Annotated in this window: 52 protein-coding genes and 1 pseudogene (1 of these 53 cut by a window edge); 39 read left to right on the top strand and 14 right to left on the bottom strand. The window is 52.9% G+C overall.

The window, feature by feature from the left end; genetic code table 11:
• Nucleotides 1-22: 22 nt before the first annotated feature.
• On the bottom strand, nt 23-946 hold the full coding sequence (locus tag KNP60_RS14035) for a DUF7916 family protein (protein ID WP_034777393.1): 924 nt from the start codon (nt 944-946) through the stop codon (nt 23-25).
• 90 nt (nt 947-1,036) lie between these two features.
• On the opposite strand from KNP60_RS14035, the gene KNP60_RS14030 reads away from it, so the two are divergent.
• A complete protein-coding gene (locus tag KNP60_RS14030; protein ID WP_214752807.1) occupies nt 1,037-1,591 on the top strand; it encodes a maltose acetyltransferase domain-containing protein in 555 nt (184 codons plus the stop codon).
• A gap of 33 nt (nt 1,592-1,624) precedes the next feature.
• Here KNP60_RS14030 and KNP60_RS14025 read toward each other — a convergent pair whose 3' ends face one another.
• The 7 genes and pseudogenes from KNP60_RS14025 to KNP60_RS13995 form a co-directional block, all read right to left on the bottom strand.
• A complete protein-coding gene (locus tag KNP60_RS14025; protein ID WP_214752809.1) occupies nt 1,625-2,629 on the bottom strand; it encodes a pyridoxal phosphate-dependent aminotransferase in 1,005 nt (334 codons plus the stop codon).
• The gene (locus KNP60_RS14020) at nt 2,626-3,384 is read right to left on the bottom strand and encodes a transporter substrate-binding domain-containing protein (RefSeq protein WP_034777396.1); all 759 of its coding nucleotides are present in this window, start codon (nt 3,382-3,384) and stop codon (nt 2,626-2,628) included. Before KNP60_RS14020 ends, KNP60_RS14025 begins: the two co-directional genes overlap by 4 nt.
• 208 nt (nt 3,385-3,592) lie before the next feature.
• A pseudogene (locus KNP60_RS15520) lies at nt 3,593-3,736 on the bottom strand (P-loop nucleotide/nucleoside kinase family protein); the annotation flags it as partial.
• 9 nt (nt 3,737-3,745) lie between these two features.
• A complete protein-coding gene (locus tag KNP60_RS14010; protein ID WP_214797755.1) occupies nt 3,746-4,468 on the bottom strand; it encodes a nucleotidyltransferase domain-containing protein in 723 nt (240 codons plus the stop codon).
• Complete coding sequence (locus KNP60_RS14005) at nt 4,465-4,986, bottom strand: DNA topology modulation protein (RefSeq protein WP_214752815.1); 522 nt, start codon at nt 4,984-4,986, stop codon at nt 4,465-4,467. The genes KNP60_RS14010 and KNP60_RS14005 overlap by 4 nt, the downstream gene beginning before the upstream one ends.
• Nucleotides 4,987-4,999: 13 nt before the next feature.
• Nucleotides 5,000-5,446, bottom strand: coding sequence for a GNAT family N-acetyltransferase (locus tag KNP60_RS14000; RefSeq protein WP_214797754.1), 447 nt, complete (start codon nt 5,444-5,446; stop codon nt 5,000-5,002).
• A gap of 16 nt (nt 5,447-5,462) precedes the next feature.
• Nucleotides 5,463-5,963 carry a hypothetical protein gene (locus tag KNP60_RS13995; protein ID WP_214797753.1) on the bottom strand — a complete coding sequence of 167 codons (501 nt, stop codon included), beginning with the start codon at nt 5,961-5,963 and terminating at the stop codon, nt 5,463-5,465.
• 141 nt (nt 5,964-6,104) lie between these two features.
• Here KNP60_RS13995 and KNP60_RS13990 point away from each other — a divergent pair, with 141 nt between their 5' ends.
• From KNP60_RS13990 to nhaC, 14 genes are all read left to right on the top strand, one after another.
• The gene (locus tag KNP60_RS13990) at nt 6,105-7,568 is read left to right on the top strand and encodes a phytoene desaturase family protein (protein WP_214797752.1); all 1,464 of its coding nucleotides are present in this window, start codon (nt 6,105-6,107) and stop codon (nt 7,566-7,568) included.
• Nucleotides 7,569-7,584: 16 nt separating this feature from the next.
• Nucleotides 7,585-8,013 (top strand): GNAT family N-acetyltransferase, encoded by a 429-nt coding sequence (locus KNP60_RS13985; RefSeq protein WP_214797751.1) that lies wholly within the window; start codon nt 7,585-7,587, stop codon nt 8,011-8,013.
• Nucleotides 8,014-8,114: 101 nt separating this feature from the next.
• Nucleotides 8,115-8,546, top strand: a complete 432-nt coding sequence (locus KNP60_RS13980; protein ID WP_021067281.1) for a YlbF/YmcA family competence regulator — start codon at nt 8,115-8,117, stop codon at nt 8,544-8,546.
• A 54-nt stretch (nt 8,547-8,600) separates the two neighbouring features.
• Nucleotides 8,601-11,126, top strand: coding sequence for a DNA mismatch repair protein MutS (mutS, locus tag KNP60_RS13975; protein ID WP_214797750.1), 2,526 nt, complete (start codon nt 8,601-8,603; stop codon nt 11,124-11,126).
• 4 nt (nt 11,127-11,130) lie between these two features.
• On the top strand, nt 11,131-12,933 hold the full coding sequence (gene mutL / locus KNP60_RS13970) for a DNA mismatch repair endonuclease MutL (RefSeq protein ID WP_214752822.1): 1,803 nt from the start codon (nt 11,131-11,133) through the stop codon (nt 12,931-12,933).
• 163 nt (nt 12,934-13,096) lie between these two features.
• Entirely contained in the window at nt 13,097-13,756 is a 660-nt protein-coding gene (locus KNP60_RS13965; protein WP_034777406.1) for a 50S ribosomal protein L25/general stress protein Ctc, read from the top strand.
• A 201-nt stretch (nt 13,757-13,957) separates the two neighbouring features.
• A complete protein-coding gene (locus KNP60_RS13960; RefSeq protein WP_200881482.1) occupies nt 13,958-14,809 on the top strand; it encodes a formate/nitrite transporter family protein in 852 nt (283 codons plus the stop codon).
• A gap of 190 nt (nt 14,810-14,999) precedes the next feature.
• A complete protein-coding gene (locus tag KNP60_RS13955; RefSeq protein WP_214797759.1) occupies nt 15,000-16,844 on the top strand; it encodes an anaerobic ribonucleoside triphosphate reductase in 1,845 nt (614 codons plus the stop codon).
• Complete coding sequence (gene nrdG, locus KNP60_RS13950) at nt 16,822-17,277, top strand: anaerobic ribonucleoside-triphosphate reductase activating protein (protein ID WP_214797749.1); 456 nt, start codon at nt 16,822-16,824, stop codon at nt 17,275-17,277. Before KNP60_RS13955 ends, nrdG begins: the two co-directional genes overlap by 23 nt.
• Nucleotides 17,278-17,331: 54 nt before the next feature.
• Nucleotides 17,332-18,150, top strand: a complete 819-nt coding sequence (locus KNP60_RS13945; protein WP_214797748.1) for a fumarylacetoacetate hydrolase family protein — start codon at nt 17,332-17,334, stop codon at nt 18,148-18,150.
• Nucleotides 18,151-18,271: 121 nt separating this feature from the next.
• Complete coding sequence (locus KNP60_RS13940) at nt 18,272-19,534, top strand: S1C family serine protease (protein ID WP_034777411.1); 1,263 nt, start codon at nt 18,272-18,274, stop codon at nt 19,532-19,534.
• Nucleotides 19,535-19,589: 55 nt separating this feature from the next.
• A complete protein-coding gene (locus KNP60_RS13935; protein WP_034777412.1) occupies nt 19,590-19,934 on the top strand; it encodes a DoxX family protein in 345 nt (114 codons plus the stop codon).
• Between the two features lie 21 nt (nt 19,935-19,955).
• Nucleotides 19,956-21,053: an amidohydrolase gene (locus KNP60_RS13930; RefSeq protein ID WP_214708575.1), complete on the top strand. Its 1,098-nt coding sequence runs from the start codon at nt 19,956-19,958 to the stop codon at nt 21,051-21,053.
• Nucleotides 21,054-21,217: 164 nt separating this feature from the next.
• On the top strand, nt 21,218-22,618 hold the full coding sequence (nhaC, locus tag KNP60_RS13925) for a Na+/H+ antiporter NhaC (protein ID WP_034779844.1): 1,401 nt from the start codon (nt 21,218-21,220) through the stop codon (nt 22,616-22,618).
• A 17-nt stretch (nt 22,619-22,635) separates the two neighbouring features.
• Here nhaC and KNP60_RS13920 read toward each other — a convergent pair whose 3' ends face one another.
• The gene (locus tag KNP60_RS13920; RefSeq protein ID WP_214797747.1) at nt 22,636-23,826 is read right to left on the bottom strand and encodes an HTH domain-containing protein; all 1,191 of its coding nucleotides are present in this window, start codon (nt 23,824-23,826) and stop codon (nt 22,636-22,638) included.
• Between the two features lie 78 nt (nt 23,827-23,904).
• Here KNP60_RS13920 and KNP60_RS13915 point away from each other — a divergent pair, with 78 nt between their 5' ends.
• Together KNP60_RS13915 and KNP60_RS13910 are read left to right on the top strand one after the other, a co-directional pair.
• Nucleotides 23,905-25,035, top strand: coding sequence for a mandelate racemase/muconate lactonizing enzyme family protein (locus tag KNP60_RS13915; RefSeq protein WP_214797746.1), 1,131 nt, complete (start codon nt 23,905-23,907; stop codon nt 25,033-25,035).
• Nucleotides 25,022-25,693, top strand: coding sequence for a hypothetical protein (locus KNP60_RS13910; RefSeq protein WP_214797745.1), 672 nt, complete (start codon nt 25,022-25,024; stop codon nt 25,691-25,693). The genes KNP60_RS13915 and KNP60_RS13910 overlap by 14 nt, the downstream gene beginning before the upstream one ends.
• Nucleotides 25,694-25,729: 36 nt before the next feature.
• Here KNP60_RS13910 and KNP60_RS13905 read toward each other — a convergent pair whose 3' ends face one another.
• Entirely contained in the window at nt 25,730-26,479 is a 750-nt protein-coding gene (locus KNP60_RS13905) for a GDSL-type esterase/lipase family protein (protein WP_034777417.1), read from the bottom strand.
• Between the two features lie 117 nt (nt 26,480-26,596).
• Between KNP60_RS13905 and KNP60_RS13900 the strand changes: the two genes are divergently transcribed.
• The 7 genes from KNP60_RS13900 to hfq all read left to right on the top strand — a co-directional run bounded on the left by KNP60_RS13900 (nt 26,597) and on the right by hfq (nt 33,344).
• Entirely contained in the window at nt 26,597-27,517 is a 921-nt protein-coding gene (locus KNP60_RS13900) for an ABC transporter ATP-binding protein (RefSeq protein WP_034779847.1), read from the top strand.
• Complete coding sequence (locus KNP60_RS13895; RefSeq protein ID WP_214797744.1) at nt 27,510-28,508, top strand: ABC transporter permease; 999 nt, start codon at nt 27,510-27,512, stop codon at nt 28,506-28,508. The genes KNP60_RS13900 and KNP60_RS13895 overlap by 8 nt, the downstream gene beginning before the upstream one ends.
• A gap of 179 nt (nt 28,509-28,687) precedes the next feature.
• Nucleotides 28,688-30,217: a M4 family metallopeptidase gene (locus KNP60_RS13890; protein WP_214708587.1), complete on the top strand. Its 1,530-nt coding sequence runs from the start codon at nt 28,688-28,690 to the stop codon at nt 30,215-30,217.
• 113 nt (nt 30,218-30,330) lie between these two features.
• Entirely contained in the window at nt 30,331-31,191 is an 861-nt protein-coding gene (locus KNP60_RS13885; protein ID WP_034777421.1) for a PPK2 family polyphosphate kinase, read from the top strand.
• A 111-nt stretch (nt 31,192-31,302) separates the two neighbouring features.
• Nucleotides 31,303-31,896 (top strand): AmiS/UreI family transporter, encoded by a 594-nt coding sequence (locus KNP60_RS13880; protein WP_214797743.1) that lies wholly within the window; start codon nt 31,303-31,305, stop codon nt 31,894-31,896.
• A 236-nt stretch (nt 31,897-32,132) separates the two neighbouring features.
• A complete protein-coding gene (miaA, locus tag KNP60_RS13875; RefSeq protein WP_214797742.1) occupies nt 32,133-33,083 on the top strand; it encodes a tRNA (adenosine(37)-N6)-dimethylallyltransferase MiaA in 951 nt (316 codons plus the stop codon).
• A gap of 12 nt (nt 33,084-33,095) precedes the next feature.
• Nucleotides 33,096-33,344, top strand: coding sequence for an RNA chaperone Hfq (gene hfq, locus KNP60_RS13870; protein WP_021067304.1), 249 nt, complete (start codon nt 33,096-33,098; stop codon nt 33,342-33,344).
• Between the two features lie 40 nt (nt 33,345-33,384).
• On the opposite strand, the gene KNP60_RS13865 is transcribed toward hfq, so the two are convergent.
• Nucleotides 33,385-33,897 (bottom strand): hypothetical protein, encoded by a 513-nt coding sequence (locus KNP60_RS13865; protein ID WP_138859499.1) that lies wholly within the window; start codon nt 33,895-33,897, stop codon nt 33,385-33,387.
• Between the two features lie 156 nt (nt 33,898-34,053).
• On the opposite strand from KNP60_RS13865, the gene KNP60_RS13860 reads away from it, so the two are divergent.
• The 6 genes from KNP60_RS13860 (at nt 34,054) to KNP60_RS13835 (ending at nt 40,497) form a co-directional block, all read left to right on the top strand.
• Nucleotides 34,054-35,232: a DNA-binding protein gene (locus KNP60_RS13860; RefSeq protein WP_214752836.1), complete on the top strand. Its 1,179-nt coding sequence runs from the start codon at nt 34,054-34,056 to the stop codon at nt 35,230-35,232.
• Between the two features lie 15 nt (nt 35,233-35,247).
• Complete coding sequence (locus KNP60_RS13855; RefSeq protein ID WP_138859498.1) at nt 35,248-36,177, top strand: CobW family GTP-binding protein; 930 nt, start codon at nt 35,248-35,250, stop codon at nt 36,175-36,177.
• Nucleotides 36,177-36,959 carry a 5'-3' exonuclease gene (locus KNP60_RS13850; RefSeq protein ID WP_138859497.1) on the top strand — a complete coding sequence of 261 codons (783 nt, stop codon included), beginning with the start codon at nt 36,177-36,179 and terminating at the stop codon, nt 36,957-36,959. Before KNP60_RS13855 ends, KNP60_RS13850 begins: the two co-directional genes overlap by 1 nt.
• Nucleotides 36,940-37,329 carry a reverse transcriptase-like protein gene (locus KNP60_RS13845; protein WP_214797741.1) on the top strand — a complete coding sequence of 130 codons (390 nt, stop codon included), beginning with the start codon at nt 36,940-36,942 and terminating at the stop codon, nt 37,327-37,329. The genes KNP60_RS13850 and KNP60_RS13845 overlap by 20 nt, the downstream gene beginning before the upstream one ends.
• Before the next feature lie 106 nt (nt 37,330-37,435).
• Entirely contained in the window at nt 37,436-38,836 is a 1,401-nt protein-coding gene (gene fumC / locus KNP60_RS13840) for a class II fumarate hydratase (protein ID WP_034777433.1), read from the top strand.
• Nucleotides 38,837-39,006: 170 nt separating this feature from the next.
• Complete coding sequence (locus KNP60_RS13835; RefSeq protein ID WP_214797740.1) at nt 39,007-40,497, top strand: GGDEF domain-containing protein; 1,491 nt, start codon at nt 39,007-39,009, stop codon at nt 40,495-40,497.
• A gap of 15 nt (nt 40,498-40,512) precedes the next feature.
• Here the strand turns inward: KNP60_RS13835 and KNP60_RS13830 are convergent, their stop codons facing one another.
• Together KNP60_RS13830 and KNP60_RS13825 are read right to left on the bottom strand one after the other, a co-directional pair.
• The gene (locus tag KNP60_RS13830) at nt 40,513-40,992 is read right to left on the bottom strand and encodes a dihydrofolate reductase (RefSeq protein WP_214797739.1); all 480 of its coding nucleotides are present in this window, start codon (nt 40,990-40,992) and stop codon (nt 40,513-40,515) included.
• Nucleotides 40,989-41,783, bottom strand: coding sequence for a thymidylate synthase (locus KNP60_RS13825; RefSeq protein ID WP_214797738.1), 795 nt, complete (start codon nt 41,781-41,783; stop codon nt 40,989-40,991). The genes KNP60_RS13830 and KNP60_RS13825 overlap by 4 nt, the downstream gene beginning before the upstream one ends.
• A gap of 239 nt (nt 41,784-42,022) precedes the next feature.
• Between KNP60_RS13825 and KNP60_RS13820 the strand changes: the two genes are divergently transcribed.
• The 5 genes from KNP60_RS13820 to KNP60_RS13800 all read left to right on the top strand — a co-directional run bounded on the left by KNP60_RS13820 (nt 42,023) and on the right by KNP60_RS13800 (nt 45,894).
• Nucleotides 42,023-42,943, top strand: coding sequence for an NAD(P)-dependent alcohol dehydrogenase (locus KNP60_RS13820; RefSeq protein ID WP_214797737.1), 921 nt, complete (start codon nt 42,023-42,025; stop codon nt 42,941-42,943).
• Nucleotides 42,944-43,039: 96 nt separating this feature from the next.
• The gene (locus KNP60_RS13815; RefSeq protein WP_034777442.1) at nt 43,040-43,564 is read left to right on the top strand and encodes a type 1 glutamine amidotransferase domain-containing protein; all 525 of its coding nucleotides are present in this window, start codon (nt 43,040-43,042) and stop codon (nt 43,562-43,564) included.
• Nucleotides 43,565-43,591: 27 nt separating this feature from the next.
• Nucleotides 43,592-44,326, top strand: a complete 735-nt coding sequence (locus KNP60_RS13810) for a Bax inhibitor-1/YccA family protein (RefSeq protein WP_138859490.1) — start codon at nt 43,592-43,594, stop codon at nt 44,324-44,326.
• A gap of 80 nt (nt 44,327-44,406) precedes the next feature.
• Complete coding sequence (locus tag KNP60_RS13805; RefSeq protein ID WP_214797736.1) at nt 44,407-45,525, top strand: NAD(P)/FAD-dependent oxidoreductase; 1,119 nt, start codon at nt 44,407-44,409, stop codon at nt 45,523-45,525.
• A 21-nt stretch (nt 45,526-45,546) separates the two neighbouring features.
• On the top strand, nt 45,547-45,894 hold the full coding sequence (locus KNP60_RS13800; protein WP_214797735.1) for a hypothetical protein: 348 nt from the start codon (nt 45,547-45,549) through the stop codon (nt 45,892-45,894).
• Between the two features lie 82 nt (nt 45,895-45,976).
• On the opposite strand, the gene KNP60_RS13795 is transcribed toward KNP60_RS13800, so the two are convergent.
• The gene (locus tag KNP60_RS13795; protein WP_034777446.1) at nt 45,977-46,540 is read right to left on the bottom strand and encodes a TetR/AcrR family transcriptional regulator; all 564 of its coding nucleotides are present in this window, start codon (nt 46,538-46,540) and stop codon (nt 45,977-45,979) included.
• Nucleotides 46,541-46,661: 121 nt separating this feature from the next.
• On the opposite strand from KNP60_RS13795, the gene KNP60_RS13790 reads away from it, so the two are divergent.
• From KNP60_RS13790 to KNP60_RS13775, 4 genes are all read left to right on the top strand, one after another.
• A complete protein-coding gene (locus KNP60_RS13790; RefSeq protein WP_034777447.1) occupies nt 46,662-47,534 on the top strand; it encodes an ABC transporter ATP-binding protein in 873 nt (290 codons plus the stop codon).
• Nucleotides 47,535-48,332, top strand: coding sequence for an ABC transporter permease subunit (locus KNP60_RS13785; protein WP_034777448.1), 798 nt, complete (start codon nt 47,535-47,537; stop codon nt 48,330-48,332). It begins immediately after the preceding gene.
• Nucleotides 48,333-48,398: 66 nt separating this feature from the next.
• Complete coding sequence (locus KNP60_RS13780) at nt 48,399-49,211, top strand: aldo/keto reductase (RefSeq protein ID WP_034777450.1); 813 nt, start codon at nt 48,399-48,401, stop codon at nt 49,209-49,211.
• Nucleotides 49,212-49,428: 217 nt separating this feature from the next.
• Nucleotides 49,429-49,638 carry the 5' portion of a TspO/MBR family protein gene (locus tag KNP60_RS13775; RefSeq protein ID WP_034777451.1) on the top strand. The gene runs 540 nt beyond the window's last position, so only the first 210 of its 750 coding nucleotides appear in the window; its start codon is at nt 49,429-49,431; the stop codon falls past the right edge of the window.

Raw genomic sequence — 49,638 nt, 5'->3', positions numbered from 1 at the left:
CAATCGGCTTCGTTCCTTTTGATTAGCGGTTGACCGAGGCGGCCATACGGATGTACGTATGGCGCCGTCCCCGAATCGCAATCGATAACGCCTGGATATTCTCCGGTGTGGCGATTCCGGACAGCCCAGCATCGCCGATATGGAAGATGTCCGTCCCACCGCGCTTCGAGGACAAGGCGATGTCACGAATCGTCGCTTCATCGGACCCTTCCTGTGATGTGCCGATGGCGGCGACGACGAGTTTATCCAACGCTTGAATCTCGCGCGTGACTTCATAGAATTCATCTTCACGGACGCCAGGAACGGTGCCGGGCGCTGGAATCAAGATAATATCGGCCCCGGCTTCAGCAAAACGGACGTACGCCTCTTGATCAAGTACACGGCCGACGCCGGCTTGATGCATCTTCCCGGCGATGATGACGCCCGCGAACTCTTGGCGCGCGTTGATGATGGCTTGCTCGATCGCCTCGTTCGTCACCCCGGTGTTCGGGTTTCCGGTCAGGCAGATGAAGTCGATACCGAGCTCTGACGCTCTGGCGAACGCTTCCCGTGTCGCGAGCCGTCCTTGTTTCACATCATACATATCCTCCGATTTCTCAGAGAAATCGACCGGTTCGAGGTTGACCCCGAGCGGGAGACCGACGAGCCGCTTCAATTCCATGATGGGATTGTCAGACATCGTCTCGCCCGGCATGTTTCCGAACAAGGCGTGGCTTTCGAGACCTTTTATGTACGGGTGGAACACGTCGAGCATGTTCAAAAGAATCATGTCGGCACCGAACGCCCGCGCGAGTTCGGCGTTCGTCACTTCCGGATAGAGTGGTTGTACGGTCGGGATGACTTCGGCGAGTACCGTCCGACCTTCGGCTTTGCGAATCGATCCAATCAAATCCGAGCGGTTGAACGTCAAGAAATCACTGGCTCTACAGTCAAGAATTCGTTTCATCTGTCTATTCCTCCTCTAGTTCGTCATGTTCCTATTCCCCATTTCGCTAGAAATTCCTCTATAATGATGACAGAATAGGGGGAGATGCAGATGACTGAAAAAGAAAAGATGATTCGGGGCGAGCTTTACTTGGCCGGAGACGAGGAACTCGTCGCCGACCGGCGTCAGGCACGGCGTTTGACGGAACGATTTAATCGATCCGGAATTGATGAACTCGACGACCGAAAAGCAGTGTTAGCGGAGCTGTTCGGCTCGACCGGAAGTTCGTTTTATTTGGAGCCTACGTTCAAATGCGACTACGGTTATAACATTCATCTCGGAGAACGGTTCTTCGCTAACTTTGATTGCGTATTCCTCGACATCTGTCCGATCACATTCGGTGACGATTGCATGCTCGGTCCGGGTGTGCACGTGTATACAGCGACGCATCCGCTCGACCCGATCGAACGAATCTCGGGTCTTGAATACGGGAAACCGGTCACGGTCGGACATCGGGTATGGATCGGCGGCGGTGCCATTCTAAACCCAGGGGTGACAGTCGGGGACGATGCCGTCATCGCCTCTGGCGCCGTTGTGACGAAAGACGTGCCAGCCCGTGCCGTCGTCGGGGGGAATCCAGCAAAAGTGCTCAAGTTCATACCATGACGAAACGACCCGACGTGATGTCGGGTCGTTTGCTTATGCTGTCGGTTGTGACGCGAAGGTGACTAGTGCCTGACGTGTTGCTTCGAGAGCAGATTCATTGCCGAGCGTGATGCGAATCCCGTTCGGTTGTTTCGATGTGTGAACGCCATGCGCGACGAGGTGGGCCCAAACGGCCTCCGGCTCATCGAGCGTGACGTAAATGAAGTTCGCCTCGGCGGGATGGACGTGTCCGATGGTGGCGAACAAGTCGGTCCACTGTCCGCGCATGTCGGCGTGCCATGCGATGGCCTCATCGAGATACGTCGCATCTTGTAAAAAGATGTTGGCGATTTTCGCGCTGACACCGCTAATGTTGAACGGCGGGACGAACTGACGGAAATAAGCGGCGAGTTCGGTCGTCGTGACCATGAAACCGAGGCGGACGTTGGCCAGGCCAAACGCCTTCGATAACGTCCGCAGTACAATCACATTCGCAAATGAATCAAGATGGGCCACCATGCTCGACGTCGGTGTGAAGTCGATATAGGCTTCGTCGACGATCAAGTACGGCACGAGTCCCGCGAGTTCGGCCAATTCAGCGACGCTCCACAATTTACCGGTCGGATTGTTCGGGTTCGACAACAGCAACAGCTTCGGTGTGTGTTGCGTGATCGCCTGGACGAGTGCGTCATACGACAGGTCATCGGCTTGCACGTGCCGGCCGTGCGCGATTGTCGTGAAGATCGGATAGAGTGCGAAATCCGGGCTCGGTGACAAGACGACGTCTTCCGGTGCCAACAGCGCCTGGGTGACGACGTGAATCATCTCGTCACTGCCGCAACCGACGAGCAATTGATTCGGCTCGACACCGGCGTAGGCCGCATAACGGGTGAACAACTCGTCAATCGGTTGGACCGGATACTCATGCAAGTCTTGGAACGAAATCGTCGCGAGCTGGTCATAGAGGCGGGACGGCACCGGGAACTGACTCTCGTTTTGATTCAAACGGTACCCGTCTGGATAGGTGACTGGATAAATCGGCAGCGAGACTGGTCTCATTCCGTCGGCTCCATCGAGAACCATTTTTTGGCGAGTTTGTCGATTTCACCTGAGTCAATCATCTTGTTCAACTCCTCGTTGAACTGATCGCGAAGGTCGTCCTCCAATTTAAAGGCGGCTGCTGAACCTTTCTCGCCATCTTCTTTCAAGGCGAACGTGTACAGTCCGGCATCTTGGTCCAAGTATTTTTGGGCGACCGTGTCCTCGATGACCATCGCGTCGATCCGACCCGTATTCAACTCTTGGACGATCTCTGGAATCTTGTTCAATGAGACGAGCTCTGCCTCCGGAGCTTGGTCTTTGGCGATGTTCTCTTGAATCGAAGCGGTTTGGACGCCGATTTTCTTGCCGGCGAGCGCCTCAATCGACTCGAGTGACTCATCTTTCGTCATGACTAAGTTCGTCGCCGACAAGTAGATATCCGAGAAGGCGGCATTTTCTTTCCGCTCTTCGGTCGGCGTCATACCGGCCATAACGAAGTCGACACGTCCGGCGTTTAGTGCCCCGAGCAGGCTGCCGAAGTCCATGTCTTCAATTTTGAGTTCGTAGCCGAGGCGTTCCGTGACGGTTTCGGCGATCTCGATATCAAATCCGACAATCTCATCCCCGTTCGCCGTATCGACAAACTCATACGGGAAGTAATCGGCGCTCGTCCCCATGACGAGTGTTTTTTTCTCTTCGCCCGTCGTCTCTTGGCTACATCCTGCTAGTAATGCACTTGCCACTAATCCCCCTGTAATGACCCACTTTTTCATGTATGAATTCCTCCTTCAAGATATGAGACTAAGTGTATATGTATGATTATTAATTGTAAAGCATAAAAATACAAAAATGATTAAAAAAATACATCCAGGAAAAAGTCACAGGATGCATCAGGTGGTCAATCAATCGCTTGCAGATAGGCGATGGCTTCGGGTAAATACGTCTCGAGGGGGCGATTCGTATCGATTGTAAGCGTATGCATAAGCGGTGTTGTGAAGTCGATTCAAGCAGTGCCGTCTTCGTGACATCGTGATCGACGATGATCGCATCCAGTCGACGAGCGATTTCCCGAGACAGCGTCGATTTGCCGGACCCAGGGAAACCGGACATTTGTAGAAAGAACATAGAGACTCCTCACGTTTCGTTTGATTTCCCCCGGCTGTATCCGGCGAACACCCGGCCGCCGAACGGGGAGAGCGTCTCATCGACGTAACGGATGAGCGCGTCGGGTTCGTTCGTTTGATAATACGCCTCAAGGGCAGTGACGAGTTCTCGGGCTGCTTGCGCATCGTAGCGGTCGAGAGCGCGGTACGTCCATTTGGAAGATCCCGTCCATTGTCGATTCGTGCGCAGGATGAACTCGCAGACCAACGTGGCGAGAGTGCCCGCGATGAATAACCCTTCTGCCCGAGTGGTGCATCCAATCAAATCCTCGAGTGCATCGGTCAGGAAGTATCGCTTCATCTCGATCGTCTCGTCCGACCAAGCCTCGGGTCCGCTGTCGAGCAAGGCTCTCGCTTCACGCTTGATGTCTTCGACGATATTTGTGTCCTTCAAGATGATGCCTTCGGCGACCATTCTCGGCAACGACGGAATGGCACGTCGGCAATCCTGCTCGAAGAACGTCCGATACGACGTCAAGTTATGGGCGAACAGTTCGATGGGCCATCCGGACTCGATGAACGACTCTCGATAAGACGAGCCGAGGGTGTCGTCGAAGATGATGATATCTAAATCCGACGTTGCGGTCGCCTCACCACGGACGACGCTCCCGGCGAGCAGTGCGGCCCGACAGTGGGAGAAACGCGTTGTGACGAACGTCTTCGCTGCTACGATTGGTTCAAGTTTAGGAATCATAGGTGTTGCTCCGTACCGACGCGCGTTATAAAGTCACGAACCTCTGTCCGTGAATGCAATATGATCACTTGTTTGTTATCAGGAAGGGCTTGCAATCGGTTGATCACAATCGGGCGTTGCGATTTCGGATAATCCCACACCCATTTCAAGAACTTCGGGTCAAACCGTTCCTCACAACCTGGGCCCATGTCCGGACGTGTCTTGCCACGATAGGAAAGCATGCGCTTCAAGACGCGATACGTACAAATAATCCTCGGCAAGTCGAGAAAAACAATCGTGTCGGCAGCATGAAGGCGCAAGTCGAGCGTGCCCCCGTAATTGCCGTCGATAATCCATGAATCGCGTCCAATCAATGCGGACTGCGTTTTAATTTGTTCTTGCCGTGTGGCGGGTGACCAATTTGGTTTCCATAGTAAGGCGTCTAAGTGATGGACGTCGATGCCGAGTTGGGTTCCCAACACGCGGGCGAGCGTCGATTTGCCCGAACCGCCTGAGCCGATGAGAAGTATTTTTTGCATCGAATACCACCTTTCAAATGTCAATCTTCATAAATTTACTGACGTCGGTGAAACCGAGTTGTTCATATAGTTGCATCGCCGTTTGATTGTGAGCATACACGTTCAGGCGCACATCAGTATGGCCCATCTGTTTGAACGTATCGAGTGCTTCTCGCATCAATAGTTTGGCATAGCCGTGACCGCGAAACGCGGGCTTGATATACAGGTCGTTCACCCAACCGACCTCTGCACCCGTCAAATAGTCGAATGCTTTATCGATTTGCGTCCAGCCGACGAGCGTCCCACCATCGACGAGACAGAGGAAATAGGCACCAAATTTCGCAGAGTGTTCGTACGCTTCAATCATCTTTTCCCGGCTATCAGCCGAGACGTGATTGGTTGCTTCTTCGCGGTTGACGCCTGCAAGACTATAAATTTCGGTCAGTTGTGATTCGGTTGCTCGTTGAAACGTGAGATTCATATCGATTCCGCCTTTGTTAGGAGTCTGTGGATTCAAGGATACGCCATTTTTCAATGACACCGTCCTCTTCGTATAGGACGCGTACTTCCATCTGGTTCAGTACGAGCCGTTGCTCGGTGGCGAAGAGCACAATCGGATAACCGGTCGATAGCGGTTCGTCCGCTTCGAACACGGGACTGTGCGCCTGCATGGCATAATAGCCGTCCGAACGCGTATTGGCCGCGCCGGCATCGACTTGAATCACCGTCTCGAACCCTTGGAGCCGGAGGATGTAACTATATGTCGTCCGGGCGCCGCGTTCGAGCCGCCATTCCTCGATAATTGCCTCGCGGCCATCGTTCACTTCCTTGAGTAACACTTTTTGTGCCGTGTACTCGCGTTCATACGGAATCATCTCTTGAATATTCACAGCCGTCATCGTGGCGACTTTTTGTGATTCTTCCGATGGCGGGGTGATGAGAATGCCGATAAAAATTAAGATAGGGATGAGCAGATAAATGATGACCCGACTTCGCATATAGTTTCACCTGTCCTTTATCGATTTTTTCGCCATCTTCTGGCAGAACCCTGCCTAAAGCTTGAAATATGTTGCCGAAACACGTCGAAACATCTCGGATACAAGGAACCCATGTATGATGAAGTCAGGAGGGGATGAGGAATGAGAATCGGGATTATCGGCGGTGGGATTGCCGGGTTGACGACCGGGGCGTTGGCAAGTCGGATTGGTCATGACGTGACGGTGTTTGAATCATCGCGGGAGTGGGGTGGTTGCGCCGGTAAGTTCGAGCGCGGTGACTACCGGTTTCCGGCCGGGGCGACGCTCGGGATGGGATTTGAACCGGGCGGACTACATGAACGAGTGTTGACGTACTTGGGTGAGTCGATCGACGTTCGGGCGTTAAAGGAAGTGATGCAGATTCATGTGGACGGGAAAACGGTCCGCTATTATCAAGACCCGACTCGTTTTTTACTTGAACTTGAATCGACGTTTCCCGAACTCGCTCCGCGGATTCGTGCCTTCTTGAATGAAGTATGGACCGATTTTGAGACGATTCGTCCTTTGTTTGAGACGCTACCGGCGTTGCCGTTTCGAACGATTCATGACGCATCGGTTGCGATACGTGGTTTTCGACCGACGCAACTACGTGCGTTTCGGAAGTTATACCGGTCGCTCGGTACAACGTTAAAACGGCATCGATTGGACGGGACGGCGTTCGAACGGGTCATCGACGGGATTTTGCTCGATAGTCTTCAGACCGGAGCTCGCGAGGCGAGTCACTTGCTCGCGGCCGTCGCGTTATCGATTTACCACGAAGGGGCATTTTACGTCGATGGCGGCTTGTACACGCTCGCTCACGCCTTGGAGCGCTCGATTCAAAAAGACGGCGGACAAACCCTTCTCGGACGACAAATCGTCAAACTCGAGCGCGTGGCGGACGGTTGGCTCTTGACCGATCGGCGGGGCCGGCTCGACCTCGTCGATGTCGTCGTCTCCGCCATCCCACTCGAGGCGACCGCTCAACTGCTGAGCGGAGATACGTCACGTCAATTCAGCAAGCAGTACGGGCGTCACTTAAAGCGCTCGCAATGGGGAACGTTCAGTCTGTACGTCACGTTACCTGAAGCGATATGCATGAACCGTCCGCTGTTCCAACAAGTGTATAGCGATGACTTACCGTCAGGACACGCCTTCATCTCGATGTCAGCCGCAGATGATTCGCTCCGGACCGAGCGGCCGGAACGGACCGTCACCGTCTCGACCCATATCGATTTGACAGAGTGGCAGGCTTGGAAAGACAAGGTGACGTATGAGAAACTAGAGACAGATTGGACCGAGCGTCTCGTCTCGGTTGTGAGTCGAGCGTTCCCGGACTGGAACGGCGAATCGTCTGTCATGTTGCCCGGGGGACCAGGGGCGTGGGTGAAATATACGAAACGTCCGCACGGCGCGGTCGGTGGTTATGCCCAAACACCGCAACAAGCTTTGTTCCATGCAGCGAGCTACCGGACAACCTTGCCGAACCTGTATGTCTGCGGGGATACAGTATTTCCGGGGGCAGGCACAATCGGGGCGATGACGAGCGGGCTTCATGTCGCTCGAGCGCTCGGTTCGAAGTTATGAGGGGAGACAAGTGGAGATGCATAAAAAACGGTTTGACGAATTGACGACGAAAGAACTCTATGAGTTATTGGCGCTCCGGACCGAAATCTTTGTCGTGGAACAAGATTGCCCATATCAAGAAGTCGATGGGAAAGACGTGGCGGCGGTCCATTACTGGATTGAGGCTGATGGTCGTCCGATCGCGGCGCTACGTGTCCTCGAGGAGGAGTCGCCGGTTGCCATCGGCCGTGTCGTCACGAAATCGACGCATCGGGGACAAGGCCATTCGCGGCGTTTGATGCAAGAAGCCGTGGCTGACTTTGGGGATCGCGATTTGTACTTGCAAGCACAGACATACGTGGAGCCGTTCTATGCGAGCTTCGGGTTCACACGAACGAGCGAGGAGTACTTAGAGGACGGGATTCCTCACGTCGATATGGTTCGGACGGCGACCGTCTCGAAGTGAATCGATGCGGTACCGTTTGCCATAAGTTCGTGGTAGAATGATGAGGAATACTTGCGTGCGTCAAGACGTGCGTTCAATCATAGAGAGCAAAGGGGTTTACGATGGTGACTGATCAAACTGTGATTCAAAAAGCGAGAGAATTAGCCGACTTATTGGCGAGCACGCCGGAAGTGGCCCGCTTCAAAGAAGCGGAAACGAAAGTGAACGAAAGTGAACGCGTTCAAACGTTGATTAAACGTATCAAATACTTACAAAAAGAAGCCGTCAACTGCAAGCACTACGGGAAGACGGAAGCACTCGCCAAAGTCGAGCTGAAAATCGACAAGGCGATGGACGAACTCGATTCGATCCCGGTTGTCCAGGCGTTTCAGGAGACGCAAGTCGAAGTGAACGATTTGCTTCAATACGTGACGGTCACACTCGCCAACTCGGTGACAGATCGCATTATCGAGTCGACGGACGGTGACGTTCTCGCCGGTAAAACAGGAAGCGGTATGGCAGCGGAGAAATCACGCGGCGGCTGCGGATACTAACAAACAGACAGCTGGCCTTTGGTCAGCTGTTCTAATTTCTAGAGGTGAACACGAATGGAAACGATACATCAAACCCCGATGATGAAACAATACTTTTCAATCAAGGCCGATTATCCAGACGCCTTTCTCTTCTACCGGCTCGGTGACTTTTACGAGCTGTTCTTTGAAGATGCCCAAATCGTTGCCAAAGAACTTGAGTTGACATTGACCGCGAAAAACGGGAAGAACGCTGAGCACCCGATTCCAATGTGTGGCGTACCACATCACTCGGCCGCTATCTACATTGAACAACTGATCGAAAAAGGATTCAACGTGGCCATCTGTGAACAGATGGAAGATCCGAAAGCGACGAAAGGGCTCGTCAAACGTGAAGTCATCCAAGTCATCACGCCGGGTACATACATGGCTGCACTCGGTGAAAAAGAGAACCGGTATTTACTATCGGTCGTGAACGTAGCAGGCCGTTTCGGGATTGCCCGCGGCGATGTGACGACAGGTGAGTCATGGTTAACGACGTTGTCATCGCAAGAAGCTGTGGCCCGAGAAGTGGAAGGGCTAGCGCCGAGTGAGATTATTGTTGCCGACGACGAATTAAGAAAACAACTCGCTCCGCTAGGCATCCCGTTGTCGGTGCAGACAGAGCGGCTAGCGAGCCCGTTGTCGAGCGGAGCGAAAGACGAGGCGCAAGTGAGCGCGTTTGAATTGCTGTTCGCTTATTTGACGCGCACGCAAAAACGCGCCCTCGATCATCTCCAACCGGCCGTCGCCTATGAAGTCGAGGCCCATATGCAACTCGATGCCAACACGGCCCGGAACTTGGAATTGTTTCGGTCAGCCCGGTCCGGTGAACGGAAAGGGTCGCTTCTCGCCTTGCTTGATGAGACGACGACGGCGATGGGGGGACGGTTGCTGAAACGTTGGCTCGAACAGCCGCTCTATACCGAGCAGGCGATTCGGGACCGACAAGATGCGGTCGAGAACTTGGTCGATGACTTCATGCTTCGTGACCAGTTGCGTGAACAGTTACGTCACGTCTACGATATCGAACGGCTCGTCGCCAAAGTCGGTTACGGGACGGCCAACGCCCGTGACCTCGTCCAACTCCGGAACACACTCGAGCGCATCCCGGCGGTGCGGGCCTTGCTCGAAGGCGTCACGGCCTCACGGCTTCGTCAAATCGATGATACGCTCGACACATTCGACGACTTGGCCAACATGCTCCAGGCAGCGCTTGTCGAGGCGCCACCGATCTCGATTAAAGAAGGTGGGATGATTCGTGCCGGCTATTCGGCCGAACTCGACGAACTGCTCGAGGCGAAAGCGAACGGAAAGACATGGATTGCCAATCTCGAGCAACAAGAGCGGCTCGCGACCGGCATCAAGTCGCTGAAAATCGGCTATAATCGTGTCTTCGGCTATTACTTAGAAGTGACGAAAGCGAACGCCCGCCTGCTCGAAGAGGGACGTTACGAACGGAAACAGACGCTGACGAACGCCGAGCGTTACGTCACACCCGAGTTAAAAGAGAAAGAAGCGCTCATTCTCGGGGCTGAAGAGAAGAGTTGTACGCTCGAGTATGATTTATTCGTCGCCTTGCGTGACCAAGTCAAGCAAGAGACGAAACCGCTCCAACAACTGGCGCGCTCGCTCAGTGAGCTTGACGTCTTGCTCGCGCTCGCCATCGTCGCCGAAAAACGTGACTATGTCCGGCCGACGACGTCGACGAACGTCCAAATCGATCGTGGCCGCCATCCGGTCATCGAGACGGTGCTACCACGCGGTGAATACGTCGCCAACGATTTGACGCTCGACGACACGCGGCGCATGCTCTTAATCACCGGACCGAACATGTCCGGTAAATCGACGTATATGCGTCAATTCGCCTTGATCGCCATCTTGCATCAAATCGGGTCGTTCGTGCCGGCTGAAGCGGCTGAGATTCCATTGTTTGATCGAATCTTTACCCGCATCGGTGCGGCCGATGACTTGGTGAGCGGCCAGTCGACGTTCATGGTCGAGATGACGGAGACACGCCAAGCGGTGACAGAGGCGACCGAACACAGCCTCATCTTGCTCGATGAGATCGGTCGGGGGACGTCGACGTATGACGGCATGGCGCTCGCCCAGGCTATCGTCGAATACATCGCTTCGACAATTGGAGCGAAGACGTTGTTCTCGACCCACTATCACGAGCTGACCGTGCTCGAAGACACGATCCCTGCTCTTGAGAACGTGCACGTCCGCGCCATCGAGCGAGACGGGCGTGTCGTGTTTCTACATGAAGTACATCCGGGGCGGGCCGATAAGTCGTACGGGATTCATGTCGCCGAGCTCGCTGAATTGCCCCGTGATTTGATTGAACGGGCGCGGACCATCTTGTCTCAACTTGAGACGGACTCGAAACCGGAACGGGCAGCTGTTGAAAATCCGGGAACGGCAGAACCCGTGGCCCAACTATCGCTCTTTGAGGCGGAAGACGAGATTAAACGACAATTGCTCGAACTCGATTTGTTGGCGATGAACCCGATCGAGGCGATGCAAGCGCTCTATGCGCTCCAACAATCCGCGAAGAAGGGGTGAGTCGATGGGAATCATTCAAGAGTTACCGGAACAACTGGCCAACCGAATCGCGGCTGGCGAAGTCGTCGAGCGACCGGCCTCGGTCGTGAAAGAGCTCGTCGAGAACGCGATTGACGCCGGCGCCACCAAAATCGAAGTCGATTTGGAGGAAGCGGGCATCCGTCTCATTAAAGTCCGCGATAACGGGCACGGGTTTTATGAAGAGGACGCCCCGCGCGCCTTTTTACGTCATGCGACGAGTAAGATTCGGGACGAGCACGACTTGTTCCGGATTCGCACGCTCGGCTTTCGTGGGGAGGCGCTCGCCTCGATTGCTTCGGTTAGCCATGTGACGCTGAAGTCACGCCGGGCCGAGGAAGACGGGTTCGAGATGACGCTTCAAGGCGGCGTTGTCACGGCGCAAACACCGGCCGCGGCGAACGTCGGGACGGAGATAGCCGTCAGTCAATTGTTCTATAATACACCAGCCCGATTGAAGTATTTGAAAACGTCCGCGACGGAACTGGCGAGCATCACCGACACGTTGAACCGGATTGCCTTGTCCCACCCGGAAGTGCGCCTCACGGCGTTCCATGAAGACAAGGAACTACTTAGGACGAGCGGGAACGGAGACATCAAACAAGTCATGCTCGCCATCTATGGCCGACAAGTCGCGGCCCAAATTGTCACGGCGTCGAGTAAGACGAACGACTATAGTTTGAGCGCCCATCTCGTCCGTCCGGAAGTGACGCGTTCGAACAAGCAGTACGTGACACTCATTTTGAACGGGCGAAGCATTAAAAACTTCGCTTTGACCCAAAGTGTGCTCGAAGGCTACCACACGCTGCTACCGATTGGTCGTTATCCGATCGCTGTCCTCGAAGTGAACATGGACCCGATGCTGATCGATGTCAACGTCCATCCGACGAAACGAGAAGTTCGGCTTTCAAAAGAGAAAGAGCTCTGTCAATTGATTCGCGAGACGGTCCAACTGACACTCCGGGAACAGCGTTTAATCCCGTCGGTCAAACCGAAAGAGCGACCGGTCAATCGGACCGAACAAGAGCGACTTGATTTCACGGTTGAACGGGCGCCGGTCACGGATGAAGCGCCGACGTGGAACTATCCAATTCCACGTGAGCCTGTCACGTCACCGAGTCGATGGTCGCCGACCCCGCTCGTCAATGAAGCGCCTGAGCCGATAGAGTCGACGGTCGAATCGGAAACAATCGAGACGAAAGGAGAGCGGTTGCCGCCGCTCGACGTCATCGGTCAATTGCATGCGAGTTATATCGTCTGTGGTGCCGAGGACGGGATGTACGTCATTGACCAACACGCGGCCCAGGAACGAATCAAATATGAGTTGTTTTACGAGCAGCTCGGGAATCCTGACAAGGAATACCAGTTGTTGCTGCTTCCGCTCACGCTCGAGTTCACGCAAGAAGAGGCGCTCGCGATTGAAGAAGTCACTCCGCTTTTAAAAGAAGCAGGTCTAGAATTGGAGCCGTTCGGCGGCAACACGTTCCTCGTTAGAGAGATTCCGACGTGGTACCCGCAACACGATTTAGAAGGAACGGTCCGTGATTTGATAGAGATGGCGATCCGGGATCGCTCCATTGACATCGCTAAATATCGGGAAGATGCGTCGATTTTGATGGCATGCAAACGGTCGATTAAAGCGAACCATCCGTTGAACCACGAGATGATGCGGCAATTGCTTCACGATTTGAATCAGACGACGTCTCCGTACACGTGTCCGCACGGACGTCCGATTTTAGTGAAGTGGAGCACGTACGAGCTCGAGAAGCTATTTAAACGCGTTATGTGACACGCCTGTAATCTTTTCTTAACCTCCTGTTACGTTTATGGATAGGTGGCTATGGGAACAATATACACATGTCACTCAACGCATCGAGGTTGAGAGGTGGCTTTTTCACTGCCTCACCCTCAAGATGTAGACATGATCGATAAACCAGTAGGGGGAAAAGATTATGGCAGACACGCTTAAAGTAACGAAACGAGAATTACGACCACGTTCGGTCCGCGCTAACTTGCGTAAAGAAGGAAAAGTGTTAGGTGTCGTTTACGGCTACAAAGTTGAAAGCACACCGGTCGCATTCGAAGAGATGGCACTTCGTAAGATTCTTCGTGAACACGGCGACAACGCTTTGATCGAACTCAATATCGATGGTAAGAAAGTGAACACACTCGTTCACGGGACAGAAGTCGACCCATTTACGAACGAATACAAGCACGTCGAATTTATGGCAGTGAAGATGGACGAAGCGACAGAAGTCGAAGCGGACGTCACACTTGTCGGCGACGCGAAAGGCGTCAAAGAAGGCGGCTACCTGGCACAGACGCTCTATAAAGTAACGGTCTCGGCAACACCAGCCAACATTCCGGAGCGTATCGAGCTTGATGTTTCTGAACTCGGCATCGGTGACTCGCTCACTGTCGCTGATATTCCAGAGAACAAAGATTACGAAATCGTATCTGAGGGTGATCTTCAAATCGCATCGGTGAATGAACCGGTGGCGGTCGAAGACCTTGAAGCTGATACAGCGACAGAAGGCGAAGTTGAAGCGACTGAAGAGGCGTCAGAAACTTCAACGGAAGAGTCGGAAGAGGCTTCTGAAAACAAAGAATAATCATTTCGAACGGCCCTTTGCGAAGGGTCGTTTTTTTCTAGTCACAAATCCGACAAATGTAAACGATTACGATGTGAAAAATGTGTCAACATGTGGAAGGGGCGATTGCAATTTATTCGTTTCGGGCTTATATTGTTAATGATTTCACATGTTCGTTCTTATTATAATGGTTTCATTCAAACAGAAAGAAGGGTTTGTGACATGGCATCAATGGAAATCCATGCACTCGAATCGTTGCGGAAGAAAGCACAGGCATCTTCGCAAATGATTCATTATCGGCCAATGGAGTACTTTTTACGAGCAATGCTCGCGGGGATCTTTATCGGATTCGCTTCAATTTTCACACTGAAAGTCGTCAACGGAATGTATTTGATCGATTCTCCGTTCACAACGCTCATCGGAGGATTCTCATTCGGGATCGCCCTCGTCATGATCATCTATGGCGGAGCCGAACTGTTCACCGGGAATACAATGTACTTCACAACCTCGACGATGCGGGGGTACACGACGCTCAGCGACACGATGCTCGTCTGGTTGCTCTGCTTTGTCGGGAATGCGCTCGGTGGCGTTTTGTTCGCCTTGCTGCTCGCTCCTACCGGTGTCATCCAAGAACTTGGAATGGACAACTGGCTGTTCTCGGTCGTCGAAAGCAAGATGCACCACACGACGGTCGAAATTTTCTTCCGCGCGATCTTCTGCAACTGGATGGTCTGTCTTGCCATCTTCTTGCCGAAGCAAATGAAAAACGAGTTCGCCCAAATCTTCTCGATGATCTTCCTCGTCGCCGTTTTCTTCGCCTCAGGATTTGATCACGTCATCGCCAACTTCGTCTTGTTCGCCCTCACGCTCGTCGTCCCGCATCCTGAGGCGATCAGCTTTGCCGGCGCGATCCACAACTTGATCCCAGCCACGTTCGGGAATATCATCGGTGGCGCGTTGTTCATGGGTGCGATCTATACGTGGTTAAACGCGAAAGGCTTGCGTGAAGCCCAAGAATCGGAAGCAACGGAAGAAGTCGAATTGAAAATTGTGAAACCTGCCAAAGAAGTATAAGGTAGCTCACGACAACGAGCAGTCGAGTCCACGTCAGTGGCTCGACTGTTTTTGCGTTTTTATCACAAGCATTGATCACAATTTCGACTTCACATCTCAATAGCAAAACATGACATAATCTATATATGGAACTTAAGTGAGTAATTAACTCGCTTGCAATCAATATATAGTGAGGTGATGCGGAGTGAATATGCTCCAGCTTTATGAAGATGTCTGTGTTCTCCCAGATCAGGACCTCGTACAAGAGAACGCCAACGTCGACGGGAAATCACCACTTGGAAAATTGGCACGATTATCCTCAGAAGTATCAAAACAATTGTCGACGACATATCTATTATCAGAACGGTCACGTCAAGCCGTCGAGGATAATTTTTTGTATATCCATGACGCCGACTACTACGTGACAGGATCGACGACGTGTTGTCAAATCCCACTCGGTGAGCTACTCACGAACGGATTTCATACCGGGCACGGGACGATTCGACCGCCCCAGGATATCCGCTCGGCGATGGCGCTCGCTTCGATTATTCTTCAAGCGAACCAAAACATGCAGCATGGCGGTCAAGCTTTCCCGATGTTTGATGTCGACCTCGCACCGTATGTCGAAAAGACGTATGAACGTCAGCTCGAGCGGCTCAAAAAGCTACCAGTCGAATGGACGACCGAGCAACTCTTTGAAACTGCCGAGTCTGAAACAATCGCGGCGACGTATCAAGCGTGTGAGGCGTTTATCCACAACGCCAACTCGATGCACTCACGTGGTGGCGGACAAGTACCGTTCGTTTCCATCAATTACGGCACCGACACGAGCCGGTGGGGACGCGTATTCATTCGAGAGTTGCTGCGTGCGACCGAGCGAGGGCTCGGTAACGGGGAGACGCCGATTTTCCCGATTCAAATCTTTAAAGTGAAAGAAGGGGTCAACTTCCATGAGGACGATCCGAACGTCGACTTGTTCCGTCTCGCCTGTCGTGTGACGGGCAAGCGGTTATTCCCGAACTTCTCGTTCGTCGATGCTCCGTTCAACCTTCAATACTACGACGGGACGCACGGCTCGGAAGTCGCCTACATGGGTTGTCGGACACGGGTGATGGGGAATCGGCATGGTGCCGAGACGTCGATTGGACGAGGCAACTTATCATTTTCGACGTTGAACTTGGTCAAAATGGCACTCGTCTCCTCGGATATCCATACTTTTTATAAGACGCTCGACGCTTACGTCGACGTCGCCATCGATCAATTGCTCGAACGATTCGACTATCAAGCGAAGCGGCACGCCGACGAATTTCGGTTTCTCTATGCCCAACACGTCTGGCGGGGGGGAGAGAGACTCGGTCCAGAAGACGATCTTCGCGAGGTACTGAAGCAAGGGACGCTCTCGGTTGGATTTATCGGTCTCGCCGAAGCGCTTCGTGTGCTCACAGGTGGCACGCATGCCGAGTCACGAGAGGCGGAACGGCTTGGGCTCGATATCGTCACTCATTTACGTGATCGAATGAAGCAGGCATCGGAACGATACGATTTGAACTTTTCTCTCTTGGCGACCCCGGCCGAAGGATTGTCGGGTAAATTTGTGACGAGAGATCAGCAATCGTTTGGGATGATCGAAGGTGTGACCGACCGCGCCTTTTATACGAACTCGTTTCATGTGCCCGTGTATCAATCGGTCTCGATTCGCGATAAAGTCCGTCTCGAAGCGCCTTACCACGCGCTCTGTGATGCGGGTCATATCACGTATGTCGAAGTCGACGGATCGCTCGCCCATAATGCGGAAGCGGTCGAAGCGATCGTCCGGCTCATGCGGACCGAGAACGTTGGCTACGGGTCGATCAACCATCCGGTCGACCGTTGTGGCAACTGCGGCCTTGAAGGGATTATCGACGAAGCGTGCCCGACATGTGGCGAACATGAACGAATTGAACGGATCCGTCGCATTACCGGCTACTTGGTCGGGACGATGGACCGGTGGAATTCGGCAAAACGAGAAGAAGAACGAGCGAGGGTGAAGCATCATGCGCGTCCTATCCGTACTTGAAGAATCGGTCGTCGACGGTCCAGGCATTCGCACGGTCATCTTTACGGCGGGCTGCCCGCACCGTTGCCCTGGGTGTCATAATCCAGAATCTTGGAATCCACGTGGAGGAGAAGACGTCTCGGTCGCGGACTTACTCGCTCAAATCGAACAATCAGGCTGGGACGGGGTGACGATTTCAGGCGGGGAACCATTTCTGCAACCGGAAGAATTGGCCCGGCTCGTCGACGGATGTAAGGTCCTTCAGAAAAACGTTTGGGTGTATACGGGCTATACGCTCGAACAGTTGCAAGCCATGCACGACGAATTCGTCACAAGCGTGCTCGACCGTGCCGATGTGCTCGTCGATGGGCGTTTCGAACAGCCGCTCATGGACCGGTCGCTCCGGTTTCGGGGATCGAGCAACCAGCGGATTATTTTCTTAAACAAAGCGTAATCGGGGCCGTCGTGTCCCGATTTTTTGTATACTAGCAAAAAAGGGGGAATTTTGATGAAATGGTGTAGTTTTCAAGTTGAAGGAGAGCAAAGGGTCGGTGTCGTGGCAGGAGAGTTCGTCTATGACGTCAGTGACCAATTACATACGACTTCGTTGTTAGAAGTCATCGCGCGTGAGTTTGAACCGGATGTCGATCTAGATGTCGCGCTAAGGCTGGCGCTTCAAGACGTCACGTTCGTCGCACCGTATCGTCCGCTCAAAAATGTCATCTGTATCGGGAAAAATTACGAAGAGCATGTGAAAGAGATGGATACGGCGGGGGCCGGTAAGCTCGTCATCTTCACGAAAGCGCCGACCTCGGTCGTCGGCCCAGAGGCTGTCGTCGAACGTCACCCCGAATTGACCGACCAGCTCGACTATGAAGGCGAACTCGCCGTCATCATCGGGAAATCAGGGCGGGATATTGACGACGTCGATGCCCATATTTTTGGTTACACGATTCTGAACGACATCACGGCCAGGGATGTGCAAAAACAACACGTCCAGTTTTTCCGCGGCAAATCGTTCGATACGTTCTGTCCGATGGGGCCGTATATCGTCACACCGGATGAGCTCTCGTTCCCACTGACGATTCAAACGGTTGTCAATGGCGAGACACGTCAAGATGGGTCGACGGCGGATATGATTCGCCCGATCGAAGAGTTAATTCGGACTTTGTCAAAGGGCATGACACTTGAAGCAGGAGACATCATCGCGACCGGCACACCGGCCGGGGTCGGCCACGGCATGAAGCCGCCCGTCTATCTCCAATCAGGAGACACGGTCGAAGTGAGCATCACGGGACTCGGGACGCTCCGTAACGTCATCGTCTGACCCAATTGACGCAAATTGTGAAGAATCTTGTAATCGATGCTTCATTTCCGCAAAACGATGACTATGCCTCTTATACTAAGGGTAGAACAAAGAGGAAACATCATATAGGAGATGATTACACATGGAACGCAATGATCGTCCAACAGAATCAAATGAACAAAATCACCGCGAGGATTGGCTCGATACCGAGCTCGGCTCGTCAGAACAACGACAAGAACCGTCGCGCGCAGAGCAACCGGCCCGACCATCGTTCGTCGGCCGGATGTTCCCTGGGTTTGTCGGTGGCGTGATTGGTGCCGTCTTGACTGGCGCCATCGCTTTTCCGTTCATCGATCAAGTGCCGACAAATGTGTCTGATACGAACGTGACGTCGGAAGGGTCGCCGGTCCAGACGACGTCTACGACAACGGACAGCTCGGTCACCGATGCGGTCGCGACCGCACAGCCTGCTGTCGTGACGGTGAACAATTTCGCGTCAAACGGTTTTTCAAGTGAGGCTGTCGAAGCCGGGGTCGGCTCGGGTGTCATCTATAAAAAAGACGGCGACTCGGCTTACATCGTCACGAACCATCACGTCGTCAACGGTGCTGACCGTTTGACCGTGACATTCAATGACGGATCGACAGCAGACGCCAAATTGATGGGTAGCGACGCCACGTATGACTTGGCCGTGCTCGAAGTCGATGCGGACAAAGTCTCGTCCGTCATCTCGATTGGGAAGTCGAGCGAGTTGAAACCGGGGCAAACCGTCGTCGCCATCGGGAACCCGCTCGGCCAGTTTGAGAACTCGGTCACACGCGGCGTCGTCTCGTCGACGTCACGTCTCGTCCCGGTCGATACGGATGAGAACGGACAAGCCGACTTCAACGCCGAAGTCATTCAGACGGACGCGGCCATCAACCCTGGTAACTCCGGTGGCGCGTTAATCAACGAATCAGGACAATTGATTGGGATCAACTCGATGAAAATCGCGACCGACTCGGTCGAAGGGGTCGGCTTCTCCATCCCGGTCGATATCGCTTTGCCGCTCATCAATCAAATCGAACAGACGGGCGAAGTGAATCATCCATCGCTCGGCGTCTCGCTTCGGGACGTGTCGGAGTTCCCACCGGGGTACTTGACCGAGCAAATCAATTTGCCGGAGTCGGTGACGTCGGGCACAATCATCGTTGAAGTGCAAGCGAACAGTTCGGCTGCACGGGCAGGACTTGAGGCACGCGATGTCATCGTGAAAATCAACGACCAGGCTGTCTCATCGTTCATCGACCTCCGGAGTGAACTGATTCGAGACACGGACGGGACCGTCACAATCGAATACGTTCGTGACGGTAAGACCGAAACGGTCGATGTCGAGATTCAAAACGCAAATGGAGACGCACTGTAAAGATGGGCACGCAGCCCATCTTTTTTGTTATGCTTAGAAAAAAGGAGGGGTTCAGTTGATTCGTAAACTATACGGGATTTTATTTCTAGGGGCCGGCATCATGCACTTCATTCAGGAACGGGCGTTCATGTCGATTATTCCGAAATCATGGCCGTTCAAACGATTCATGGTCCAGGCAAGCGGGGTCATCGAGGTCGTCTATGGTGTGTTGTTGCTCATGAACAAAGGGACGCGCTTCGTGAAAGGGACATTACCCGCTTTCTTAATCGCGGTGTTCCCGGCCAATATCAACATGGCGCTCAAACCGTCGAAACTAGGCAAAATACCGCTCCCAAAATGGGTCACGTGGGCCCGATTGCCGCTGCAGTGGCTCTTAATCAAAGGGGTCAAAAAAATATAAGTACATATGGGGGAATTGATCATGACGACGAACGTATTGAACTGGTTTGAGCATTTTCATGCTCATCCGGAAGTGAGCTGGAAAGAGGTTGAGACGACGAAGACGATTGCCGACATCTTGACGTCATGGCAAGTCCGTCACGAGACGTTTGCGGACGTGACCGGGGTCATCGCAGAGATTGGACAAGGTGATGACGTCATCGCTGTCCGGGCCGATATCGATGCCTTATGGCAACAAGTCGACGGGACGTTTCAAGCCAATCACTCATGCGGGCACGACGCCAACATCAGCATGGTGCTCGGCGCGCTCGACCTGTTGAGACATGAGATGCTATCGAAGCGGATTCGCTTCATTTTCCAACCGGCGGAAGAACAAGGGAACGGCTCGCTCGCGATGATTCAAAAAGGAGCACTCGAAGGAGTGAGTCAGCTGTATGGCATCCACTTGCGACCGCTCGAGGAATTGCAACGCGGACAATATGCGGCTGCGATTCAACACGGAGCCGCATTCTTTCTAAGAGGAAGCGTTATCGGGGACGATGCCCATGGTGCGCGACCGCATCAAGGTCAAAACGCGTTAGATGTCATCTTTACGATTCAACAGATGCTCAAAAGCATCTACTTGTCGCCGTTCGAGCCCCATTCGATCAAGTTGACGGGCGTCCAAGCCGGTAGCGATAATTTGAATATCATCCCAGGGAACGCGACGTTCTCACTCGACGTCCGGGCTCAACAGAACAAGGAGCTGCTCGCGTTACGTGACCGCGTCGAGACGCTGTTACAGCAAATCGCCGTCCTTCATGATGTCACCATCCACTGGGACTGGCAAGACTTCACACCGGGTGCGGAGATTGGCGAACGCTCGAGCCGACATGCGGCCGAAGCGATTGTCGACCGCTTCGGGGAAAGCGCGCTCGTCGACCGGATCATTACATCAGGTAGTGACGACTTTCATTTCTATACGGTCGAACAGCCGGGACTCGATGCGACGATGATCGGAATCGGCGCGAACTTGACACCGGGGCTCCATCATCCTCATATGTCGTTCGATCGGGACGTCTTACCAGAAGCGGCCGCCTTACTCGCCGATACGTTGCGCCGGGCCGCAAACGATAATTGAAGCGATTGACTAGATGGACGGGCCGGACGAGCTCGTTCATTTTTTTATTGCCAACTTTAAATGTAAGCGTTATCATCTACTTATTAGCGACAATATAACGACAATTCTGAATTTTTCGCTATCGGGGAGGAAGACACATGGAACAACAGGGGAATAAGGTAGACATGAAGCTTCGCTGGGCGGTATTGCCGCTACTTGTCATGATCGGGGTCATGCTCGTAGCCATCGTCAAATTGGAACAAGGGCCGCACATCCCACTCATCGTCGGGACAGCGGTCGCGTCGCTCGTCGCATGGCGACACGGGTACAAGTGGAAAGAGATCGAGGAGATGATGTACAAAGGGATTCGGCTCGCACTACCGGCCGTCGTCATCATCATCTTGGTCGGTTTAACGATTGGTGCCTGGATCGGGGGAGGCGTCGTCGCTACGATGATTTATTACGGATTGACGATTATTTCACCGGCCTATTTCTTGGTGACGATTTGTATCATCTGCTCGGTCGTCGCGCTCTCGATTGGCAGCTCATGGTCGACGATGGGAACAATCGGCGTCGCCGGGATGGGCATCGGACTGAGTATGGGGATACCAGCACCGATGGTCGCCGGAGCTGTCATCTCAGGGGCATACTTCGGGGATAAGATGTCCCCGTTGTCGGATACGACGAACCTCGCGGCGGGTTTGACGCACACGAACTTGTTCGAACATATTCGGCATATGCTCTACACGACGATTCCAGGGCTCGTCATCGCGCTCGGCGCCTATTGGTGGCTTGGCAGACGGTTCAGTGAGACGACGACGGACTCTTCAGAAATTGTCCAAACACTCGGTATTTTACAGGACAGCTTCGTCATCTCGCCGTGGCTCCTATTGATTCCACTTGCTGTCATCGTCCTCGTCGCGAGGAAAGTACCGGCCATTCCGGCACTCGTCGTCGGGATTGCGCTCGGCTTTCTCGCCCAAGTCATCGTCCAAGGCGGTTCGCTCGCCGACAGCGTCGGGGCGTTGCAGAGCGGGTATGTGATCGACACCGGTAATGAACTCGTCGACAACTTGTTCAGTCGGGGCGGTCTCGACGCGATGATGTACACCGTCTCGATGACGATCGTCGCGATGACGTTCGGAGGGATTTTAGAATACTCGGGGATGCTGCAATCGATCATGAATCAAATCGTCAAACTGGCGAAGACGGCCGGTTCGATGATTGCGTCGACGATTCTCGCCGGGGTAGCAACGAACGCCACGTGTTCCGAACAATACATCTCGATCGTCGTTCCATCTCGTATGTTTGCAGGTGCTTATGAGAAAATGGGGCTTCACTCGAAAAACTTATCCCGGGCACTCGAGGACGGCGGGACACTGACGTCGGTCTTCATCCCATGGAACACGTGCGGTGTGTTCATTCTCGGGACGCTCGGCGTCGGGGCGTTCGAATATGCGCCATACGCGATCTTGAACTTCATCGTTCCGGTCATCTCGATTATCTATGCGTTCACAGGCTTCACGATTGCACGGATTGCTGTGCAGAGTGTGGAACCGCCACTCGAAAAACAAGCAGCACAATGAAAAATTTCCCGGCCTATTCAGGTCGGGAAATTGAATTTATAGACGGCACGAGGTCGTCCTTGGTTGTAACTCATCTCTTCACCAATCACTTCGATCAGTTGCGCGTCATGTAATTTTTTGATGAGTCGCTCCGTCGTCCGTCTTGAGACGGCGAGATGGTCGGTCAACTCTTTTGCCGTGAATTCGAGATGGTGTTTTGAGAACTGCATAATTTTACCGATGTTGACCGGACTGATCCCGGCTTGCTTGATGACGTCAAAGACCGCTACTTCGGTCACTCGATAGGGGATGCGGTCCTCACGGTTCGGAAAGGACAAGCGTTTTGAATCGTCGACGATTCGAATGCGCTCCTTGCTCGCGGCCGATAGTGCGATCTCAGCATGTTCGTATGCTTGTTGATATTGCGTGCCATAGCCGATTCCGATTCGATAATCACCTGTTGGGCTGAGCGTACTTGTATCGAGGGCGTTGTTCGTCTCGCCTCGTGTCGTAAGTAGCGTGATACGACCATCGTCGGTCGATTCGATGTGTCCGCCAAGGTAGCGGACCACTTTCAAATGTTCGAGTAATGCCTTGTCGTCGGTCTCGAAACGAATGATGGCGAACTGGGCGTCGTCCGCGAACTGGCGTCGAATTCGTTGAATTAACATATCGAGATGGCGCTCGACCGTGGTCCGCGGCTCGATCATCAATAGACTATGATACCCATCACGGACGAGTTGACGATGAACTTGTTCGATGCTCGTCACGGCCAGTTTCGCCTGCTTGGCCCGGTGCTCCGTGTGAAAAGTAATCACGTCTTCGAAAGCGATACTCGGTTCGATTTTCATAACGACAGGAGTCGAGGCATGATTCGGGAACGACTCGAGGATTGACGTCAAGCGCTCCGGCTCGACCAAATCGATGGACAGTTGATCAAGAGGGACTGAGTGGGTGAGCGTCGCATAGAGAAGTGTCGTTAATAGGACAGTCTCGTCTTGGACGACGTGATGGGTCGCCACGTTTTGAAGGTAGGGGGCCGCATAAGTGAACGGGAACGACCCGGAAAAAAAGACACCATCGAACGAGCCGAGCGTTTTGGCGATAACGGCTGCTTCATGGGGATGCTCATAAGGGTGATACGCGAACCGAACACCTTCTGGGGCACCGAGGGTACGGATGGTCGCCACGAATTCGTGCGACCCGACGATGGCGATATGGATGGACATCAAAACTCCTCCTTGCAATTTAACGACTATTTAACGACAATATAGCTAACGATATATAAAAAGTAAAGGGGAATGGATATGAGAATAAAGAAAATCGAGCTGTTTGCGATACGTCTACCACTGAAAGTACCGTTCATCGTCAGTTATCACCGCTATGACGACATGCCGTCGGTGATCGTGAAACTGACGACCGAGTGCGGACATGTCGGTTACGGCGAGGCCGTCGCTGATGAGCACGTCACGGGTGAGTCGCTCGACAGTACGATTAGCGTCATCCAACATGTGCTAGGACCACTTTTGATCGGGCAAAACCCGATGCATATGGAACGAATCCATGACGTGATGGACCGAGCCATCCGGGACGTGCCGGCGGCGAAGGCGGCGCTTGATATTGCCTGCCACGACGTTGTTGGGAAAAAACTTGGCTTGCCTGTGTATGAGTTGCTTGGCGGCTGTTATCACGATGCCTTCCCGGTCACGCACGTGTTAAGCATCGGAGATCCGGAAGCGATGGCGGCCGAGGCGCTCGAACAAATCGAACAAGGCTATACAGCCGTCAAGATGAAAGTCGGCGTCGATGTCGCCTCGGACATACGACGTGTCGAGGCGGTTCGGCGAGCCGTCGGACCGGACGTTCCGATTCGGGTCGATGTCAATCAAGGTTGGGTCAATGCTGCCAAGACGCTCCAAGCGATGAAGTTGCTCGAACCATTCCATATCGATTGGGTCGAACAGCCGGTCAAAGCCGACGATTTTGAAGGCATGGTCGAAGTAAAAGGGAAAATCTCGGTCCCGCTCATGATTGATGAAGGCGTGCGGGGTGTAACCGAAATGCGTCGTCTGACGATGATGCAGGCCGCCCACAAAGTGAACATTAAGCTGATGAAGTGCGGCGGCATCTACCCGGCGAAAAAACTTGTCCATATGGCCGAGATGTCAGGTATTGAGTGCCAAATCGGGTCGATGGTCGAGTCGTCGGTCGCCTCGAGTGCAGGTTTCCACGTCGCGTTCTCGAGCAAAATCGTCCAATCGGTCGAATTGACAGGGCCGCTCCGTTTCGCAGAAGACATCGGCAATTTGACGTACGACCTTCCGTTCATTCGATTGTCTGAACGACCAGGACTCGGTGTCGACGTCGATGAATCTGTCTTATTACGTCTGACGACCGCGACGTACGTCGTCGGAGGGACCGATCATGTGGCGCGGTGATTGTAACGGCCTCGACATCGAGGTCACCTATTTGGCGATGACCGACCTGGGACAAATCGAGGCGGTGCAACAGAATGTCATGGATACACTGACGGAAGGGAGCCAGTATCAGTCCCTGTCGACAGAGGAGTTCGTCAAGTTGTTGACGGACCGGACGCTCATCGGGGCATATCACAAGGGAAGGTTGATCGCGTTCCGCGCGCTCCTCATCCCACCGCTCGATGACGAGCATCTCGGCTATGATATCGGTTATCCATCAGAGGGACTGGAACGCATCATTTATCAAGAAGTGACGAACGTCCATCCGGACTACCGCGGCTACGGCCTGCAACAGCATCTCGGCAGGCTTCTGATGAGAGAGCTGGAACATGGTAGCCGATTCGACCTCGTCTGTGCGACCGTGGCACCATTCAACATCCCGAGCTTGAAAGACAAGTTTGCCCTCGGGCTTCGCATCGGTGCCCTTAAACCGAAGTATGGCGGGAAGTTGCGCTACATCTTTATGAAGGAACTGCACAGCGACTGGCGACCGGCCGGAGAAGCGACATGGCTCGAGATGGGCGAGACGGAGCAACAGGGCGCCTTGTTGAAGGCGGGTTGGTACGGAACGTCCATGACGCGCGACGGGGAGAGCTGGCTCGTCAAATATGAACGATGAAAAAATGGCCTGATCGCGATGATCAGGCCATCTTACTTATTCGAGGATGAACAGGACGTCCTCGGCTAACTTCTCGTACGTGCGATCGCTCGGATGGAACTGGTCGGTCGCGAGGTCACGCGAGACGTCAGAGACGTAAGCGAACGGGTCGATCACGTCGATGCGTTGCGCGTTTCCGAACGTGGCCGCCGAGGCGTTCCAATCGAGAATCAGTTGATTGAACGCCTCACCGTTTTCGTTCTCTTGGAATGGATTATAGAGCGCGATATAAACGATTTGTGCCGTATCGTTCAATCCGCGAACTTGTTCAAAGATGTCATTCAAATTCGTCTTGGCATCGGTCACGACTTGTTCGATATCGACCGATTCAAAGTTATCGACGTTCTCGCCGCGATTGAACAGGTCGTTGCCGCCAATCGTGAGTGTGATGTAGCGGGCGTTCTCAATCGTTCGCCGTACTTCCGGTTGTTCGAGTTGGGCCAACAAATCCTCAGTCCGGGCACCAGAGACGGCCAAGTTCTGCGTACGAATGCCGTCTTCGTCGAGCGCTTCACCGACCGGCTGAACGTAGCCAGCACCTGACGTCGACCCGACGCCGCGTGTCAGGGAGTCACCTAAAGCGACGTAAACGTCACCGACCGGTTCGGGTCTCGAATCTTCACTAATCGAGAGTGTGCGTTCCGGCGGGTTGACGATATCTTGATAGCCGATCCATAAACCGTATAAGGCGATGCCCGTCAAGAAGACCGAACCGATTAAAAACGAATACCATTTCCCATTTTTCATGTGATTCCCTCACTTTCTATGAGACTATCATATCAAATAAGTTTGAACCTGCCCTATGTGAATGTTCGAATAGGACAGATGCGGTTGAGTCCGATAGAATGTAGGAGAGGTGAGATGATGCAACCAACATTGAAAATAGACCATTTGACAAAAGTAATCGGTAAGAAAACAATCATCGATGACATCTCGTTCGATGTATTCCCAGGTGAGGTGTTCGGATTTTTAGGTCCGAACGGGGCCGGCAAAACGACGACAATCCGGATGATTGTCGGGTTGATTAAGCCGACGAAAGGGACCGTCTCGATTTGTGGATTCAGCGTCGAACGACAATTCGTTCAGGCGATGAACCAAATCGGGGCCATCGTCGAGAATCCGGAGCTGTATAAATTCATGAGCGGGCGTGAGAACTTGAACGCCTTTGCCCGGATGTTGCCCGGTGTCGATGAGGCCCGGATTCAAGAAGTGATCGACCTCGTCGACTTGACGGCGCGGATCGATGATAAAGTGAAGACCTACTCGCTCGGAATGCGGCAACGGCTCGGTATCGCCCAAGCGATGTTGAACAATCCCCGCGTCTTGATTCTTGATGAACCGACGAACGGGCTCGACCCGATGGGGATTCGCGATCTTCGACTCTTCATCCGCCGTCTCGTCGAAGAGACTGGACTGAGCGTCCTCGTCTCGAGCCACATTTTGGCTGAGATTGAACTGCTCGCGGACCGCGTCGCCATCATGTCGCGCGGAAAAATCGTCAAAGTCGGGACGGTTGACGAATTGATTCATGAGTTGGCGTCGACTGTCGATGTTCATGTGGCCGACAGTTTTGAAGTCTTGCCGATTGTGCGCGGTTTCGAATCGATTGAGCACGCCGACGTCGTCGACGAGCGCACGATTCGCGTCTCGATGAATCTTGAAGAGACGGCCCGCTTGAACCGCTATTTGCTTGACCGGGGAGTCGACGTATTCGGGCTTGAACGACGCGTCCAGACACTCGAAGAATTATTCATCTCATTGACCGGGGGTGACCATATTGTCTAATCCGTCAATACTTGGTCTTATTCGGAACGAAGTCTTAAAAATCCATAAGAAGCGACGACTCCTCGTCGTCTCGATCATCTTGATTGTGCTCGTTTCGATGTTCACGTATGCGAACTATCGTCAAATCGAGAAACAGCGCGAAGAACAAGGGACGATCGATTGGCGCGTCGATTTGCAACAAGAGATTGTCGATACGCAAAACCGGCTCGCCTCGGCGAACGTTCAGGACGAGTTCCGTCAAATCTTGGAGTTCCAGGTCCAACAGAATCAATACTACTTAGATAATGATATCAACCCGAACTATCCCGGGGCTCCGACGTTCATGCGAGTCTTCTTCTCGCAAGGGACGACGCTCGTGCTGCCGCTCTTCATCATCGTCTTGATGGCGGATATCGTTAGCGGTGAACACAATGACGGGACGATCAAGACACTGTTGTCACGGCCCGTAAGACGATTCAAAATCTTGCTCGCCAAATGGATGACGACGCTGCTTTATACGTCGATTCTCATCTTCATCACGGCGTTCGTTAGTTACGCCATCTCCGTCATCGTGCTCGGTTGGGACGGATGGACCGCCCCGATTTTGACCGGCTTCCAGGCCTCGTCGACGGGGACGTTCTCGACCGACTTCGTTCATACGCTGCCGATGTGGCAATACTTGCTCATGTCGGTCGGACTATCTTGGTTTGTCGTCGCAGCCGTCGGGACGATTGCGCTCATGATCTCGGTCATCGTCAAAAACACGGCGACAGGGATTGGGATCATGATGGCCGTCCTGATTTCAGGACCGCTCCTCACGTCGCTCGGGTCGAATTGGGACAGCTCGAAATATTTGGTCAACGTCAACTTCGGTCTTCATACCTATCTCGAGGGGCAAGCCCCACCAATCGAGGGGATGACGTTGCCGTTCTCGCTCATCGTCATATTCGTCTGGTCGCTAGCGGCTCTCGCGTATGCATTCTACCATTTCACACAAAAAGATGTCTATTGATGACTGGCGTCACCTTCCATGGTGACGCTTTTTTTGTTACGGCTGATACGACTAGAGAAGAGGACGGGTTAGTCCAAATGTCTTAATAATTTGAATTGTCAAAATAATTAAAAAGTTGGATACATTAAATGTGGGAAACTATGTAAAGTAGGAGACACCACATAAGGAGGGAAACACACATGAAAAAAGTTTTATCTACATCACTCATCGCAGGAGTCTTGCTCGTGCCACAACTCGTCGGCGCGGCGGAGCTCAAGTCGGGCACGTTGACGAAACCATCGAACGAAGCCCCGACGACGATCGTCAAAGAGTATGCGAAAGCGAAAGGCGAATTCAAAACGCTCGAATCGAAGCGTGACAAAGTCGGACAAGTTGTCAAATTACAACAGACGGTCGACGGAGTGCCAGTCTTCGGTGGAATTGTCGTCGGTGTCGTCGATAACGATGGCCAATTGAAAACGGTCGTTGATGATACGAAACAACTTAAAGGATTACATAAATCGATCAAACTGAACGAACAAAAAGCGGTCGCTCGTTATAAAGAGCTTGTCGGCCACAAAGGCGCATACGAGCTTGAGCCGGCAGCGGAACTCGTCGTCTATCCGAATGGTGAAGAGGCGGTCTATGCGTATGAAGTGACCGGGACGATCCTTGATGCGGATGAGCCGTCACGCTGGACATACTTCATCGATGCGGCAAGCGGGAAAGTATTGAACAAATACAACCAATTGGCGCACGCCAAACCGACGAACGGCGTCACGGGTACGACATTTACGGGAACGGGAATCGACGTTCTTGGTCAGAGCCAAACGTTCAAGACGACGAAGAGCGGTTCATACTACTATCTCCAAGACTCGACGCGCGGTAAAGGCATCTATACGTATGACGCCGGAAACCGGACGCGCCTTCCTGGATCGCTCTGGGCCGACGCTGACAACGTCTTGAACACGACGTACGACCGGGCCGCTGTCAGTGCCCATGTCAACGCGACGAAGACGTATGACTTCTTCAAGAACACTTATGGACGCAACAGTTACGATAACAACGGTGCGGCCCTCAACTCGACGGTCCACTATAGCCGTAGCTACAACAATGCGTTCTGGGATGGCAGCAAGATGGTGTACGGTGACGGGGACGGCCAAACGTTCACGTACCTCTCTGGTGCCCTCGACGTTGTCGCTCACGAATTGTCACACGCCGTTACAGAATACACGGCCGGTTTGATCTATCAAAATGAATCGGGTGCGATCAACGAGGCGGTATCGGATATCTTCGGTACGGTCGCGGAATATAGTGTCGGCTCGAACTTCGACTGGTTGGTCGGGGAAGACATCTACACGCCTGGCGTGGCTGGGGACGGACTCCGTTCGATGTCGAATCCGGCAGCATATGGTGACCCGGACCACTACTCGGTCCGTTACACGGGGACGCAGGATAACGGCGGCGTCCACATCAACTCAGGAATCGTCAACAAAGCGGCTTATCTCTTAGCGAGCGGCGGGTCACACTACGGCGTCTCGGTCCAAGGCATCGGCGTCATGGAGATGGGGGACATCTACTACCGTGCCCTCACGGTCTACTTGACACCGACTTCGAACTTCTCAAGCCTACGTCAAGCCGTCGTTCAATCGGCCAAAGACTTGCACGGTGCGACGAGCACGCAAGCAGTCGCAGCGGCGAAATCGTTCGATGCGGTCGGCATCAACTAAACTTGATTCAGTCCTTTTCGCTTCGGCGGAAAGGATTTTTTTGTCGCTATTTTTTTGAAAGAATAGGGTAAATAGATGTTGTACTTAGAATTCAATCGAGTCAAGGAGGACACATGGATATTCAAACTTTTCGCATTGACCATAAAAATGGGATTCGTCTCAGCGATTTCCCGACCACGATACAAGATCGCCCATCTGACGAGACGTTACAAAACGAGTTGATTCCAAAGAGCGTGGAGCGATTGAAAGAGTTGCATTGGAAGCTGTACGCCGAATCGAAGAAAGGGATCGTTGTCGTCTTACAGGCGCTCGATGCCGGCGGCAAAGATGAGGCGATCAGTTATATCTTTTCGAACTTGAACGCGCAAGGGTTGAAGACGAACGCGTTCCAAAAACCATCGGACACGGAAAAGAAACACGATTACTTGTGGCGGATGCATGACCTCATGCCAGAGCGGGGGCAGGTAGGCATCTTGAACCGGTCGCATTATGAAGAAGTGATCGCCCCGCGCGTCCATGATTTGCTCGGGGAAGAGGTCATCCCTGATGAAGAGGACAAAGAGTCGGTATGGAAGGTCCGTTATCGCCAAATCAATGACTTTGAACAATATTTAGATGAGAACGGATTCAAAGTCATCAAATTTTTCTTTAACGTGTCAAAAGAAGTCCAGCGTGACCGCTTGCTTGAACGACTGAAAGATCCAAGCAAGAACTGGGAGTTTTCATTCAATGACGTCGAAGAGCGAAAGCATTGGGATGATTACCAGGATATCTTTGAGGATATGTTATCGAACACGGCGTCGAAACATGCACCTTGGTTTGTGCTCCCGGCAGATGATGACTGGTACGCCAGATATATCGTCTCCACGATTATGATTGACGTCCTTGAAGACATCGATCCTAAATTCCCGACATTTACGGAGGACGAACAGGACCGGATTGATGAAGCGATTGAAACGCTCGAGAATGAGTGACCTTTGTCGACTCCGTGAACATCCATTTCCCCACTTGCACTGAAAACGAATTCACGTTACAGTGGACGTATAAAATAAGACGTCAGACATCTGTACGAAGGAGCAATGAGAGTGGGGAATATTAGTTTATTATTTGGTGGCGTGGCACTGTTCATTAACAGCCTCGTCTTATTCGGGAAAGTGGACGTCAAGAGTGCGGGTGTATTCAGTCTCTTCACAGGACTGTTGCAGACGTTCATCGCGACGTGGCTCGTCATCGGGGCGAGTTCGGCGGAAGTGTTCGGATATGCGAGCATCTATTTGTTCGCTTTCACCTATTTGTACGTCGGTGTGACATTTTTGTTCGACCTCGACGGACGTGGCGTCGGTTGGTTCTCGCTATTTGTTTCGATTTCAGCCGTTTTTTATGCCACCATCTCGTTCACGATGGGCGATGTGATGGGCGCCGTAACCTGGTTGTTCTGGTCGTTCCTGTGGGGACTGTTCTATGTAGGGATGGGTCTTGGGCGCCAAATTGATGGGTTGACGGCCCGAGTCGCATTCTTGCTCGCTTGGTTGACGCTAATCGTCCCGGCGCTGTTTGGACTGGCCAACTTGATGACACCGCTCTATGACGTGATCTGGTGGGCAGCGAGCGGCACGACGGTTCTCTACATTGGGTTCACGATGTGGCGAGGCCGCCGAGTTCTTGAAGTGACACAATGAATGACGCTCTTCGTGAGCGTCTTTTTTTACGTATTCAATTGTGTCTAAAGTGTGAAAAGTGGGAATGAGGTACGTAAAGGAGGCGACCACGGATGAGTGATGGCTTAATTTTATTGATGGGACTATTATTATGCGGATGGATGCTGTTTGCGGTCGTGTTTGATGATACAATTAAAAGAAGAATTTAACGGACCGTTTCCTTTTTGGAACGGTCTTTCGTTTGAGGAGTGACAAGGATGGAACAAACACCAGTCATCGTCCTCGTCGGACCGACCGCTGTCGGGAAGACGAAGACAGGAATCGAGCTCGCGAAAGCGTTCAACGGTGAAATCGTATCGGGCGACTCGGTCCAAGTGTACCGCGGGATGGATATCGGTTCGGCAAAAGTGACGGTCGAGGAGGCGGAAGGGGTTCCGCATCATTTAATCGATATCTGTGACCCGGACGAGGCGATGAGCGTCGCCAAATTCCAGACGTTGGCCCGGGCGGCGATCGATGACATCTACGCGCGCGGGAAATTGCCGATTCTGGTCGGCGGGACCGGTCTCTACATCAGAGCAATCTTATATGACTATGAGTTCACGGAGCGACCGGTCGATCATGCATTGCGCGAATCGCTCGAGTTAGAGGCGGAGACGAATGGTCCTGAAGCGCTGCACGCCCGCCTGCAGTCGCTCGACCCAAAACGGGCCGAGAGCATTCATCCAAATAACGTCCGCCGCGTCATCCGTGCTCTTGAAGTCGCGCTCCAAGGCGACGCCCAGGCGATGGATAGCCTCCCGTCGGAGCATTACGCCTATAAATTGTTCGTCTTGCATGCGGACCGGGACGTGCTCTACTCGCGCATCAACCATCGTGTCGACTTGATGCTCGAAGCAGGTCTCATCGAAGAAGTCGAGCGCTTACTCACGGCTGGTTACCGGGACACGCAAGCGATGCGGGCCATCGGTTACAAGGAAGTCGTTCCGTACCTTGATGGATTGATGACCCGAGAGCAGATGACCGAGACGCTCAAACAGCACACGCGCAAATTCGCGAAGCGTCAATTAACATGGTTCCGTCATCAATTTGATGGGATTTGGGTTGATATGGGACGAAAATCATTTGAACTATCGTATCAAAATATTTATGATGAAGTTGAGGAGTTTTTTCGAAAATTCCGATTATTTGAAAGAGACATAGACTAGGGGGAATGCAACATGAAGGCTAGCTATAACATCCAAGACCATTTTTTGAATCAATTACGTAAAGAAATGGTGCCGACGACCGTCTTTTTAGTCAGCGGATTTCAAATTCGGGGAGTCATCAAATCGTTTGACAACTTCACGGTCATCGTCGAATCAGAAGGGCGCCAACAGTTGATCTATAAACATGCGATTTCAACGTTCTCACCAGCGCGGAACGTCACGTTGTTCGAACCGGAAGCGGTCGAAGTGACAGAAGGATAATTTAAGGCATAAAAAAGAGCGGCCCGGGGACCGCTCTTTTTTATGCCGTTTTGACGTTCGGGTCGAGATCGAGTGCTTCAATCACACGATGGACGGCGCAACCGCCGAGCAGTGAGTCGAGCTGGTCACAGAGCTGTGTCGGTGCCGACCGATACAAGTGGGTATATGTCCGCTTCCAAGATCGTTCTGCCGATTGAATCCGCACGAGCAAGTCAGCATGACCGAGTTCTTTCAGTTTCTCGATGTTCATCCGGTTCGTGCGTGCGAACGCCGATAAGACGACGGCTTTGGCGAGCGGTGTTTGGATCGGATAACCGGCGACGAGCAGGACGGCCATCGCCCCTTTCATTTCATGCTCGATGACCGAGTCGACGAGTTGGTCTGGCGTATATGGGTTACCGGCATGCCCCGAGACCGCCGTGACGAGCTCTTGATGCGAGACCGGGCAAGTCGATGCCTGTAAAATGCTTGCGATTGTCGAATGCGTAGTGGCGTAACGTGTCGCTTCCCCTGTTGCGATCAACCGTTCATACGTATCTACCAATGAAATCATGTGAGTTCCCCCTTTATCTAGCTGCCTTTATCGTAACAATTCTAGTAAGCGCTTTCAATATAATTCAGGAAACTTCTGGCCCTATAACGAAAGTATGTTCGCCTCGAAGCGGAAAACACGATACAATGGGCAAAGAGAAGAAGGAGGGCATTGCACATGAACTATTACCAACAGATTGATCCAATTGCAGGGGGCGGATTCGACCGAACACGGTTCCAACTTCCGACCGTAGAGAAGTCGGCGACACGGCTATCGGACCTGACAGACGGAACACCGGTTCAGACGAAAGCGCTCGTCAGTACGGTCGAAGTTCGAGAAGGCAAATCCGGGGCGAAATGGTTACAGCTCAATTTGACGACCTCGAGTGGACTCATCCGTGCCAAGCAGTGGTTGCGCGGCAATGAAGATCAATTGTTGCCGATTTACGAGTCAGGCGTCATCGAGCTCGAAGGGAAAATCGACGTCTACCCAAAACCGGACGGCGCCAAATCGATTACGATCGACCGGGCCAAACCGATTGCCCGGGACGAAGCGGTATCGTTGTTGCCAGGTCTTCCTGGAGACGAGACGATGGAACAATACGCCGACGAGCTGTTCGCGATTCTGTCGACGCTCTCCCCAGACTATCAAGCGATCGCGATGTCACTGCTCGACCGCTATTGGGACGATTTCGTTCTCGCACCGGCCGCACTGTATCATCATCATAACTATGTCGGCGGCCTCTTGAAGCACACGGTCTGTATGCTTCGACTTGGTTATCGGTTTCAAGAACAAGACGACCATTTGGCGATGGCGTTCCGGGTCATCAAAGAAGCCGAGCAGTTGCACAAAGTAGACGTATGGAATACGATGAACGGTGTAAAAGTTGAACAGGCGTTCCGCGGCACGTTCGAGTCGCTTTACGCGGCCTGTGAGGCCATCGCCGAGTTGAAAGAGCCACTCCGTTGGGACGAGCTCGCGCTCGGGATTTTGTTCCATGATATCGGTAAGTTGTTCGAGTACAGTCACTTGCTGTCGTCCCCGAACCGGTTCGAGCAACTGTTCTCGGTCAGCGGCACGAGTGAGACGACCGGGATCTCCATCAACCCGATGGGAAGCTTGATCGGACACATGCCGTACGGCGGACTTTTGTTCGAGAGAAGTCAACAAGCTGCCGGCGTCACACTTCCGCTCGACGTCCATCACCGGATTTGGCATATGATTTTGTCCCACCACGGCAAGCGCGAGTGGGGCTCGAGCGTGTTACCGGTCACGACGGAAGGATGGATGCTCCATCTGATCGACTTGTTGGATGCCCGTTATGAGAAGTGGGCGCGGGTCCACGAAAATTTATAAGGTGAGGTGCAGTACATGATTCCCGTGCAATTGGTGACCGGTTTTTTAGGCGCCGGAAAAACGACCTATATGAATCGCTTGCTAGAAGCGACGGACGAGCGATTGCTCGTCATCGTCAACGAGCTTGGCTCAGTCAATATCGACGAACAGTTGATCGTCAAGATGGACCAAGAACAGATTGAGTTATCGAACGGTTGCATCTGTTGCTCGATTCAAAGCGATTTGAGTAAGACGTTCTATCAGCTTGCGTCCAAAGATACATTTGACCGCATCGTCATCGAGACAACTGGTGTCGCCGATCCGGCACCGATCATCCAGACGATTTATTACGATGATTACTTACGGACACGGTTCAAGCTGACGGCGATTTTGACGGTCGTCGACGCTAGTCAAATGGACCGCGAATTGTTTATAGAAGGAATCCATCAAATCGCCTATGCAGATGTGATTCTGATGAACAAAGTCGACCTCGTCGATGACGTCACGCTCGAACAAGCGCATGAACGGATTAAAGCACTAAATCCGACCGTTCGGGTCATCGAGACGGTCCAGACGGTAGGGGACTATGACTTGACGGAAAATACGTTCCAGCTTTCACGAGTCGACGAGCAACTCCTCGGTCGACTGACAGCAGGGCACACGTCCGTCTCTTCACTACGGGCCGTGACGCTCACGACCGACGTCCCACTACGTCGGGAACGTGTCACGCAATACGTACGCGAGGTGCTCATGCACTATGAGGACGATGTCTATCGCTTGAAGGCGATTGTCCGTTTAGAAGGAGAAACATCAAAATTCGTCGTCCAAGCGACGAATCAACTGATGGGGGCGACGTTCGCCAACGAACCGAGCGACGACTCGCGTTCCGTCTTCGTCTGGATCGGGAAGAATCTCGATCGAGACGCGCTAGCGCGCGGATTACAAGCTTGTGAGGTGGATGCATGATGAAATTGATGTTGGTCGATGGGTTTAATCTCCTGTCGCGTTATTATTTTGCCACAGAGCGTCGTCGGGCGCTCGATCCCGATGTGACGTTGAAAGGACTGCTCCGTAAAGTTGACGGGTGGACGAACGACTTCACGCATATCGCCTTCTTTTGGGACGGACCACGCGAGACGACGCATCGTTACGCCCTGTTTTCGGACTATAAAGCGACTCGCACCGGCTTACCGGAACCGTTGTTCCACGATTACGTCAAGTTGCGGGCAGCGTTGAGCGAGCGCGGCATTTTTCAGTCCGAGCTCGCCGGATATGAGGCCGACGATTTGATCGGGGCCGTCGCGACCGCGTTCCCGGGTGAATCGTATATGTATTCGTCAGACCGTGATTTGCATCAGCTGCTTTCCCCGAACGTGTTTCAAATCGTCCCGAAAAAAGGGGAAGAGATGATGATGAACCAGGACATATTCGAGACGACTTATGGAATACGGCCCGGACAGTTCGTCGATGTGAAAGCGCTCCAAGGTGATGCCTCGGACAATATTCCAGGCGTCCGCGGCATCGGACCAAAGACGGCGACGATTCTTGTCCAGTCATACGACACGGTTGAAGCGCTGTATGACATCTTGAGACAAGAAGCACTCCAAGAGGCGCATCGGAAGTTTGCGAAGAAGCTCGACGGGCAAGAAGAAGTGGCGCTCTTGTCGAAACGTCTCTCGCTCATCGATATCCATGCACCGATCGAAACGGATTGGGAGGCGTATCGCTTTGGTTCACATTTATTTTGATGCGGCGACGAACCAAGAGGCGGGTGAGAACGGTCTTGGTGTCTGGATTAAGACAACGGACGGCACCGTATCCACGTACATCGCCAAACGTGTCGGGCTGACGAGCGTTCAGGCCGAACTCGCCGCGCTCGCGTTCGCCCTCGAAAAAGCGCATACGCTCACGGACGAATCGACGTTCATGTTCTATTCGGACGCCGAGACGGTCGTGCGGGCGCTCGAGCAGCGGTTCTTAAAAGACCAAGCGGTGCGTCCTTTGTTCGTCAAGGCGCTGACGCTGTATGACGAATTGCCAAACAAGTTCATCAAATGGATCCCGCGGGCAGAGAACCGGGCCCATGACGTGGCGAAACAGGTATTGTTGATCGGATGAGAGTCGGGCTTTGGCCCGACTTTTTGTCAATTGCAGGGGAATGATTTCTTTTTTGCAAAAGTTTCGCTAAAATGAAAGCGTAGTCAAAAAAAGAGGGGGAATTTTCATGGAATATCGGATCGAACGGGACACGATGGGGGAAATCAACGTTCCGGCTTCAGCCAAATGGGGAGCCCAAACACAGCGCAGTCTAGAGAACTTTAAAATCGGCACGGAAAAGATGCCGCTCGAGGTCGTGCATGCCTTCGCGATTTTGAAAAAAGGTGCCGCACTCGCCAACGCCGAGCTCGGTGTGTTGGAGCAAGCGAAAGCCGACGTCATCGCCGAAGTCGCCGATGAGATCGTCGCCGGGAAACATGACGCCGAGTTTCCACTCGTCGTCTGGCAAACGGGTTCAGGGACACAGTCGAACATGAACGTCAACGAAGTCATCGCCCATTTGGCGAATGATAAGTTGAAAGAGCGTGGTCAAACGCTCACGATTCATCCGAACGACGACGTCAACAAGTCGCAGAGCTCGAACGACACATATCCGACGGCGATGCACATCGCCGCCATCCTCGCTGTTGAGGACCATGTGTTGCCGTCAATCGAGGCGCTCCACGCGACGCTCGCGAAGAAGGCCGAGTCATTCATGGACATCGTCAAGATCGGTCGGACGCACTTGCAAGACGCGACGCCAGTCACGCTCGGTCAAGAGATCAGTGGTTGGGTCCGGATGCTCGAGCTGTCGAAACAGATGATTGAGCGTACGCTCGAACCGTTGACAGAGCTCGCCCTCGGCGGGACGGCAGTCGGGACGGGGATCAATGCTCATCCACGGTTCGGAGAAGTCGTGGCCGAGAAGATCTCGCAAGAGACCGGAAAACGTTTTATCACGGCCGTCAACAAGTTCCATGCGCTCACGAGCCACGATCAGCTCGTGTTCACACACGGTGCCTTGAAAGCGCTCGCCATGGATGCGATGAAGATTGCCAACGACGTCCGTTGGCTCGCTTCTGGCCCGCGTGCCGGTATCGGTGAGATCTTGATTCCGGAGAACGAACCGGGCAGCTCGATCATGCCTGGTAAAGTCAACCCGACTCAGAGTGAGGCGTTGACGATGGTCGCGGCCCAAGTGCTCGGCAATGATGCGACGATTGGATTCGGGGCGAGCCAAGGAAACTTCGAGTTGAACGTGTTCAAACCGGTCATCATGTACAACTTCCTCCAGACGTGCCGCCTGTTGACGGACAGTCTTCATTCGTTCGACGTGCATTGCGCCGTCGGCATCGAACCAGACTTAGACGTCATCGCGCACAACGTCGATCGTTCGCTCATGCTCGTGACAGCGCTCAACCCGCATATCGGCTACGAGAATGCGGCTAAAATCGCAAAACTAGCACATAAGAATGGGACGTCTTTAAAAGAAGCGGCGCTAGAGACAGGACTATTGACAGAAGAGCAGTTTGACGAATGGATTCGTCCAGAAGAGATGACATCTCCTAACCTAAAAGTTGGAAAATAAGAAAAGAGCGGTCGATGACCGCTCTTTTTCATGATGTAATGGGTCATAAGCACTATCTTATTGTCAAACAATGGGCGGAAAATAAGTAAATAGTTGTATTTTCGTGGATAAAGTCGCATAATCATAGACAGAAGAACATATCGGGGAGAACGAAACTGGGGGGGTCGGGAATGAAGCAGCAGCAACTCACAGATCGTATACATACTATTTTGACGCAAATCACGAGCGCGAGACAGATTCAAACATCAGAGATCGAGTTTTTATTAGATTGGATGAAGCAAGAAGTGAAGCGTCGCCGCTTGATGCACTTGCTTGAGATTTTCAGTCGTGTCGAGTCTGATGTTCGTGAATTGCCACCGGTCTTGACGCAAGCGGAGGCGATGGCTTTGATTGCCCCAGTGAAACGTTATATCCATACCGTCTTAGGCATCGAGCAGGAAGACGAAGATCTCGTCCTTGTTTTAGCTAACAGTTTTTCTACGTATAGCCGGTATAAACCGCGCGTCGAAAAGCTCGGGGCGCGTCCTGTCTTCTTGCAGACGTTAGAAGAGGCCGTCGAATATGACTATGAAGATGTCCCGAAAGCCATCATCATGGACGTCGAGTTGTGGGCCCGCTTCCCGGAGCGGTCGATTCAATCGTTCGTCAGCAAGATGAAGAAGCTGTATGTCCCGCTCATCGTGATCGGCACGAATGAACATTATCGCCTCGCCGCTTATTCTTACGGCTTCGATGACTATTGGGAGGAATGGGTACCGATGGAAGAACGGCTCGTTCGTCTCGGACATCATATCGAGAAGGCTCGTCTCGTCTCGAACGCGCTCCTCGTCGATGAATTGACAGGCGCGTTCAACCGAAAATATTTGAAAGCGACGTTTAGCCGTTTCATGTCCCGACTTGAGCGTTCCGGTGAGAGCTTCACGCTCGCCCTGCTCGACATCGATCATTTCAAACAGTTGAACGATACGTTCGGTCATGCCTACGGGGACGAGGTGTTGCATCGCGTCGCCGAGGAAGTCCGTCTCGCCATCCGCTCGAGTGACGAATTGATTCGTTATGGCGGGGAAGAATTTCTCATCATCCTCAACGTGTCCGAGCGTCACGTCGTCGATGCGGTGCTTGAACGGGTCCGTAGGCGCATCGAGGAGATGACATTTACATATGAACATCACGTCACCGTATCGATCGGCTATACACGGGTCTGTCAGACCGGTATGACGCTTGGCGAGTGGTGTGCTTATGCCGATGAGGCGCTCTACAAGGCGAAGCGCGATGGACGCAATCGAATCATCCGCTACTCGTCAGCCGTCCGCGAGGAGAAACGGCTCGCTTACGTGACGATGAGTCCTGAGAAGTACGCTTTGCTCGCTGAGCGCTTACCGAAGCAGCATCGTCGCTACGAGGTCATCTATCGCCCATACGACCGTTACGCCTGTAACGATCATATGGAAATGTTTATTCTCGATGACTCGGGCACGAACGAGACGAGAGGGACCTTGTCAGCCGTCAAAGAGCAACGAGGCAAGTACAGCCACATCTTGGCTGTATCGAAACGAACCGCGATCGAGCTCGGGGCGCTGTATGACGACTTGGCCGAGCAGGACCATCAGGATACCATCACTGAAAAAATCGAGCAATGGCTCGAAAAATTACCCGATTAAAAAAGGGACGTCGACTCAGTCGATGTCCCTTTTGTCATATTGACGGAATGTGAAGCTATAGGCATGCCGTTCGTCGGCCGGATGAAACTGTTCGTTCGTCACGATAAGACCGTACGGAAGGGACGGATAAAACGTGTCCGCCTCGAACGTGCCATCGACCTCGGTGACGAAGAACCGGTCCGTTATCGAAAGCGTCTGCTCATAGAGCGTCGCGCCACCGATGATATAAAGGTCTGTCGTCTCGTCTTTAAGCGACTCGAGGTCGTGCCACACATCGACACCTTCAGCCGAGAAGGTACGGTCCGACGTGACGACGATATTGCGTCGGTTCGGCAGCGGCCGACCGATCGATTCAAACGTCTTTCGTCCCATGACGACCGTTTGACCCGTCGTGACAGCTTTGAACTGTTTCAAGTCATCGGGCAGGCGCCACAACAAGGCGTTATCTTTCCCGATTTCCCGATTGCTCCCGATGGCGACGACGTGGATAATCATACGCTCACTTCTCCTTTAATGTGTGGATGAGGGTCATAGCCGACGATCTCGAAGTCTTCAAACCGGAAGTCCTCGATGGATGATACGTCACGCAAAATGTTCAATGTCGGGAGCGGTCGTGTCTCACGCGTCAATTGCAGCTTCACTTGTTCGAGGTGATTATGGTAAATGTGGGCGTCGCCGAGCGTATGGACGAAGTCTCCGACTTCAAGCCCGGTCACATGGGCGACCATATGCGTGAGCAAAGCGTAAGACGCGATATTGAACGGGACACCGAGGAACGTGTCAGCGCTTCGTTGATAGAGCTGGCACGACAATTTTCCGTCCGCGACGTAAAACTGGAACATGAGATGGCACGGCGGCAACGCCATGTCTTCAAGTTGCCCTGGATTCCAGGCCGAGACGATGAGTCGGCGCGAGTCAGGGTTCGTTTTGATTTGCTCGATTACTTGCGCGAGCTGGTCGACAGTCGTGCCGTCTGGTTTCGGAAACGAGCGCCACTGCGCCCCGTAGACAGGACCGAGATTACCGTCCTCGTCGGCCCACTCGTTCCAAATGCGGACACCGTTATCTTGAAGATACTTGACGTTCGTATCGCCAGTGATGAACCAGAGCAGTTCATGGATGATCGAGCGGGTATGTAGTTTTTTCGTCGTGACCAGGGGGAATCCGTCCTGAAGATTGAACCGCATCTGGTAGCCGAACACGCTCGTCGTCCCGGTCCCGGTCCGGTCCTCTTTGACGACACCGTGCTCAAGGATATGGGTGCATAAATCATGGTATTGTTTCATAGTAGAAATACCTCCTTCGTTCATTCTTCTTTACCCTATCAAAAAATAGTAAGATTTCATATAAAATATCAGTAAATGACACAATATATAGTAGAGCTACGTCACAGATAAGTGTATTTCAATTTTTTTATACGCTGACGTTTCACAAGTTGAAGATGTGACAATAGTAGAATAAAACGTGCAAAAATCCTTTGTCGTGACTGCTCATTGTTTTGTTCAGTCTTGTGAGGAGGTACATGATGAGAGCAGTGATTTGTACTGGATATGGGCCACCTGACGTGTTACAGCTCCGAGAGGTCGACAAGCCTGTGCCAAAATCGGATGAGTTGTTGATCAAAGTTCACACCTCTGCCGTCCATTCCGGCGACCGTCGATTACGGGCTCTTGATGTACCGGCTCTAGGTAAGCTCCCGATGCGAGTCATCGTCGGTTTCAAGGCGCCGCGCCAACCGATTCTTGGTGTCGTCTTGGCAGGGGAGATCGTCGAGACGGGTAGTCGCGTTGAAGACTTCAAGGTCGGTGACCGTGTCTATGCGCTGACCGGGATGCGGTTCGGCGGCTATGCCGAATATGCGTGTGTCAAAGCGAGCAAGTGTGTCGAATGCATGCCGAACAACGCTAGTTTTGTCGAAGCAGCAAGCTTGCCGTTCGGAGGGACGACGACCCTTCACTTTTTGCGTAAAGTGAACATCGAACAAGCAAAGACCGTATTAATTTACGGGGCTTCCGGGGCAGTCGGTTCGATGGCCGTTCAAATCGCGAACTATTACGGGGCTCACGTGACGGCAGTCTGTCGAGAGCGGAACTTCGAACTCGTCAGAAGTCTCGGTGCTGACGTAATGATTGACTACACAATAGACGGCTACGACAAGAAACTGACCACATACGACGCCGTGTTCGATGCGGCCGGGAAAATCGATAAGCGGATGGCCAGGAAGCATGTCGCCGAACACGGGAAATTCAGTTCCGTCGCCGGACAAGGACCTGCGAGTGAACGGAAAGAGGATTTGACTTTCCTGAACGATCTGTTTGAAGCCGGCCGAGTAAAGGCCGTCATCGATTCGGTTTATCCGCTCGAGGACATCGTCGCGGCGCACCGATACGTTGATGCCGGAGGAAAGGCTGGAAATGTGATTGTGACCGTGACAAAAGCAAATTGATTCAAGTTAAGCGACGTGCGTTTCGTCAATCGTCCCTGTTTTCGCCACGTGTCTTATAGGGTATACTTGTGAAAGACAAATAAAGGGAGGGATTCGATGCAATTACAAGGTAAGAATGTCCTGCAAATCGTCAGTGACGACTTTGAAGACTTAGAATTATGGTATCCGGTCCATCGGTTACGCGAGGAAGGCGCAAACGTCATCCTCGCCGGCGAAAAGGCGGATCACGCCTATATCGGTAAGTACGGCGTTCCAGCCAAATCGGACATCGCGTTCGATGACGTCGACATCTCATCATACGACGCTATCCTCGTCCCAGGTGGTTGGTCACCCGACTTGTTGCGCCGCTTTGATTCGGTGAAAGGGTTCGTCCGCTATATGCATGACGAGAAACGGCCGATCGGTCAAATTTGTCACGCTGGCTGGGTATTGATTTCAGCGAAGATTCTTGATGGTGTCAACGTCACGAGCACACCGGGTATTAAAGATGATATGGAAAACGCGGGTGCGATTTGGCACGATGAGCCGGTCGTCGTCGACGGTCATATCGTCTCGAGCCGCCGTCCGCCTGACCTGCCTGACTATATGCGGGAATTCATCAAGGTCATGGCCAAAAACTGAAAAATAGAATAAAGGGGTTAACGACAGTTGAGACTTAAATCGAATCCAGTTCTCCGTAAATCGATGGAGACAACAGCTTATAGCACCACGCCGATGACGAAAGCCGGTACGTGGTCGAAAGTGTTCACGTTACTCTTGCTCGTCACGGCAGCCGCCGGGACGACGTGGATGCTCGTGCCGACAATCGGGGAGGCATTGTTGTTCCCGCTCATGATCGGCTCGCTCATCCTCGGCTTGGTCTTGGCACTCGTCATCACGTTCAAACCGAGGACGGCACCTGTCGTCGCACCATTGTATGGTATCGTCGAAGGGGTGTTCGTCGGGTTGATCTCGTACTTCTTCGAAGCGATGCTTCCAGGCATCGTCGGCCGTGCCGTCTTGACGACGTTCATCGTCGCGTTCGCGATGTGGTTCGTCTACTCGACGGGACTCGTCAAAGTGACGCAAAAATTCCGCGCCGGTGTCACGGCCGCGATCTTTACGGTCATGTTGCTTTATCTTGTTCAAATCGGGATGAGTTTCTTCGGTTCAGGACTCCCGTTCATGACGGGCTCGTCACCGCTCGCCATCGGCGTGCAATTTGTGATTGTCATCATCGCCTCACTCGCGCTCGTGCTTGATTTCGACTATATCGCTCGTCAAGTCGAGAGTCGGGCTCCGAAAGAGCTCGAATGGGTCGCGGCGTTCGGGTTGATTGTAACGCTCATCTGGCTCTACATTGAAATTCTTGATTTACTGTATCGCCTCGCCATGCGCGACTGATCATCGGCCTTCGGGCCGGTGATTTTTTATGAAAGGAAAGGATGTGAAGCCGTCATCGAACCGATGATGGCGCTACTGTTATGAAAAAAGTGATTGTGATTGGATCAGGAATTGTCGGCATCTCGACCGCGTACCATCTAGCCGGGAAGGCCGACGTCACCGTTATCGACCGGAAAGAAAAGGGCCGTGCGACCGACGCGGCAGCAGGCATCGTCTGCCCGTGGATTGCCCAGCGCCGGAACAAGGCGTGGTACGCGCTCGCCAAAGGGGGCGCTCACTACTATGCGACCGTCGTCGACGATTTGAAACGAGAAGGCGAGACGGAGACCGGCTATAAACGCGTCGGGACACTTGCCTTGCACGAAGACAAAAAATTGAACGAGATGCAAGAACGGACGGCGCTGCGCCGGGAAGAAGCCCCGGAAATCGGCGACTTGACACGGATGACGGCGGAAGAAGCGAAAGCACTATTCCCGCCGCTCTCGGACGAATATGACGCCCTCCTTGTCGAAGGTGGGGCTCGTGTCGATGGAGAGAAATTGCGGGCGGCCCTCGAACGGGTCGCCGTGAAGCGCGGTGTGACCGTGATTGACGGTTCGGCCGTGCTCGTTGAAGCGGACGGCTATCATGTCGAATGTGACGGGGCCCGCTTTGAGGCGGATGAAATCGTGCTCGCCTGCGGAGCGTGGTTGCCCGAGTTGATGGAACCAATCGGTTATACGGCACGTGTCGCCGGGGAGAAGGCGCAAATCGTTCACGTACAGCTACCTGATACGGACGCGTCCGACTGGCCGGTCGTCATGCCGCCGCGGCGCCGCTATTTGCTCGGATTTGAAGAAGGACGAATCGTCATCGGCTCGACGCACGAGCGGGACAAGGCGTTCGACGCACGACCGACGGCGATCGGGATTCATGAAGTGCTTTCGAAAGGGCTAGAATCGGCCCCGGGACTCGCTGAGGCCGAACTGATTGAGACGCGTGTCGGCTTCCGCCCGGTCACCCCGAACTCGATCCCGATTCTCGGACGCGTACCGGGAGCGGAGCAGTTGCTCGTCGCCAACGGTCTCGGGTCATCCGGTTTGACGGTCGGCCCGTTCATCGGGAAAGTGCTCGCCGACCTTGTTCTGACGGGAGACTGCGAGCTCGATCTATCACTCTATCCAATCGAGGAATCGGTGTTTAGAACGAACAACAGTTAATCATAGGAAGGTGGAGTACGAATGCGATACGAATTTGATTTGATTGACGATGAACATGATCAATTTGAGCAGCTGGCGGATAATGTAGGCACGGTCATGGTGTTTGATGAGTCGTGGGAAAATGTCAGCCCGCAAAGCAAGGTGATGATCTCCTTAAGCCGAAATGCCATGATTGGCCTCGGTACGGAGTTGATTCGCATGGCACACCGCTTTGAAGTCGGTCGACACGTTCATGTTGAACCGATGATGGAAGGACTGGTTTGTCAACGCATGGGCGTTTTCATGACGCCTGAAAGCTCGGAACTGATTATCGCCTGTGGAGACGAATTGGACGTGGATTCGTACATTCCCCCTGAACTCCAAGAATAGCATTTCTTCTACTACGTTAACGGAATATAAAAAGTCGCCTATCCTTTTTTACACGCACATGAAGGGGAAGGCGACTTTTTAGTTATTTCCGGATGATGCCGTGAAGGAAAAATCGGAAATAGTCTTGCATCGAATCGGTCATCGGTGACGTCGACAGGCTCGGGTCGGACAAAATCGCCTGCTGCACGAGTTGGACGTAGCGTAAGTACGAATCGGTCGACAGCTCCGGGTCGATGGCCCCGCTCGTCTTCCCGTACTCAATCAATTGCCGGAATGCGGCGTAGCCTCGTCCTGCCAACTGTTGCCACGAGGCGTCCGCTTGAATCATCGAAGTGATCGTCTCGTCGAACAGCCCGGCCGTCTCGATTTTACGAGACAAAATCTCGATCAGTAATTGATCGAACGGGACGGTGTCAGCGATTTGTGACTCGATCCATCCCATCTGTTCCTCCGTCATTTCGGTCAAGACGGCGACAATCACTTGTTCTTTGGAGCCGAAGTAATTATAAATCGATACCGGTGAGACCGAGGCGGCGCGAGCAAGCTCACTCACCGTGAAACGGGACTGCTTCTCGTTCATTAGCCGAAAGGCGGCGTCTAAGATTGCTCGTCGTTTCGTTTCAGTTCGTTTTGTGAATCCATCCATGATGACCCTCGCTTCTCTAATGTTTTGTAATCAATATACCATTTCCATTTCAAAAAATAACGTGATATACTAGTTTTGTAATCATATATATAATAAATTTCAAAACTAAGGAGTGAGTGCGGTGATTCAAATTAAAGGACTGACGAAGCGTTTCGATGCGTCACACGGCATCTTCGACGTGTCGTTCACGGTCGAGCCGGGAACCGTGTTCGGATTTATCGGACCGAACGGGGCGGGGAAATCGACGACGATTCGTCACTTGATGGGGTTGCTCCACGCTGAATCTGGTGTCGCCACCGTCATGGGACATGATTGCTGGAACGAGAGTGAGACGGTGAAGGCGCTTGTCGGCTATTTGCCTGGCGAGATCAATTATCCACAGGACATGACTGGGGAAGATGTCATCCGACTGACTCGGAAACTTCATGTGACGAGCGCGGAGCGCGAACGGAAGTTGCGTGACGTGTTCGCCTTCGATACGTCACTCAAAGTGCGCAAGATGTCGAAAGGAATGAAACAAAAACTTGCCATCGTCACCTGCTTCATGAAAGATGTGCCGGTTTATATTCTCGATGAACCGACGAGCGGGCTCGACCCGCTCATGCAGGAACGGCTCGTCGATTGGGTCATCGCTGAGAAAACAGCGGGCAAGGCGGTCTTGATGAGTTCCCACCACTTCCCGGAGATGGAGAAGACGTGTGACCGGGCCGCACTCATCCGTGATGGTCGGATGATCATCGAAGCGGAGATGACCGAGTTAAAACGGCATAGTCAGAAGACGTATCGGATCGAATTGAAGGACGAGGCGGCAGCAATGCGGTTGAGCGAAGAAATCGGTTCGCGTAACGGTGTGGTCGTCACCGTCACTTTATCGACGGTCGAAGAGTTGAACGACTTGATTCATCGACTCGCCCGTCACGAAGTCCAATCGTTGTCGAGCGGCACGGACGAACTCGAGCATCTGTTCATGCAATATTATGGGGAGGCGAAATAAATGGTTCTCATCTCGGCACTGTTTAAACAAAATCGTAGCTGGATTCTTGGGTACTCGCTCGGGACGAGCCTCTACTTGTTCTTTTTGGCGGCGGTGTTCCCATCCATCCAAGAGACGGGGCTGATTGAAGGAAAGTTGGATTCGTTGCCACCCGAGTTGCTAGAAGTGTTTAAAATCGACCCGAACTTGGCGATGGACAACGTCATCAATCTGCTCGCGGGCAATTACTATGGGCTCATCTTTTACGTATTGGCCATCCTGTTCGCGCTCACGTTCGCCTCACGGCTCATGGCTAAACCGGTCGATTCAGGTGAGGTCATGCTTTATTTGGCCGCACCGATTTCACGTGCCGGTTACGTGACGGCTAGTATGGTGTTGCTTGTGATCGCGAGTGGTATACTCGTCGGGTTGAACGGGCTCAGTCTGATGCTCGCCAACGTCCTATTTGATTTACAGATCGACATCGGCTTACTGTGGACGCTTCAGTTGAACGCAGGACTGATTCTAGTCGTCCTCGGTGCGCTCGCCTATGTGCTCGCAAGCCTGTTCGACGACAGCACACGGTCATATATGGTCACGGGTGGGATTTTCGCGCTCTTCTTGATGGCGAACGTCTTCTCGGGATTTAGTGACCAGCTCGACTGGTTGAATACGTTATCGATTTTCTCGTTGTTTGACGCCAATGCTCAAATCCAAGGGGAATCAGCGTTTCGTTCTTTCATCTGGTTGGGGGGACTTCTCATCGTCGCCATGCTGTTGTCTTATGGACGTTTTACCCGAAAAGATTTGACGATTTAGTTTTTCGAAATAGAATGACGGGTATGATACAATCAGCTCGAACAGATTGGAAAGGGGAATGATTGTATGCAACTCGCAACGTTACGCAACGGTGTCAAAATTCCAATGATCGGCTTTGGGGTATGGCAAGTCGACAACGAGACGGAGGCGCCACAGGCTGTCGCCGAGGCACTGAAAGTCGGATATCGCCATATCGATACGGCAGCCGTTTATAAGAATGAAGAAGGCGTCGCCAAAGGGATTCAAACATCAGGCGTCGCTCGTGAAGATATCTTTTTGACGTCGAAGATTTGGAACGAAGATATCCGCCAGCGCCGGACGAAAGAAGCGTTTGACGAATCACTCGCTCGACTCGATACGGACTATTTGGATCTCTGCCTCCTCCACTGGCCAGTCGACGGGTTCGTCGAGGCATGGAAAGATTTGATTGACCTCTATGAGGCCGGTAAAATCAAGGCAATCGGGGTGTCGAACTTCAAAGAACACCATCTCGAAACGTTGAAAGAAGCGGGTCTCATGACGCCCCTCATCAATCAAATCGAGTTGCACCCGCAACTGCCGCAACCGGATCTCGTCGAGTATTGCCAAGACGAGGGAATTCAAGTCGAGGCCTGGAGCCCGCTCATGCAAGGGAAGTTCCTCGACATCCCGACTTTCGCTGAGATCGCGGAGAAACACGGCAAGACGCCGGCGCAAGTCGTGCTTCGCTGGCATTTGGACACGGGGAATGTCGCGCTTCCGAAATCCGTCACACCGCACCGCATTCAAGAGAACTTCGAAGTGTTCGACTTTGCGCTCGATGCGGACGACTTGGCGAAAATCGACGCCGTGGCGACGCATGACCGCCTCGGTCCGGACCCGGATGAGATCGACTTCTAAACAATTGATGCTATTGTCCACGAACTCAGGTGGGCGATCCCGAATGCGGTGACACTGCCGTTTTTTTGACACGACTCCGGTTTAGGCCGGGGTCGTTTTATTATGTGTCCAGCGAGTTATTCAAGAGCTAGTCCAGATGTGTATGAGCGTTGGCACATGGGTATAGAAAACTATGCTAATAAAGGAGGTGTCAGGTCTTCTTCGGAGGATCCTACTTATGGACTTATCAAAATGGCCTTTAATCAACTGGCTGGCGTTTTTAGCGACAGTCGTCATCAACTACTTCGCGAGCGGTGAAAATGCGGCCGTGTCGGACCGAATCGATATTTACTTCAAACCGGCCGGCTACGCGTTCTCGATTTGGGGCGTGATTTATATCGCGCTCGCCGTCTGGCTCGTCTTGCAACTGAAGAAAGGGTCGGTTGCG

Origin of the sequence: Exiguobacterium sp. s5, from assembly GCF_018618075.1 — a bacterium.
Classification (GTDB): domain Bacteria; phylum Bacillota; class Bacilli; order Exiguobacteriales; family Exiguobacteriaceae; genus Exiguobacterium; species Exiguobacterium mexicanum_A.
The sequence above is the reverse complement of the archived record's forward strand: the minus strand, read 5'-3'. Positions and strand labels throughout refer to the sequence as shown.

What these genes read in the sequence shown, in the direction of transcription:
- KNP60_RS14035 (WP_034777393.1), bottom strand. Translation starts at nt 946, where the DNA reads ATGAAACGAATTCTTGACTGTAGAGCCAGTGATTTCTTGACGTTCAAC.
- KNP60_RS14030 (WP_214752807.1), top strand. Translation starts at nt 1,037, where the DNA reads ATGACTGAAAAAGAAAAGATGATTCGGGGCGAGCTTTACTTGGCCGGA.
- KNP60_RS14025 (WP_214752809.1), bottom strand. Translation starts at nt 2,629, where the DNA reads ATGAGACCAGTCTCGCTGCCGATTTATCCAGTCACCTATCCAGACGGG.
- KNP60_RS14020 (WP_034777396.1), bottom strand. Translation starts at nt 3,384, where the DNA reads ATGAAAAAGTGGGTCATTACAGGGGGATTAGTGGCAAGTGCATTACTA.
- KNP60_RS14010 (WP_214797755.1), bottom strand. Translation starts at nt 4,468, where the DNA reads ATGATTCCTAAACTTGAACCAATCGTAGCAGCGAAGACGTTCGTCACA.
- KNP60_RS14005 (WP_214752815.1), bottom strand. Translation starts at nt 4,986, where the DNA reads ATGCAAAAAATACTTCTCATCGGCTCAGGCGGTTCGGGCAAATCGACG.
- KNP60_RS14000 (WP_214797754.1), bottom strand. Translation starts at nt 5,446, where the DNA reads ATGAATCTCACGTTTCAACGAGCAACCGAATCACAACTGACCGAAATT.
- KNP60_RS13995 (WP_214797753.1), bottom strand. Translation starts at nt 5,963, where the DNA reads ATGCGAAGTCGGGTCATCATTTATCTGCTCATCCCTATCTTAATTTTT.
- KNP60_RS13990 (WP_214797752.1), top strand. Translation starts at nt 6,105, where the DNA reads ATGAGAATCGGGATTATCGGCGGTGGGATTGCCGGGTTGACGACCGGG.
- KNP60_RS13985 (WP_214797751.1), top strand. Translation starts at nt 7,585, where the DNA reads ATGCATAAAAAACGGTTTGACGAATTGACGACGAAAGAACTCTATGAG.
- KNP60_RS13980 (WP_021067281.1), top strand. Translation starts at nt 8,115, where the DNA reads ATGGTGACTGATCAAACTGTGATTCAAAAAGCGAGAGAATTAGCCGAC.
- mutS (WP_214797750.1), top strand. Translation starts at nt 8,601, where the DNA reads ATGGAAACGATACATCAAACCCCGATGATGAAACAATACTTTTCAATC.
- mutL (WP_214752822.1), top strand. Translation starts at nt 11,131, where the DNA reads ATGGGAATCATTCAAGAGTTACCGGAACAACTGGCCAACCGAATCGCG.
- KNP60_RS13965 (WP_034777406.1), top strand. Translation starts at nt 13,097, where the DNA reads ATGGCAGACACGCTTAAAGTAACGAAACGAGAATTACGACCACGTTCG.
- KNP60_RS13960 (WP_200881482.1), top strand. Translation starts at nt 13,958, where the DNA reads ATGGCATCAATGGAAATCCATGCACTCGAATCGTTGCGGAAGAAAGCA.
- KNP60_RS13955 (WP_214797759.1), top strand. Translation starts at nt 15,000, where the DNA reads ATGCTCCAGCTTTATGAAGATGTCTGTGTTCTCCCAGATCAGGACCTC.
- nrdG (WP_214797749.1), top strand. Translation starts at nt 16,822, where the DNA reads ATGCGCGTCCTATCCGTACTTGAAGAATCGGTCGTCGACGGTCCAGGC.
- KNP60_RS13945 (WP_214797748.1), top strand. Translation starts at nt 17,332, where the DNA reads ATGAAATGGTGTAGTTTTCAAGTTGAAGGAGAGCAAAGGGTCGGTGTC.
- KNP60_RS13940 (WP_034777411.1), top strand. Translation starts at nt 18,272, where the DNA reads ATGGAACGCAATGATCGTCCAACAGAATCAAATGAACAAAATCACCGC.
- KNP60_RS13930 (WP_214708575.1), top strand. Translation starts at nt 19,956, where the DNA reads ATGACGACGAACGTATTGAACTGGTTTGAGCATTTTCATGCTCATCCG.
- nhaC (WP_034779844.1), top strand. Translation starts at nt 21,218, where the DNA reads ATGAAGCTTCGCTGGGCGGTATTGCCGCTACTTGTCATGATCGGGGTC.
- KNP60_RS13920 (WP_214797747.1), bottom strand. Translation starts at nt 23,826, where the DNA reads ATGTCCATCCATATCGCCATCGTCGGGTCGCACGAATTCGTGGCGACC.
- KNP60_RS13915 (WP_214797746.1), top strand. Translation starts at nt 23,905, where the DNA reads ATGAGAATAAAGAAAATCGAGCTGTTTGCGATACGTCTACCACTGAAA.
- KNP60_RS13910 (WP_214797745.1), top strand. Translation starts at nt 25,022, where the DNA reads ATGTGGCGCGGTGATTGTAACGGCCTCGACATCGAGGTCACCTATTTG.
- KNP60_RS13905 (WP_034777417.1), bottom strand. Translation starts at nt 26,479, where the DNA reads ATGAAAAATGGGAAATGGTATTCGTTTTTAATCGGTTCGGTCTTCTTG.
- KNP60_RS13900 (WP_034779847.1), top strand. Translation starts at nt 26,597, where the DNA reads ATGCAACCAACATTGAAAATAGACCATTTGACAAAAGTAATCGGTAAG.
- KNP60_RS13890 (WP_214708587.1), top strand. Translation starts at nt 28,688, where the DNA reads ATGAAAAAAGTTTTATCTACATCACTCATCGCAGGAGTCTTGCTCGTG.
- KNP60_RS13885 (WP_034777421.1), top strand. Translation starts at nt 30,331, where the DNA reads ATGGATATTCAAACTTTTCGCATTGACCATAAAAATGGGATTCGTCTC.
- miaA (WP_214797742.1), top strand. Translation starts at nt 32,133, where the DNA reads ATGGAACAAACACCAGTCATCGTCCTCGTCGGACCGACCGCTGTCGGG.
- hfq (WP_021067304.1), top strand. Translation starts at nt 33,096, where the DNA reads ATGAAGGCTAGCTATAACATCCAAGACCATTTTTTGAATCAATTACGT.
- KNP60_RS13865 (WP_138859499.1), bottom strand. Translation starts at nt 33,897, where the DNA reads ATGATTTCATTGGTAGATACGTATGAACGGTTGATCGCAACAGGGGAA.
- KNP60_RS13860 (WP_214752836.1), top strand. Translation starts at nt 34,054, where the DNA reads ATGAACTATTACCAACAGATTGATCCAATTGCAGGGGGCGGATTCGAC.
- KNP60_RS13855 (WP_138859498.1), top strand. Translation starts at nt 35,248, where the DNA reads ATGATTCCCGTGCAATTGGTGACCGGTTTTTTAGGCGCCGGAAAAACG.
- KNP60_RS13850 (WP_138859497.1), top strand. Translation starts at nt 36,177, where the DNA reads ATGAAATTGATGTTGGTCGATGGGTTTAATCTCCTGTCGCGTTATTAT.
- fumC (WP_034777433.1), top strand. Translation starts at nt 37,436, where the DNA reads ATGGAATATCGGATCGAACGGGACACGATGGGGGAAATCAACGTTCCG.
- KNP60_RS13835 (WP_214797740.1), top strand. Translation starts at nt 39,007, where the DNA reads ATGAAGCAGCAGCAACTCACAGATCGTATACATACTATTTTGACGCAA.
- KNP60_RS13830 (WP_214797739.1), bottom strand. Translation starts at nt 40,992, where the DNA reads ATGATTATCCACGTCGTCGCCATCGGGAGCAATCGGGAAATCGGGAAA.
- KNP60_RS13825 (WP_214797738.1), bottom strand. Translation starts at nt 41,783, where the DNA reads ATGAAACAATACCATGATTTATGCACCCATATCCTTGAGCACGGTGTC.
- KNP60_RS13820 (WP_214797737.1), top strand. Translation starts at nt 42,023, where the DNA reads ATGAGAGCAGTGATTTGTACTGGATATGGGCCACCTGACGTGTTACAG.
- KNP60_RS13815 (WP_034777442.1), top strand. Translation starts at nt 43,040, where the DNA reads ATGCAATTACAAGGTAAGAATGTCCTGCAAATCGTCAGTGACGACTTT.
- KNP60_RS13805 (WP_214797736.1), top strand. Translation starts at nt 44,407, where the DNA reads ATGAAAAAAGTGATTGTGATTGGATCAGGAATTGTCGGCATCTCGACC.
- KNP60_RS13800 (WP_214797735.1), top strand. Translation starts at nt 45,547, where the DNA reads ATGCGATACGAATTTGATTTGATTGACGATGAACATGATCAATTTGAG.
- KNP60_RS13795 (WP_034777446.1), bottom strand. Translation starts at nt 46,540, where the DNA reads ATGGATGGATTCACAAAACGAACTGAAACGAAACGACGAGCAATCTTA.
- KNP60_RS13785 (WP_034777448.1), top strand. Translation starts at nt 47,535, where the DNA reads ATGGTTCTCATCTCGGCACTGTTTAAACAAAATCGTAGCTGGATTCTT.
- KNP60_RS13780 (WP_034777450.1), top strand. Translation starts at nt 48,399, where the DNA reads ATGCAACTCGCAACGTTACGCAACGGTGTCAAAATTCCAATGATCGGC.